General features: G+C 39.6%; 60 protein-coding genes (2 of these 60 only partly in view). 41 read left to right on the top strand and 19 right to left on the bottom strand.

Annotated elements, in window-relative coordinates; all coding sequences use genetic code 11:
- Positions 1-937 carry the 3' portion of a major outer membrane protein gene (locus HMPREF1019_RS02665; RefSeq protein WP_009294134.1) on the top strand. Its footprint begins 362 nt before the window's first position, so only the last 937 of its 1,299 coding nucleotides appear in the window; its start codon lies off the left edge, out of view; the stop codon is at positions 935-937.
- A 130-nt stretch (positions 938-1,067) separates the two neighbouring features.
- Here HMPREF1019_RS02665 and HMPREF1019_RS02660 read toward each other — a convergent pair whose 3' ends face one another.
- Positions 1,068-1,670, bottom strand: coding sequence for an MBL fold metallo-hydrolase (locus tag HMPREF1019_RS02660; RefSeq protein ID WP_009294133.1), 603 nt, complete (start codon positions 1,668-1,670; stop codon positions 1,068-1,070).
- Between the two features lie 120 nt (positions 1,671-1,790).
- Between HMPREF1019_RS02660 and HMPREF1019_RS02655 the strand changes: the two genes are divergently transcribed.
- Genes HMPREF1019_RS02655 through kdsB form a run of 6 tightly spaced genes read left to right on the top strand, consistent with a single transcriptional unit; the run spans position 1,791 to position 7,116 of the window.
- Positions 1,791-2,528, top strand: coding sequence for an NAD+ synthase (locus tag HMPREF1019_RS02655; protein ID WP_009294132.1), 738 nt, complete (start codon positions 1,791-1,793; stop codon positions 2,526-2,528).
- 10 nt (positions 2,529-2,538) lie between these two features.
- On the top strand, positions 2,539-3,669 hold the full coding sequence (locus HMPREF1019_RS02650; protein ID WP_009294131.1) for a DegT/DnrJ/EryC1/StrS family aminotransferase: 1,131 nt from the start codon (positions 2,539-2,541) through the stop codon (positions 3,667-3,669).
- Positions 3,662-4,582, top strand: coding sequence for a tetraacyldisaccharide 4'-kinase (locus HMPREF1019_RS02645; RefSeq protein ID WP_009294130.1), 921 nt, complete (start codon positions 3,662-3,664; stop codon positions 4,580-4,582). The genes HMPREF1019_RS02650 and HMPREF1019_RS02645 overlap by 8 nt, the downstream gene beginning before the upstream one ends.
- A gap of 50 nt (positions 4,583-4,632) precedes the next feature.
- Positions 4,633-4,962 (top strand): divalent-cation tolerance protein CutA, encoded by a 330-nt coding sequence (cutA, locus tag HMPREF1019_RS10625; protein WP_009294129.1) that lies wholly within the window; start codon positions 4,633-4,635, stop codon positions 4,960-4,962.
- On the top strand, positions 4,943-6,406 hold the full coding sequence (gene thrC / locus HMPREF1019_RS02635; protein ID WP_009294128.1) for a threonine synthase: 1,464 nt from the start codon (positions 4,943-4,945) through the stop codon (positions 6,404-6,406). Before cutA ends, thrC begins: the two co-directional genes overlap by 20 nt.
- Positions 6,403-7,116: a 3-deoxy-manno-octulosonate cytidylyltransferase gene (gene kdsB / locus HMPREF1019_RS02630; protein WP_009294126.1), complete on the top strand. Its 714-nt coding sequence runs from the start codon at positions 6,403-6,405 to the stop codon at positions 7,114-7,116. The genes thrC and kdsB overlap by 4 nt, the downstream gene beginning before the upstream one ends.
- A 130-nt stretch (positions 7,117-7,246) precedes the next feature.
- Here the strand turns inward: kdsB and HMPREF1019_RS02625 are convergent, their stop codons facing one another.
- Together HMPREF1019_RS02625 and HMPREF1019_RS02620 are read right to left on the bottom strand one after the other, a co-directional pair.
- A complete protein-coding gene (locus HMPREF1019_RS02625) occupies positions 7,247-7,426 on the bottom strand; it encodes a hypothetical protein (protein ID WP_009294124.1) in 180 nt (59 codons plus the stop codon).
- Positions 7,427-7,672: a DNA-binding protein gene (locus tag HMPREF1019_RS02620; RefSeq protein ID WP_009294123.1), complete on the bottom strand. Its 246-nt coding sequence runs from the start codon at positions 7,670-7,672 to the stop codon at positions 7,427-7,429.
- Between the two features lie 367 nt (positions 7,673-8,039).
- Between HMPREF1019_RS02620 and HMPREF1019_RS02615 the strand changes: the two genes are divergently transcribed.
- The 4 genes from HMPREF1019_RS02615 to HMPREF1019_RS02600 all read left to right on the top strand — a co-directional run bounded on the left by HMPREF1019_RS02615 (position 8,040) and on the right by HMPREF1019_RS02600 (position 11,825).
- A complete protein-coding gene (locus HMPREF1019_RS02615) occupies positions 8,040-8,834 on the top strand; it encodes an HrcA family transcriptional regulator (RefSeq protein ID WP_009294122.1) in 795 nt (264 codons plus the stop codon).
- Complete coding sequence (gene grpE / locus HMPREF1019_RS02610; RefSeq protein WP_009294121.1) at positions 8,831-9,373, top strand: nucleotide exchange factor GrpE; 543 nt, start codon at positions 8,831-8,833, stop codon at positions 9,371-9,373. Before HMPREF1019_RS02615 ends, grpE begins: the two co-directional genes overlap by 4 nt.
- Before the next feature lie 31 nt (positions 9,374-9,404).
- The gene (dnaK, locus tag HMPREF1019_RS02605) at positions 9,405-11,279 is read left to right on the top strand and encodes a molecular chaperone DnaK (RefSeq protein WP_009294120.1); all 1,875 of its coding nucleotides are present in this window, start codon (positions 9,405-9,407) and stop codon (positions 11,277-11,279) included.
- Between the two features lie 114 nt (positions 11,280-11,393).
- On the top strand, positions 11,394-11,825 hold the full coding sequence (locus HMPREF1019_RS02600) for a trehalose-6-phosphate synthase (RefSeq protein ID WP_009294119.1): 432 nt from the start codon (positions 11,394-11,396) through the stop codon (positions 11,823-11,825).
- Between the two features lie 55 nt (positions 11,826-11,880).
- On the opposite strand, the gene ppk2 is transcribed toward HMPREF1019_RS02600, so the two are convergent.
- Positions 11,881-12,690: a polyphosphate kinase 2 gene (gene ppk2, locus HMPREF1019_RS02595; RefSeq protein ID WP_002942696.1), complete on the bottom strand. Its 810-nt coding sequence runs from the start codon at positions 12,688-12,690 to the stop codon at positions 11,881-11,883.
- Positions 12,691-12,797: 107 nt separating this feature from the next.
- On the opposite strand from ppk2, the gene dsbD reads away from it, so the two are divergent.
- Positions 12,798-14,525: a protein-disulfide reductase DsbD gene (dsbD, locus tag HMPREF1019_RS02590; protein WP_009294118.1), complete on the top strand. Its 1,728-nt coding sequence runs from the start codon at positions 12,798-12,800 to the stop codon at positions 14,523-14,525.
- On the opposite strand, the gene nth is transcribed toward dsbD, so the two are convergent.
- Positions 14,522-15,154, bottom strand: a complete 633-nt coding sequence (gene nth / locus HMPREF1019_RS02585) for an endonuclease III (protein ID WP_009294117.1) — start codon at positions 15,152-15,154, stop codon at positions 14,522-14,524. The two genes, dsbD and nth, sit on opposite strands and share 4 nt — an antisense overlap.
- Positions 15,155-15,248: 94 nt before the next feature.
- On the opposite strand from nth, the gene HMPREF1019_RS02580 reads away from it, so the two are divergent.
- From HMPREF1019_RS02580 to HMPREF1019_RS02550, 7 genes are all read left to right on the top strand, one after another.
- Positions 15,249-16,067 (top strand): peptidylprolyl isomerase, encoded by an 819-nt coding sequence (locus HMPREF1019_RS02580; protein ID WP_009294116.1) that lies wholly within the window; start codon positions 15,249-15,251, stop codon positions 16,065-16,067.
- 15 nt (positions 16,068-16,082) lie between these two features.
- A complete protein-coding gene (fbaA, locus tag HMPREF1019_RS02575) occupies positions 16,083-17,147 on the top strand; it encodes a class II fructose-bisphosphate aldolase (RefSeq protein WP_009294115.1) in 1,065 nt (354 codons plus the stop codon).
- 4 nt (positions 17,148-17,151) lie between these two features.
- Positions 17,152-18,465 carry a MotA/TolQ/ExbB proton channel family protein gene (locus HMPREF1019_RS02570; protein WP_009294114.1) on the top strand — a complete coding sequence of 438 codons (1,314 nt, stop codon included), beginning with the start codon at positions 17,152-17,154 and terminating at the stop codon, positions 18,463-18,465.
- Positions 18,462-19,553 carry an OmpA family protein gene (locus HMPREF1019_RS02565; RefSeq protein WP_009294113.1) on the top strand — a complete coding sequence of 364 codons (1,092 nt, stop codon included), beginning with the start codon at positions 18,462-18,464 and terminating at the stop codon, positions 19,551-19,553. The genes HMPREF1019_RS02570 and HMPREF1019_RS02565 overlap by 4 nt, the downstream gene beginning before the upstream one ends.
- Positions 19,546-20,397, top strand: coding sequence for a pyridoxal-phosphate dependent enzyme (locus HMPREF1019_RS02560; protein ID WP_009294112.1), 852 nt, complete (start codon positions 19,546-19,548; stop codon positions 20,395-20,397). The genes HMPREF1019_RS02565 and HMPREF1019_RS02560 overlap by 8 nt, the downstream gene beginning before the upstream one ends.
- Positions 20,394-21,686 carry a histidinol dehydrogenase gene (gene hisD, locus HMPREF1019_RS02555; protein WP_009294111.1) on the top strand — a complete coding sequence of 431 codons (1,293 nt, stop codon included), beginning with the start codon at positions 20,394-20,396 and terminating at the stop codon, positions 21,684-21,686. The genes HMPREF1019_RS02560 and hisD overlap by 4 nt, the downstream gene beginning before the upstream one ends.
- Before the next feature lie 137 nt (positions 21,687-21,823).
- On the top strand, positions 21,824-22,579 hold the full coding sequence (locus tag HMPREF1019_RS02550) for a flagellin (protein WP_009294110.1): 756 nt from the start codon (positions 21,824-21,826) through the stop codon (positions 22,577-22,579).
- A 484-nt stretch (positions 22,580-23,063) separates the two neighbouring features.
- On the opposite strand, the gene rpoD is transcribed toward HMPREF1019_RS02550, so the two are convergent.
- Positions 23,064-24,917, bottom strand: a complete 1,854-nt coding sequence (gene rpoD / locus HMPREF1019_RS02545) for an RNA polymerase sigma factor RpoD (protein ID WP_002941797.1) — start codon at positions 24,915-24,917, stop codon at positions 23,064-23,066.
- 150 nt (positions 24,918-25,067) lie between these two features.
- Between rpoD and HMPREF1019_RS02540 the strand changes: the two genes are divergently transcribed.
- Positions 25,068-25,877 carry a flagellar hook-basal body protein gene (locus HMPREF1019_RS02540; protein ID WP_009294109.1) on the top strand — a complete coding sequence of 270 codons (810 nt, stop codon included), beginning with the start codon at positions 25,068-25,070 and terminating at the stop codon, positions 25,875-25,877.
- Between the two features lie 15 nt (positions 25,878-25,892).
- Positions 25,893-26,681 (top strand): flagellar basal-body rod protein FlgG, encoded by a 789-nt coding sequence (gene flgG, locus HMPREF1019_RS02535; protein ID WP_002942100.1) that lies wholly within the window; start codon positions 25,893-25,895, stop codon positions 26,679-26,681.
- Between the two features lie 258 nt (positions 26,682-26,939).
- Here the strand turns inward: flgG and HMPREF1019_RS02525 are convergent, their stop codons facing one another.
- From HMPREF1019_RS02525 to HMPREF1019_RS02510, 4 genes are all read right to left on the bottom strand, one after another.
- A complete protein-coding gene (locus HMPREF1019_RS02525; protein WP_009294107.1) occupies positions 26,940-27,719 on the bottom strand; it encodes a tetratricopeptide repeat protein in 780 nt (259 codons plus the stop codon).
- A 34-nt stretch (positions 27,720-27,753) separates the two neighbouring features.
- Positions 27,754-28,545: an SEL1-like repeat protein gene (locus HMPREF1019_RS02520; RefSeq protein ID WP_009294106.1), complete on the bottom strand. Its 792-nt coding sequence runs from the start codon at positions 28,543-28,545 to the stop codon at positions 27,754-27,756.
- Between the two features lie 100 nt (positions 28,546-28,645).
- Positions 28,646-29,086: a sel1 repeat family protein gene (locus HMPREF1019_RS02515; RefSeq protein ID WP_009294105.1), complete on the bottom strand. Its 441-nt coding sequence runs from the start codon at positions 29,084-29,086 to the stop codon at positions 28,646-28,648.
- Between the two features lie 9 nt (positions 29,087-29,095).
- On the bottom strand, positions 29,096-30,055 hold the full coding sequence (locus HMPREF1019_RS02510) for a tetratricopeptide repeat protein (RefSeq protein ID WP_009294104.1): 960 nt from the start codon (positions 30,053-30,055) through the stop codon (positions 29,096-29,098).
- A 149-nt stretch (positions 30,056-30,204) separates the two neighbouring features.
- Between HMPREF1019_RS02510 and HMPREF1019_RS02505 the strand changes: the two genes are divergently transcribed.
- From HMPREF1019_RS02505 to glyS, 17 genes are all read left to right on the top strand, one after another.
- Complete coding sequence (locus tag HMPREF1019_RS02505) at positions 30,205-30,867, top strand: AzlC family ABC transporter permease (RefSeq protein WP_009294103.1); 663 nt, start codon at positions 30,205-30,207, stop codon at positions 30,865-30,867.
- Positions 30,864-31,199: a branched-chain amino acid transporter permease gene (locus HMPREF1019_RS02500; protein ID WP_009294102.1), complete on the top strand. Its 336-nt coding sequence runs from the start codon at positions 30,864-30,866 to the stop codon at positions 31,197-31,199. The genes HMPREF1019_RS02505 and HMPREF1019_RS02500 overlap by 4 nt, the downstream gene beginning before the upstream one ends.
- Before the next feature lie 115 nt (positions 31,200-31,314).
- A complete protein-coding gene (locus HMPREF1019_RS02495) occupies positions 31,315-32,331 on the top strand; it encodes a type II asparaginase (RefSeq protein ID WP_410369110.1) in 1,017 nt (338 codons plus the stop codon).
- 83 nt (positions 32,332-32,414) lie between these two features.
- Complete coding sequence (locus HMPREF1019_RS02490) at positions 32,415-32,906, top strand: DUF1877 family protein (protein WP_009294100.1); 492 nt, start codon at positions 32,415-32,417, stop codon at positions 32,904-32,906.
- A 441-nt stretch (positions 32,907-33,347) separates the two neighbouring features.
- Positions 33,348-33,947: a LysE family translocator gene (locus tag HMPREF1019_RS02485; RefSeq protein WP_009294099.1), complete on the top strand. Its 600-nt coding sequence runs from the start codon at positions 33,348-33,350 to the stop codon at positions 33,945-33,947.
- Between the two features lie 73 nt (positions 33,948-34,020).
- Complete coding sequence (locus tag HMPREF1019_RS02480) at positions 34,021-34,380, top strand: DsrE/DsrF/TusD sulfur relay family protein (RefSeq protein WP_009294098.1); 360 nt, start codon at positions 34,021-34,023, stop codon at positions 34,378-34,380.
- 17 nt (positions 34,381-34,397) lie between these two features.
- On the top strand, positions 34,398-35,291 hold the full coding sequence (locus tag HMPREF1019_RS02475) for a DUF4299 family protein (RefSeq protein ID WP_009294097.1): 894 nt from the start codon (positions 34,398-34,400) through the stop codon (positions 35,289-35,291).
- A 148-nt stretch (positions 35,292-35,439) separates the two neighbouring features.
- Entirely contained in the window at positions 35,440-36,294 is an 855-nt protein-coding gene (locus tag HMPREF1019_RS02470; RefSeq protein WP_009294096.1) for a hypothetical protein, read from the top strand.
- 280 nt (positions 36,295-36,574) lie between these two features.
- Entirely contained in the window at positions 36,575-37,060 is a 486-nt protein-coding gene (locus HMPREF1019_RS02465) for a 3-isopropylmalate dehydratase small subunit (protein WP_002941843.1), read from the top strand.
- Positions 37,061-37,069: 9 nt separating this feature from the next.
- Positions 37,070-38,137 (top strand): 3-isopropylmalate dehydrogenase, encoded by a 1,068-nt coding sequence (gene leuB / locus HMPREF1019_RS02460; protein ID WP_009294095.1) that lies wholly within the window; start codon positions 37,070-37,072, stop codon positions 38,135-38,137.
- A complete protein-coding gene (locus HMPREF1019_RS02455) occupies positions 38,134-38,379 on the top strand; it encodes a hypothetical protein (protein ID WP_009294094.1) in 246 nt (81 codons plus the stop codon). The genes leuB and HMPREF1019_RS02455 overlap by 4 nt, the downstream gene beginning before the upstream one ends.
- Positions 38,361-38,801 (top strand): CiaD-like domain-containing protein, encoded by a 441-nt coding sequence (locus HMPREF1019_RS02450; RefSeq protein ID WP_232210156.1) that lies wholly within the window; start codon positions 38,361-38,363, stop codon positions 38,799-38,801. The genes HMPREF1019_RS02455 and HMPREF1019_RS02450 overlap by 19 nt, the downstream gene beginning before the upstream one ends.
- Positions 38,761-39,933 (top strand): CCA tRNA nucleotidyltransferase, encoded by a 1,173-nt coding sequence (locus HMPREF1019_RS02445; protein ID WP_009294092.1) that lies wholly within the window; start codon positions 38,761-38,763, stop codon positions 39,931-39,933. The genes HMPREF1019_RS02450 and HMPREF1019_RS02445 overlap by 41 nt, the downstream gene beginning before the upstream one ends.
- Positions 39,934-40,007: 74 nt before the next feature.
- Positions 40,008-40,487: a tRNA (cytidine(34)-2'-O)-methyltransferase gene (locus HMPREF1019_RS02440; RefSeq protein WP_009294091.1), complete on the top strand. Its 480-nt coding sequence runs from the start codon at positions 40,008-40,010 to the stop codon at positions 40,485-40,487.
- Positions 40,484-41,887, top strand: coding sequence for an endonuclease/exonuclease/phosphatase family protein (locus tag HMPREF1019_RS02435; RefSeq protein ID WP_009294090.1), 1,404 nt, complete (start codon positions 40,484-40,486; stop codon positions 41,885-41,887). Before HMPREF1019_RS02440 ends, HMPREF1019_RS02435 begins: the two co-directional genes overlap by 4 nt.
- Before the next feature lie 3 nt (positions 41,888-41,890).
- Complete coding sequence (locus HMPREF1019_RS10090; protein ID WP_180995627.1) at positions 41,891-42,043, top strand: hypothetical protein; 153 nt, start codon at positions 41,891-41,893, stop codon at positions 42,041-42,043.
- Positions 42,040-44,058: a glycine--tRNA ligase subunit beta gene (gene glyS / locus HMPREF1019_RS02425; protein ID WP_009294088.1), complete on the top strand. Its 2,019-nt coding sequence runs from the start codon at positions 42,040-42,042 to the stop codon at positions 44,056-44,058. Before HMPREF1019_RS10090 ends, glyS begins: the two co-directional genes overlap by 4 nt.
- Positions 44,059-44,100: 42 nt before the next feature.
- Here the strand turns inward: glyS and HMPREF1019_RS02420 are convergent, their stop codons facing one another.
- From HMPREF1019_RS02420 to alaS, 6 genes are read right to left on the bottom strand one after another with little or no spacing between them, the layout of a single operon-like run.
- Positions 44,101-45,675 (bottom strand): phosphoethanolamine transferase, encoded by a 1,575-nt coding sequence (locus HMPREF1019_RS02420; protein ID WP_009294087.1) that lies wholly within the window; start codon positions 45,673-45,675, stop codon positions 44,101-44,103.
- Positions 45,676-45,732: 57 nt separating this feature from the next.
- On the bottom strand, positions 45,733-46,047 hold the full coding sequence (locus HMPREF1019_RS02415; RefSeq protein WP_009294086.1) for a helix-hairpin-helix domain-containing protein: 315 nt from the start codon (positions 46,045-46,047) through the stop codon (positions 45,733-45,735).
- 8 nt (positions 46,048-46,055) lie between these two features.
- Positions 46,056-47,984: a transglycosylase domain-containing protein gene (locus HMPREF1019_RS02410; protein WP_009294085.1), complete on the bottom strand. Its 1,929-nt coding sequence runs from the start codon at positions 47,982-47,984 to the stop codon at positions 46,056-46,058.
- Positions 47,981-48,523, bottom strand: coding sequence for a septum formation inhibitor Maf (maf, locus tag HMPREF1019_RS02405; RefSeq protein ID WP_009294084.1), 543 nt, complete (start codon positions 48,521-48,523; stop codon positions 47,981-47,983). Before maf ends, HMPREF1019_RS02410 begins: the two co-directional genes overlap by 4 nt.
- Positions 48,520-49,020 carry a hypothetical protein gene (locus HMPREF1019_RS02400; RefSeq protein ID WP_009294083.1) on the bottom strand — a complete coding sequence of 167 codons (501 nt, stop codon included), beginning with the start codon at positions 49,018-49,020 and terminating at the stop codon, positions 48,520-48,522. The genes maf and HMPREF1019_RS02400 overlap by 4 nt, the downstream gene beginning before the upstream one ends.
- Positions 49,017-51,575 (bottom strand): alanine--tRNA ligase, encoded by a 2,559-nt coding sequence (gene alaS / locus HMPREF1019_RS02395; RefSeq protein ID WP_009294082.1) that lies wholly within the window; start codon positions 51,573-51,575, stop codon positions 49,017-49,019. Before alaS ends, HMPREF1019_RS02400 begins: the two co-directional genes overlap by 4 nt.
- A gap of 170 nt (positions 51,576-51,745) precedes the next feature.
- Here alaS and HMPREF1019_RS02390 point away from each other — a divergent pair, with 170 nt between their 5' ends.
- From HMPREF1019_RS02390 to HMPREF1019_RS02380, 3 genes are read left to right on the top strand one after another with little or no spacing between them, the layout of a single operon-like run.
- Positions 51,746-52,615: a Gfo/Idh/MocA family protein gene (locus tag HMPREF1019_RS02390; protein WP_009294081.1), complete on the top strand. Its 870-nt coding sequence runs from the start codon at positions 51,746-51,748 to the stop codon at positions 52,613-52,615.
- Complete coding sequence (hemH, locus tag HMPREF1019_RS02385) at positions 52,615-53,568, top strand: ferrochelatase (protein WP_009294080.1); 954 nt, start codon at positions 52,615-52,617, stop codon at positions 53,566-53,568. Before HMPREF1019_RS02390 ends, hemH begins: the two co-directional genes overlap by 1 nt.
- A 47-nt stretch (positions 53,569-53,615) precedes the next feature.
- Entirely contained in the window at positions 53,616-54,077 is a 462-nt protein-coding gene (locus tag HMPREF1019_RS02380) for a hypothetical protein (protein WP_009294079.1), read from the top strand.
- Positions 54,078-54,165: 88 nt separating this feature from the next.
- Here the strand turns inward: HMPREF1019_RS02380 and HMPREF1019_RS02375 are convergent, their stop codons facing one another.
- The 3 genes in view from HMPREF1019_RS02375 to flgC are tightly spaced (at most 8 nt apart) and all read right to left on the bottom strand, a layout consistent with a single transcriptional unit that may run on beyond the window.
- Entirely contained in the window at positions 54,166-55,998 is a 1,833-nt protein-coding gene (locus tag HMPREF1019_RS02375; RefSeq protein WP_009294078.1) for a peptidoglycan D,D-transpeptidase FtsI family protein, read from the bottom strand.
- Positions 55,999-56,006: 8 nt separating this feature from the next.
- Positions 56,007-56,300, bottom strand: coding sequence for a flagellar hook-basal body complex protein FliE (gene fliE / locus HMPREF1019_RS02370; protein WP_009294077.1), 294 nt, complete (start codon positions 56,298-56,300; stop codon positions 56,007-56,009).
- Positions 56,300-56,371, bottom strand: partial view of a flagellar basal body rod protein FlgC gene (gene flgC, locus HMPREF1019_RS02365; RefSeq protein WP_009294076.1) — the 3' end only. 429 nt of this gene lie beyond the right edge of the window; 72 of the gene's 501 nt are visible here — the last part of the coding sequence; its start codon lies beyond the right edge, outside the window; its stop codon occupies positions 56,300-56,302. Before flgC ends, fliE begins: the two co-directional genes overlap by 1 nt.

Below are 56,371 nucleotides of genomic sequence, written 5' to 3'. Positions count from 1 at the left end.
ATATGAGATGTATCTAGGCTACAAGGTAGCTAATACTACTATTACAGCGGGTAAGCAACTTATAAAAACTTTCTATGATGATGGTGAGCTTGCTGGCACTGGTTTAAAAGTAGTAAGTACTGATGTACCTGGTCTTACTTTAACTGCTGCTGCTTATGATGCTCTAGCAAGCGATCAAGATAATGATGGTCCATTGGTTAAAAATATAGTAGATGGAAAAGAAAAAATAAATGGTACTGATGTTTCAACAAATAACTTCGGAGATGCTCCAGGTAACCTTTACTATTTAGGTGCCGCTGGTAGCTATAATCCAGTATCATTTAAAGTAGCTATTGCTAATCTTCAAGAGATAGCAACGCTTTATGGCACTGAGGCTGGTGTTAGCTTTGATGTAACTGACGATATTAACCTAAACTTAAAAGGTCAATTTGTTCATAACGATTCAGACCATAAAAAAGTAGCTGATGCAAATTTCTGGGCAGTTCAAGCTGGCACAAAACTATTTGGTGCTAAACTTAATGCTGGTTATTTAGACTTCGATGCTAAAAACAAAGACAACAATAAATATTCATTTGTTTCAATTGAATCAAATGGTCAGCTAATTAACCCAACCAAAATATTAAATGGTGTAATGGGTGCTGCAACTAGCGGACAACAATATTACAACAATATCAAAAGCAACAACGACTACTGGTTTGTTAATGCTGGATATGATATAGATAAATTTGGCTTTGGTGCTGGATATACTCAAGGTAAAGGCTATAGCTGGGCTCTTGGTAAAGAGAGAGCAAAAAGAAACGAATGGTCTCTTGACGCTAGCTACAAATACAGCAAAAAACTTACATTCCTTTCTTGGTATGCAGCTGCTAAAGACAAAAAAGACGGCGAAAGCTACAAACAAAATCGTATCAGATTTGAGGCAAAATATAGCTTCTAAAAACATTTATCCGAGCGAGCTTTCGCTCGGATCTTCTTTTAAATATAAATCTTTTTAATAAAATCAAAATTTTACAAGCATTTTATAAAAAAATAGTTATTTAATCTAAAAGTTTTTACTAATAAGAATATTAACTTTTTTCTACGATCTCTACCCATCTGTCAAGCTCTTGTTGCTCGGCTTTTAGCGTGCTACTTTCGCCGTGTCCTGGGTAAAGTGCGAAGTTGCCCTTGAGATTTTTGCATTTTTCTAGGCTTTTTAGCATCTCATTTTTATCCGAATATGGAAAGTCCCAACGTCCGATGCTACCTTTAAATAAAAAATCTCCACTAAACATCGCGTCATTTATCTCTATCATCGAGCAACCTGGTGTATGCCCTGGGAAGTGGTGAAATTTAAAAGAAAAGTCACCCACTACAAAGCTCTCATCGCCTTGAGCCAAAATGTCTGGCACAAAGGTGTTTTTCATATAGCCAAAAATGTCATTCTCGCACATAAAAGCATCAAATTTATTGATATAAACTGGGATTTTTAGCTCATTTTTTAGCTCGCTCACGTCGTAAATATGGTCAAAATGCCCATGAGTGCAAAGTATCGCCTTTAAATTTTGTGCATTTTGCAAAACCCATTTTTTTGCTCCATCGCCTGGATCTATAACCAAACTTGAGCCATTTTTGGTGACGATGTAGCAATTTGTCCCAAAATCGCCAAAACTTTTATGCATTACTCTCATTTCTTACCTTAAATTTATCATTTCTTAAATATTTACATCTTTTTACTTAAACTTAAAGAAAAATTTTAAATTTAATTAGTATAATTTTTGCAAAAGGAAGCAAATTTAGGCAAAGGGACAATGAAGGGGTATCAAAAAATAGAAGAAACCTTAGTTTTTAGCTTAAAAGATAAAACTAAAGGTAAAAAACTACTATTAGGCGTAAGCGGCGGTATTGATTCTGCTGTGGTTGCGACACTTTGTGCGAGAGCAAAGCCAGATGAAACTCATGCACTCATCATGCCAACAGCATCATCAAACAAAGAAAATATGGACGATGCCTTAAATTTATGCGAAAAACTAAACATAAAATATAAGGTTTTATCCATAGAGGGCATTTTAAATGCTTTTTACGAAACAATAGATGTAAATTTAAGCAATTTAAGAAAAGGGAATTTAGCAGCTAGAGTTAGAATGAGCTTGCTTTATGATTATTCATCTAGTATAAACGCTCTGGTTATCGGCACAAGCAACAAAAGTGAGCTTATGCTTGGTTATGGCACGATATTTGGGGATTTGGCATGCGCGATAAATCCTATCGGAGAGCTTTATAAGAGTGAAATTTTTGAATTTGCAAAACATCTTGGTGTTGATGAAAATTTTATCAAAAAAGCACCTTCTGCTGATCTTTGGGATGGGCAAAGTGACGAGGGCGATATAGGTTACAGCTATGCTGTCATTGATGAAATTTTACAAAATTTAGAAAATAACAAGGAGCAAGCCATCAAAAAGTTTGGATTAAAAGCGGTCTTGGATATAGAAAATAGAGTTGTGTCAAACAGGTTTAAACGACAAATGCCGTTGATAGTGAAAATTTAAAGGATTAAAGATGAGAGAAATTCCGTTTTATAAACCGACTATCACTGAGCGTGAGAGTGAGCTTATCGAAGAGGCTTTGCATTCTGAAAATACCACCGATACGGTTGCTAAATTTGAAGAAAAGCTAAAAGAGTACTTTGGTGCTAAATTTGTTGTCACTACAAACAACATCGCAGCAGCGCATCATCTGGCTCTAAGTGCGATGGATACAAAGCGCGGTGATAAGGTCATCTGCTCAGTAAATGCCTTCCCAAGCGTGGCTCAGGCTGTTAGACATTTTGATGCTGAGCCTATCTTTGTTGATATCGATGAAGAGGACTTTAACATCAGCCCAGAAGCCCTTGAAAAGGTGCTAAAAGAACAAAATCACAAGAAACTAAAATGTGCTTTTATCTCACACATCGCTGGACAAAGCGCTAGGCTTGATGAGATAAAGGCTATCTGCGAAAAATATGGCATCGTCGTTTTAGATGATGCAAACCGAGGCATAGGACTAACTTACAATGGCAAAAAGGTTGGTTCAGACTCGTTTTTATCATGCTTTCAGACAAACTCACGCGTGCAAAATCCTATCTCAACAGTTGGATTTTTCACGACAAATGACGAAGAGGTCTATAAAAAAGCAAAACTTCTTCGTAACTACGCCCTTGTAAATGGTATAGATAAATTTGGTAGTTTAAGCTACATCTACGACGTCGTTGATATTGGTTTAAAATACGATATAAACTCGATAAATGCGGCGTTTTCTATCGCTCAGCTTGAAAAGACAGACGAGCTTATAAAACGTAGAAAAAAGATCGCTGAAATTTACGATAAAGAGCTTAAAGAGTGTCACAACATCACAACTCCGGTCAAAAAACGCGAGCACATCTACACTCAATATATCATCAAGATAAATAAAAACCGCGACAGCTTTGCTAGAGAGCTTTTGGAGCGTGGAATTCACACTTCGCTGCACTACATACCGATACATTTGCTAAGCTATTATAAAAATAAATATTCGCTTAAAGTAAATGACTTCCCAAATGCTCTAAAAGCGTATCAACAAGTCTTGTCGCTACCTATATATCATAGTTTGAGCGACGAAGAGGTGCAATACATCTGCAATACGGTAAAAGAAATTTCTAAATCTCGTGTTTAAGAAATTTAACATCCTTTTACACTCTTGGGCGAATGACTACTTCTTTCGCCCAAATTTCTTTCAAATTTTACTAGCATTTTTACTTTTGCCACTAAGTCTTATCTACGCTCTAGTCATAGTTTGCAAGAAATTTAGCGCGCAAAAAAAAGAGTTTGACATAAAGATAATAAGCGTTGGAAATTTAACCCTTGGAGGAAGTGGCAAGACCCCACTTTGCGTCGCTATCGCTAAGAATTATGGGGGCGCCTTTATCATCCTTAGAGGCTATAAAAGAAAGAGCAAGGGCATGCAAGTTGTCGCAAGAGATGGCGAAATTTTACTTGACGTGGCGGCAAGTGGCGATGAGGCGATGATATATGCCACAAGCATCAAAAACGCAAATGTGATCGTAAGCGAAGATAGAAAAGTAGCCATAAACTACGCAAAAACTCAGGGCGCAAAGTATATCTTGCTAGATGATGGATTTTCTAAATTTGATATAGCTAAATTTGACATCTTGGTGCGTCCAAACCCAGAGCCAAAGCTAAAGCTTTGCCTGCCAAGTGGGGCTTATAGATATCCATTTAGCTTTTATAAATTTGGTGATTTTATAGCGTGCGAGGGGCAAACTCACTTTAGAAAGAGTGAAATTTTAAATAAAAGCGAAAAAATGGTGCTAGTCACCGCCATAGCGAACCCAGCGCGCCTTGAGGCATTTTTTGGCGAGTGCGTGGGGCAGGTCTTTTTCCCTGATCACTACGACTTTTCAAAAGAAGAGCTAAGTGAAATTTTGCAAAGTTACGGCGCCACATCGCTTTTGATGACGCAAAAGGACTATGTAAAGGTAAAGGATTTTGGGTTGAGAGTATCGCTTATCACGCTTGAAGTTACGCTAAGCGAGGGGTTTAAAAAGGTTTTGGCGAAGCAAATTTAAGCCCATTTTGTTATAATGAGCCACTTTTTAAAAGGAAAATTTAGATCAAAATGAGAATTTTAATCACCTCAGTCGCAAAGAAAAAAGAGGCAAAAAAACTAAGCAAAAAGCTCGTAGAAAAGGGACTTGCAGCTTGCGTGAGTAGCTTTAGCGCAAAGAGCATTTATCTTTGGCAAGAGAAGCTTTGTGATGAAAAAGAGCAAATTTTACTTATAAAAACAGACGTGAAATTTAAAAAAGTAGCTAAATTTATAAGAAAGCACCACAGCTACGAAACCCCAGAAATTTTGGCACTTAAGCCAAAAGAGATATTTAAAAAATATGAAAATTGGATAAAAAAATCAACTAAAAAGGCAAAAAATGAGACTAACACCAACTAGAAGCGTAAAAGATGAAAAGGTAAAAAATGTAAATTTAAGCACAGCCATGCTTAGCCCAAGCTCCGCTCACGGCGGACTTTACGCGCCAAAGAAGCTACCAAAGATCACAAAGGCAAAGTGGCAAGAGCTCTCAAGCCTAAGCTACGAAAAGCTCGCACTTCACATCATCTCGCTATTTAAATTTGACGTGCCAGAGGCGTTTTTTAAAAAAGCGCTCAAAAGATATGCAAGCTTTGATGATCCAAAGCATCCAGTCATTTTTAAAAAAATAGATAAAAATTTATACGTAAATGAGCTCTATCACGGCCCAACTAGGGCATTTAAGGATATGGCGCTTCAGCCCTTTGGCTCGCTGCTTAGCCAGCTAGCAAAAGAGAGGGGCGAAAGATACCTTATCATGTGCGCAACTAGCGGCGACACGGGTCCTGCGACACTTCAAACCTTTGCAAACGACGAAAATATCAAGGTCGTCTGTCTCTATCCAGATGGCGGCACGAGCGAGGTTCAAAAGCTTCAAATGCAGACCATGCAGGGTGAAAATTTAAAGGTTTTTGGCATAAAAGGCGACTTTGACGACGCTCAAAGAGCGCTAAAAACGTTGCTTGCAAATGATAAATTTAAATCTGAGCTTAAGAAAAAGCGCCTTAAGCTAAGCGCGGCAAACTCTGTAAATTTTGGCAGAATTCTCTTTCAGATCATCTACCACGCCTACGCCTACGCAAATTTGCTAAAACAAAAGGCACTTAAGGCAAACGAGAGCTTTGACATCATCGTGCCAAGTGGAAATTTCGGCAACGCTCTTGGGGCGTATTACGCTAAAAAAATGGGCGCAAAGATCGGCAAGATCAAGATCGCCTCAAACGCAAACAACATCTTGACGCAGTTTTTTACCACCGGCGTTTATGACCTAAGGGATAAAAAGCTGGTTAAGACGATAAGCCCAGCTATGGACATTTTGATCAGTTCAAACGTCGAGCGCTTGCTGTTTGATAAATTTGGAAGTGAGCGAACAAATGAGCTTATGCAAAGCCTAGCAAAAGATAAATTTTATAAGCTTAGCAAGCAAGAGCTTGAAGCGCTAAAAGAGGACTTTGAGGCTAGCTGGTGCGACGATAAAGAATGCGAGGCATACATAGCAAAGCTCGCAAAGGACGGCTACGCGATCGATCCGCATACGGCTACTTGTTTTAAAATGGTGGATGCTGGCCGCATAAATGTCATCACATCGACCGCGCACTGGGTGAAATTTACGCCAAGCATGATCAAAGCGTGCCAGATCAAAGATACAAAAGATGAAAAAGATGCACTCGCAAAGACTGCTAAAATCTTAAATGACAGCGTGCCAAGCTCGATAAACTTGCTATTTAGCGCGAAAATTTTGCATAAAAATATCATAAAAGAGGACGAGATCGAAAAGTGCGTCCTAGAATGGATCGAGCGATGATAATCATCCCAGCCCGCCTTGCCTCAACAAGGTTTAGTAATAAAATTTTAAAAGAGATAAACGGCGTGCCGATGTTTGTGGCGACGGCTCTTAGAGTAAGCGGCGTGGACGATGTGGCGGTTGCTGTGGATGAGCCAAGCGTGCTTGATATCGCCAAGGCTCACGGCATAAAAGCGGTGCTAACTAGCAAAGATCATCAAAGTGGCACCGATAGAATAAACGAAGCGGCGCAAATTTTGGGGCTAAGTGAGAGCGAGATCATCATAAATGTTCAGGCTGATGAGCCATTTATAGAGCCTGAAAATATCGCTAAATTCAGGGCATTTTGCGAGCAAAATAAGGAGAAAGCCTTTATGTTTTCTTGCTACAAAAAGATGGACGATGAGTTTGCAGATGATAAAAATTTAGTCAAAGTGGTGACTGATTTTGAGGGCTATGCGCTTTATTTTTCAAGATCAAGGATACCATTTAACAGAAGCGAGTGCAAAAGCTACAAGGCGCACCTTGGCATCTACGGATACAGTGTAAAGAGCCTAAAAGAGTTTTGCGATCTCTTGCCTTCAAGCCTTGAAAACACAGAGAAACTCGAGCAATTGCGCGCCCTAGAAAATGGCAAAAAGATAGCGATGCTGGAGGTTGAAAGTCAAAGTATCGGCATCGATAGCGAAGAGGACTATCAAAGAGCGCTTGCTAAATTTGGCAAAAAGTAATGTAAATAAATTCTCTTTAATAAACATATGTATTAAAGAGAATTTTGGTGTATTTTATAGTTTTATTTTTATAGACCTTGATATAAAAATATTTTTGTAATAAAGCTAAGAGTAGAGCTTCAATTTTAGGTTATTTTTCTATCTTCTTAAATTTTATTTTTTTGATCTTATTTTTAACTACATAAAATTTTGAAGCTGCAGCCGAGCATAGATCTTTATAAGTGACTAAAATTTTTGACTCTTTTTTAGTACAAATGACTGCAAAAACGCTCTCAAGGTCGATTCTCTCTTTTTGTGTTAAATTTTCCATCTATTTTCCTAGCAATTTTCTCATCTTATTGACAACAAATAATATTTCATCATCGTCAAGCTCACATAGCAGTTTGCAAACAGCAGCAGCAGCTTGTGGCTTTGAGTTTCCAAGTCTCCAGTCCTGATATGTCCTCATAGGCACGCCAAGATCCTCTGCCATTTTTGCTTGTGAAATTTTCTTACCAATATTTTTTGCCTCAACTGCATTGTGAAGCAAATTAAATATATCACTTGTTTCAATCATTTAAGAATTATACGTTATTTATCATTAAATATACTTAAAATATTATATAAATAATGTAAAATAGTATATAAATATCAATATTAAGTATTAAATATACTAAAAATTATTTATTATATACGTTAAAACGTATAAAAATCTTTTAAATTCTTGAATAAAATTAGAAATTTTGGGTTTTATGTTGAAGTTAAATTTTTTATTTTGCTTTAAATTTTATTTGTTTTTACGCAAAGCTTATAATATAGGCATTAGAAAAGTTTAGTTATATAGGCTAAATATATATAAATAAATTTTTTTAACTTATATACTTGACATTGATAAACTAAAGTTGTATAATCCGCTTAGCAATTAAAAAGAAAGAGTGCTAAAAGTGAGTAAAACAAATAAACGCGATTTGATACTAAATTCTATCATTGAAGCCTATTTGCAGGACAATGCGCCTATTGGCTCAAACGAGCTTGGCTCTCGCATGAGCGTGGCGATACCAGCATCGACGATACGTGTTTATTTTAAAAAGCTTTCAGATGAGGGCGAGATCACAAAGCTTCACATCAGTGGCGGCAGGATCCCAACTATCGCTGCGATGAGAAGATATTGGAGTGAAATTTTTACTGAGAGCGACATAAATTTAGAGATAAATGACCCAAGAAGCCTAAAGATGCTCTGTGATGAGTTTGAGCTTTATTGTATGATTTTTGGCACGATCGATAAGGAGTTGCTAGAAATTTTAAATTTAAATGATAGATATCTAATTTTAAATTTTAGTGGCGATGAGATCGTCATCAAATTTGACGCTAGGATGTATAAATTTTTAAACAACCTTATCGGAGTTAGTTTAGACAAGCTTGAGCCTATCTGTTCTCAAGTTGGCTTAAGCGAACTAAAAAACAAGATAAGAGAGCTTAAAAGGACTAAAATTTACTTCCAAGAAAACGAAATTTTAGCCTTTGATATGTTTAAGGATAGACGCTTTAAGATGGTTTTTGACCCAAGTTTTAGCTTGCAGATGGACGAAAAGCTTACATTTTCTCCTATGTTTGACGAAAATTACATGGGGCTTAAATTTAAAGCAAACTACCTTGGTAGCGAGGCGCAGATGATCTGTGCTGGCAGTGTTTATACTGATTATGTGAAATTTATAAATCTAATAAAGGAGGCCGCGTGAGCGAAGAGGTAAAAGAGCAAAATCTACCTGAGGTCGAGCCTGTGCAAGAGGCAGCTAGCGATAGCGTAAATTTAGACGCACTTGGCGATATCTCAAAAGTGGAGAAGCTCGAAAAAGAGCTTGGCGAGATCACTGATAAATATTACAGAGCAAATGCTGAGTTTGAAAATATCAAAAAGCGTTATGAAAAAGAGAAAGCAGATGTTGCAAGCTATGCAAATGAGAAATTTGCAAGGGACTTGCTACCAGTCATCGATGCACTTGAGATCGCTGCAAATTTTGACCCAGAGGATGATGAATTTGCTAAAAAGATCAAAGAGGGCATTTTGATAACGATAAATCAGTTCAAGAAATGTTTTGAAAAGCATGGCGTGAGCGAGATCGCAACTGATGCCGAGTTTGACCCGAATGTGCATAATGCCGTTTTAAGGGTCGATAGCGAGGAGAAGCAGAGCGGTCAGATCGTGCAAGCTTTACAAAAAGGCTATATGATAAATGGTAGGGTTTTGCGCCCAGCTATGGTCAGTGTGGCAAACTAAATTTAAAAAATAAATCTAATAAAGGAAAAATATGTCAAAAGTTATAGGTATAGACTTAGGTACAACAAACTCTTGTGTGAGCGTTTTTGAGCGCGGCGAGAGCAAGGTTATCCCAAACAAAGAGGGCAAAAACACAACTCCATCTGTTGTTGCTTTTACAGACAAAGGTGAAATTCTAGTAGGTGACGTCGCAAAACGTCAAGCAGTTACAAACCCTGAAAAAACGATATATTCTATCAAACGTATCATGGGTTTGATGAGTAATGAAAAAAATGCTGAAGAGGCAAAGGCTCGCTTGCCATATCATGTCGTAGATAGAAACGGTGCTTGCGCGGTTGAGATCGCTGGCAAGGTCTATACTCCGCAAGAAATTTCAGCAAAAATTCTTATCAAACTAAAAGAAGACGCTGAAGCATATCTTGGCGAGAGTGTGACAGACGCAGTTATCACTGTGCCTGCATACTTTAACGATAGCCAAAGAAAGGCTACAAAAGAGGCTGGAACGATCGCAGGGCTAAACGTACTTCGTATCATCAACGAGCCAACAGCTGCGGCGCTTGCTTATGGTCTTGATAAAAAAGAGGCTGAGAAAATTTTAGTTTATGACCTAGGTGGTGGTACATTTGACGTTACAGTGCTTGAAACTGGCGATAATATCGTTGAAGTTTTGGCAACTGGCGGTAATGCATTCTTAGGTGGTGATGACTTTGATAACAAGATCATCGACTGGCTAGTAAGTGAGTTTAAAAACGAAACTGGTATCGATCTAAAAGGCGATATCATGGCACTTCAACGCTTGAAAGAAGCAGCTGAAAATGCTAAAAAAGAGCTAAGCTCAGCTCAAGAGACTGAGATAAATTTACCATTTATCACAGCTGACGCGACTGGTCCAAAACACCTTGTCAAAAAGCTAACTCGCGCTAAATTTGAAGGCATGATCGACTCACTTGTGGGCGAGACTATCACTAAGATAAATGAAGTCATCAAAGATGCAGGTCTAAGCAAGAGCGACATCAAAGAGGTCGTAATGGTCGGTGGTTCAACTCGTGTGCCACTTGTTCAAGAAGAGGTTAAAAAAGCATTTGGCAAAGAGCTAAATAAGAGCGTGAACCCAGATGAAGTCGTGGCTATCGGTGCTGCGATCCAAGGTGCGGTTATAAAAGGCGACGTTAAAGATGTTCTACTTCTTGACGTTACTCCACTTAGCCTTGGTATCGAGACACTTGGAGGCGTGATGACTAAGATCATCGAAAAAGGCACAACTATACCAACTAAGAAAAGCCAAGTCTTCTCAACTGCTGAAGATAACCAAAGTGCCGTTACTATCATGGTTTTACAAGGTGAGCGTGAGTTTGCAAGGGATAATAAATCACTTGGCAACTTCAATCTTGAAGGCATCCCAGCAGCTCCAAGAGGTGTGCCTCAAATCGAAGTTGAATTTGACATCGACGCAAACGGAATTTTAACCGTTTCAGCAAAAGATAAAGCGACTGGCAAAGCCCAAAACATCACTATCTCAGGATCAAGCGGTCTTAGTGAAGATGAGATAAATAGCATGGTAAAAGATGCTGAGCTTCACAAAGAAGAGGATAAAAAACGCAAAGACGCAGTTGAAGCTAGAAACCAAGCAGACGCGCTTGTTCATCAAACTGAAAAGAGCATGAGCGAGCTTGGCGAGAAAGTTCCAGCTGATGATAGAAGCAACATCGAAGCTGCGCTAAATGATCTAAAAGAAGTTCTAAAAGATGAAAACTCTTCAAAAGAGCAAATCGATGCAAAAGTAGAAGCTCTAAGCAAAGCTAGCCACAAACTAGCAGAAGCTATGTATAAAAAAGATGAAAACGCTGGTGCAAACGGCGGAAATAACAAAAAAGACGACGACGTCATAGACGCTGAAGTCGAGTAAAACTCCTAGAGCAGGGCATCAGCCTTGCTCTTTAATTTTACATCCACACCCTTAATCCAAATCAGCAATCCTTTCAAATAAACCCAATATAATGCCAAACAAAAAAGGCAAAAAATGTATCTTTTCTCTCTAATTACGCATTTAGTTTGTGCCATTATCTTTATAGGATATGTATTTTTTGATGTTTGCATATATCCATTTGCCAAAAAAACGATAAGTCCTCAAACTCTTGAAGCTGTCAAAAAAGCCTACACAAAAGGCAGTGCAAAGGTTTTTGGCACGGCATTTTTACTACTTTTGATAAGCGGGGCATATATGGCAAAGGACTATCTTGGAGGCGAGCATGGTTGGTGGCAGAGCAACTTTCAAAAGCTCTTGCTAGCAAAGATCGCGGTTTTGCTTCTAATGTGTCTTATCACTTTCATCTCTGTCTTTAATGTCACTATCTTAAAAAAGCCAGATCCATTTGGCAAATTTTCACACCTCATAGCCCTTGTGCTTTGTTTGATAATGGTCGTTTTGGCTAAATTTATGTGGTGGGTTTAGCAGTAAAATTTGGCTGTAAATTTAAGCTAAAATTTACAGCCAAGCCCAAATAAATTTAGTCTATGCTCTTTAGCTTATCTTTATTTAGTCCCTCTTCTATGCGCTTGATCTCCTCGCTTCCATCTCTCACGACGCTTTTATCGTATTTTAGATACTCATCTATCTTTTTTGGATACTCGACATGAGTTAGGATAAATTTAAAGACATTTAGCCTAGCCTCTTTTTTATTGTCGCTTGAAACGATCACCCACGGCGAGATGCTGTTGTGAGAGGCAAGTAGCATCGAGTATTTGGCGATGGAGTACTGATCCCAAAGTTCTTGCGCTTTTTGATCTACTGGAGAGATCTTAAACTGCTTTAGCGGGTCATTTAGACGCTCTTTGAAACGCTTTTTTTGCTCCTCTTTTGTGATAGAGAGGTAAATTTTAAAGAAAATGATGCCTGAGTTTATGATCATCTCTTCAAATTTTGGCACCTCACGCAAAAACTCTTTATGCTCAGCCTGCGTGCAAAAGCCCATCACTGGCTCAACTCCAGCCCTGTTGTACCAGCTCCTATCAAAGATCACTATCTCACCAGCGCTTGGCAGATGCGTCACATATCTTTGAAAGTACCACTGAGTTTTTTCAACGTCACTTGGCTTTGTAAGCGCCACGATACGGCAACCGCGCGGATTTAGATGCTCAGTTAGGCGTTTTATCGTGCCACCCTTGCCAGCTGCGTCTCGACCCTCCATTAGCATAAGCACTCTAAGCCCCTTGTCTTTGACATGATTTTGGAATTTTAAAAGTTCTATCTGAAGCAGCCTTAGCTCTTCTTCATAACCAAGTTTATCGCTCTTTTGGTGCTTTTTATCTTTTGACATCATTGCTCCTTTTGAAAATTTCACGCTTTTTCACGATTTTACTATAAAATAGAATAAATTTAAGAATTTAGACTAAAATCATTTCTTTTGATTTAGCAAGGATTAGCATGTTTTTTAAATTTATTTTTTCTCTCATTTTGTTTGCAGGCTCGCTTTTTGCCGAGGTTTTAGACGTTAGTAAGGCATTTGTTTTAAGCCCAAGTATCGATGAACAAGGCGCGGAGATCAAGTTTAAATTTGGCGAAAATATCTATCTTTACAAAGATAGCTTTGAGGTTAAGCTTGGCGAAGAGAAGATCAACAGCCTCCTAAATATGCCAAAGAGTGAAAACACCGGCGAATATGAAATTTACCCAAAAGATTTTTCACTGTTTATCCCATTAAATTTAGTAAAAGAGCATCTTAAAAACGGCAGTGCTAGGCTAAATTTAAGTTATCAAGGTTGTGCTAAAAATGGCATTTGCTACCGCCCACAAAACAAAATTTATGACATTTTTGAGAAATTTGGCAAATTTAGTATCATAGCCTTTGAAAAAGAGCAAAAAGATGAAACCAATCCTGAATTTACCGAGCTTTCAGAAGATCAAAGCATCGCAAACGAGCTAAGTAGCAAAAACTTTTTTATCTCGCTTGCAACATTTTTTGGCTACGGTCTCCTACTCTCGCTCACACCTTGCGTCTTCCCGATGATACCGATCTTATCAAGCATCATCGTCTCAAAGGGCGGCAGCCTAAATGCCAAAAAAGGCTTCTTGCTCTCGCTAGTCTATGTCGTTGCGATGAGCCTTGCTTACGCACTTGCTGGCGTTGGGGCAAGCCTGCTTGGCTTTGGCATCGCAGGAGCACTTCAAAACATCTACGTACTTGGCGCATTTGCGGCCATTTTTGTCATCTTAAGCTTTAGTATGTTTGGCTTTTACGACATCAAACTGCCGTCAAAATTTGAAAACTTAATCAACAAAAAGTCACAAAACAGCTCAGGTCTCATCGGTGTTTTCATCATGGGCTTTGCCTCAGCGCTTATCGTCTCGCCTTGCGTGGCAGCACCGCTAGCAGGCGCACTTCTTTACATCGCGCAAAGCGGAGACGCCATTTATGGGGGCATCATGCTCTTTGTTATGGGGCTAGGCATGGGCGCACCGCTTCTCGTGATAGGGCTAAGCTCTGGCAAGCTCTTGCCAAAGCCTGGTGGCTGGATGGATGAAGTTAAAAAACTCTTTGGCTTTTTGATGCTCATCATGGCAGTTTGGATCCTAGCACGCGTGCTAGGAGCGTTTTTTGAGCTACTAGGATATGGCGTCATAGGCGTCTTTGCGGCCATTTATCTTGGAGCGTTTGAGGCAGCAAATAACGGCTGGGCTAAATTTAAAAAAGCGCTTTGCGTGCTAGTTTTTATCTACTCGCTCATGCTGATAATCGGCGCATTTTTGGGCTCAAAAGACGCGTTTTCGCCACTTTTTGGACTAAATTTAGCCAAAAACGAGAGCGAGCTAAATTTCAAACAAGCTAGAAATTTAAACGAGCTAAATGAGATGATAAAAAGCTCTAGCAAGCCAGTACTTGTGGATTTTTATGCCGACTGGTGCGCTAGCTGCAAAGAGATAGAGCACATCACTTTTAAGGATGCTGGCGTGAAAAATGCTTTGGCAAAATTTACGCTTATTCGCATCGACGTGACAAGTGGCGGGGCGCAAAACGATGAGATGTTAAGAAATTTTGGGCTAATCGATCCGCCTGCACTTCTACTTTTTAAAGACGGCGAAGAGCAAAAATCACTTAGAACGATCGGCTTTATAAATGCTAAAAATTTCCTAGCAAAGCTTGAGAAAATCTAAATAGCCTTATCCTTACTTTTGCAAAGATCGTTTAAAATACACTCAAAACAAAGTGGCTTTTTAGCCTTACATGTGTAGCGCCCAAAAAGAACCATCGCTTGATGAAGCTTGCCAAGATCAGTTTTAAAGGCACGGCTTAGATCCTCTTCTGTCGCTTCTGGTGTCTTTGCCTCGCTTAAGCCAAGTCTATGTGATACCCTAAAAACATGCGTATCAACAGCCATTACGTTTGCATTTGTCGCCTCTAAAAGCACGACGTGAGCGGTCTTTTGCCCAACTCCAGCAAGGGCTTTTAGCTTCTCTTCATCAAGTGGGATTTCTCCGTTATAAAGCTCGACAACGCTGTTTGCCATCTTGATCAAATTTACCGCTTTGTTGTTAAAAAAGCTGCATGAGTTTATCATGAGCTTTAGACTGGCTAAATTTGCGCTTGCTAGCTCAAAAACATCTTTATATGCTTCAAATAGGGCAGGCGTGATCAAATTTACCCTTTTGTCTGTGCACTGAGCTGAGAGCATGACACAGACAAGAAGTTCATATAAATTTCTAAATTTAAGCTCGCTTTTGGCGTCCTTAAACTCTTCTAAAAGCCTTTTTTTTATCTCTAAAATATCTTTTTTTGTTCTCATTTGGCTATTTTACCTAAAATTGCAAGTTAAACGAAAAGTTACCGCATTATTTGCTATAATCTTGCCAATAAAATCAATTTTTTAAAGGATTTATATGAAAAAATTTTTGTTTCCAGCAGTTTTAAGTTTAGCTGCAGCTGTCACTCTAAACGCAGCAGTAGTTGCAACAGTTGATGGCGATGCTATAAATGATAGCGATATCTCAGCACTTTTATCAGCAGCTATGCCAGGATTTGACGCTAGCAAGCTTCAACCAAATGAGAAAAAACGTATAATCGACGATCTAATCAACAGAAAACTTCTTTTAAAAGACGCAAAAGCGACAGGCATTGAAAAAGATGTTGATTACATCAAGGCTGTAAAAGCTGCACAAGAAGGTATCGCAGTTGAACTTTATATGAGAAAATTATTTGACGGCATAAAAGTAAGCGATAGCGATTTAAGAGATTTTTACAACAAAAACAAAGCTAGCATGAACCAACCAGCTCAAGCAAGAGCAAGACATATCTTAGTTGAAGATGAAAAGACAGCAAATGACATAATCGCTCAACTTAAAAATTTAAAAGGCGAGGCGCTAACTAAGAAATTTGCAGAGCTAGCAAGCCAAAAATCAATCGACAAAGGCTCAGCAGCACACGGTGGCGAGCTTGGCTGGTTTGGTCAAAGCCAAATGGTAAAACCTTTTGCAGACGCAGCATTTTCAATGGCTAATGGCACAGTTTCGACTAAGCCAGTTAAAACTCAGTTTGGCTACCACGTTATCTTAAAAGAAGATGGCAAGGCAGCTGGCACTGTAAGCTTTGAACAAGCAAAACCAGAGATCGAGCAAGCTGTAAAAATGGAGAAATTCCAAGCTGCTGTTAGACAAAAAAGTGAAGCTCTACGCCAAAAAGCAAAGATAGAATACAAATAAAATTTGGAGGATAAAATGGGCGTTTTAGATATCGTAAAACCTGGTGTTTTAAGCGGAGATGATGTAACAAAACTTTATGCTTATGCCAAAGAGCAAGGTTTTGCAATACCTGCTGTAAATGTCGTAGGTAGCGACTCAGTAAATGCTGTTTTAGAGGCAGCGAAGGTTGCTAACTCGCCTGTTATCGTTCAGTTTAGTAATGGCGGTGCAGGTTTTTACGCTGGTAAAGCCTGCGAAAACGCAGCCGTTCTTGGTGCGATCGCTGGAGCAAAGCATGTCCATTTACTGGCTAAGGCTTACGGCGTGCCAGTCATCTTACACACAGACCACGCTGCTAGAAAGCTTTTGCCTTGGATAGATGAGCTAGTAAAAGCAAGTCATGAGTATAAAAAAACTCACGGCGTGCCACTTTTTAGCTCTCACATGCTTGATCTTAGTGAAGAGAATATCAACGAAAATTTAAGCACGTGCGAGAAGTATCTAAAAGAACTTAGCGAGCTTGGTATCAGCCTAGAGATCGAGCTAGGCGTCACTGGTGGCGAAGAGGATGGCGTAGATAACACAAGCGTTGATAACGCACTTCTTTACACCCAGCCAGAGGATGTCGCGCTTGCTTATGAAAGACTAAGCAAGATAAGCGATAAATTTAGTATTGCAGCTAGTTTTGGCAACGTTCATGGTGTCTATAAACCGGGCAATGTCGTGCTAAGACCAGAAATTCTTAAAAACTCACAAGCCTATGTCGCTAAAAAATTTAACACAAAAAGCGACAAGCCAGTAAATTTTGTATTTCACGGCGGTAGCGGTAGCGAGCTAAAAGATATCAAAAATGCTGTAAGCTACGGCGTTATCAAGATGAACATTGACACCGATACTCAGTGGGCATTTTGGGACGGCGTGCGCGAGTATGAGGCCAAAAATAGAGCATACTTGCAAGGGCAGATCGGCAACCCAGAGGGCGATGATAAGCCAAATAAAAAATACTACGATCCAAGGAAATGGCTAAGAAGTGGCGAGGAGAGCATGGTTAAGCGTCTTCAGACTGCTTTTAGCGACTTAAACTGCCTAAATAGGAACTAATCCTATGCAAAATCAAAATGATTTTAGTGAGCTAAGCGTGCCAAAAGAGCGCCAAGCTCACTCTTTCTTTGTCTTTTTTAAAGTTATCTTTATCCCTTTAGCTATCTACATCTTGGCGATACTGGCGTATCTTGGCGTTATAAATTTTCAGATGAAGCTTCACACCATCGTGATGATGGGCGTTATACTCTTTGTTGCTTTTATATTTTCACGCCATAGCGCTTTAGTAGCTTACTCAAATTTCTTAGCAAATGCCAAAGATTACAAGATAAGGCTAAAAGAATTTATTATCGCTCATCTCTTTGAAATTTCAGGCGTCAAAAAGGCAAACGCTAAATTTGAAGATTTTTTCGAGAGCTATACAAGAAATTTTAGAAATGACAACCTAGCAAACATCGGTCAAGCAGTCTTTCCTATGCTTGGAATTTTAGGCACATTTATCAGTATCGCTATCTCTATGCCAAGCTTTAGCTCAAGCACTGCAAACGGACTTGAAAAAGAGATCGCTATACTGCTAAACGGCGTGGCTACGGCGTTTTATGTATCGATTTACGGCATATTTTTAGCGCTTTGGTGGATGTTTTTTGAAAAGATCGGCATTAGTAAATTTGAGAGATTTTACAGCGAGCAAAAAGAGCTAAGCCGTGAGTTTTTCTGGCAGGAAAATGAGCTAAATGCAAATTTCATGAAAGCAAGTGTAGGCTACTTTAAAGATAGTCACGACGCCTTTAAAATGGTGCTTGATGATAAATTTGTAAAAGAGCTAAGCGAGCAGACAAATGAGAAATTTAACAGCCTAAAAGAACTTTGCGAGGTTGAAAAAAATATCATCAATCAAAGCAAGGCAGAGCTTAGCGCAAGTTTAAAAATGCTAAATGAATCTGGGCTAAAACAAGATGAATTTGTAAAAATCCACTCCGATATATTAAAGGCAGTTGGCGCGTTTTCTAATGCCTTTAAAGATATGGAGGTTAAAATTTTAACCGAGCATGCAAAACTTGGCGAAATTTTTAGTAGAAATTTAAACGCCACAAAAGAGAGCCAGCTTAAATTTGAGCAGACTATCAAGAGTTTTGATGCCATTTTAAAAGAATTTTCTCTCTCTTTGATGAAAGAGCAAAACGAGGCACTAAAGGCATTTAGAACCTCGCTCGTGGAGAGTGCGACGATATTTAAGGCAGCGTATGAGCAAGAGGGCAGGAGCTTGGAGCGCGAAAAAGAGCGCGAGAGCCTTATCGCTGAGCTTAAGAAGAACATAGACGAGATCGATAAAGAAGCAAATTCTGTAATAGAAAAAATCGAAAATCTAGTGCAATGAAAATAGACAAAAATAACGAGGATCAATCGAGCTTTTGGGTTTCGTATGCGGACTTGATGGCGGGTCTGCTCTTTGTTTTTATGCTGCTAATTGGCGCTGTCGTCGTAAAATATGTCCTAACTCAAAACACCCTTGAAAATAAAGAGCAAGCTATCATCGCAGCACTAGCAAATTTAAAAGACGCCCAGGGTAAGAATTTCACCCTCGAAGAGCTAAATGACGCCCTAAAAAGCAAGCTTTCAAAGATAAGCGACGAAAACATAAATTTAAAAAAATCAAATGAAATCTTTGTCATCCAAATAGACGCCCTAAAAGAAAAACTAGCCCAGCTCATAGATGAAAACAAGGATGCAAATGTGAGCATAAAAGAGCTAAATGCCAGCATTTTTGATCTAAATCAAAAGATGATCGTGCTAAATGATGAAATTTCATCAAAAGATAGAGCGCTTAGCGACGCAAATGCAAGTAGCGAGAAAAATTTAGCCAAGATCGCCTTTTTGCTCGAGCAAGTGAGTAAAAAAGAGGCTAGATATGACGAGCTTTTAAGGGATCTAAACGTCACTCGTGACAGGGTCAAAAACCTAACTGGCATAAGAGTAAAAGTGATCAGCGCCCTAAAAGATAGGCTAGGATCAAGTATCGAGATCGACCCAAACTCAGGCGCGCTAAAGCTTAGCTCATCAGTGCTTTTTGATAAGGGTAGTGCGGTCTTAAAAGAAGAGGTCAAAGAGGAGCTAAAGGCCACGCTTAGTAAGTATTTTGACGTGCTTTTAAATGATAAAGAGATCGCCTCAAACATCGATCAGATCGTCATAGAGGGCTTTACGGATAGCGATGGAAGTTACATTTATAACCTAGAGCTTTCGCAAAAAAGAGCCTATGCGGTGATGGAATTTATAAATTCATTTAGCGATGATGCACGCCTTAGAAAGCTGCTTGTCGCAAGTGGCAGAAGCTACAACGAGCTAGTTTTTAAAGACGGAGCCGAGGACAAGGACGCTTCAAGGCGCATCGAGATCAAATTTTCACTCTCAAACAAAGAGGCTATCAACGAGATAGAGAAATTTTTGGAGTTTAAGGGTGATTGATAAAATTCGCTTAAGAGAGCGAGAATTTTGGCTTTTAAGGGACGATCTGCTTGGCGAGTTTAACGGCAACAAAGCAAGAAAACTAGAGTATTTTTTAAAGGTCGATCTTGGCGGCATCAAAGCCATCGTATCTCACGGCTCAAGCCAGTCAAACGCGATGTATAGCCTAAGTCTTTTTGCCAAACTAAAAGGGCTTAAATTTTACTACGTCGTCTCTCATCTTAGCTCAAATTTGGAGCAAGATCCGGTTGGAAATTTCAAATTTGCACTTGAAAATGGCATGGAAATTTTCGTAAAAGAGGAGCGCGAGAAATTTGCTAAAGAGCTAGCAAAGAGCCAAAACGCGCTCTTTATAAACGAGGGCGTGGCGCAGAGTGAGGCTGAGCTTGGCTTTATCACGCAAGCAAATGAGATAAATGAGTGGAGCAAAAAAAGTGGCATAAGGCCTGACATTTTCTTGCCCTCAGGCACAGGCACAAGCGCATGCTACCTAGCAAAGCACACTGATCTTAGGGTTTTTACAGCCCCTTGTGTAGGAGACAGCGACTATCTAAAAAAGCAAATTTATGAGCTAGATAAAAACAGCAAAGTGCAAATTTTAAATCCCCCAAAGAAGTATCATTTTGGAAATTTATACAAAGAGCTTTATGAAATTTGGCTTGAAGTGTGCAAAAGTGGTGTTGAATTTGAGCTAATTTACGACCCAGTGGGCTTTATGACGCTTTTTGCAAATTTAGATAAGCTTGGGAGCGAAATTTTATATATCCACCAAGGCGGAATTTTGGGTAACATTACACAAAAGCAAAGATATGAGAGAAAACTAAAAATAAAGGATCATAAATGAAGTTTTTACACAGCAGTGACGCTGACTTTGAGAGTAAATTTTCACAGCTTGTTAGACGAAGTGACAATGATATGAGTGCTGTGATGCCAGTGGTTACAGGCATCATAGACGAGATTAGAAAAGATGGTGATAGCGCGCTTTTTGCCCAGATAAGTAAATTTGATAAATTTAATGTCACAAGCAAAAACGACATAATAATCGACGTAAAAGAGATGGAAGCGGCATACAATTCGCTAGATAACGCCCTAAGAGTGGCTCTAAATTTAGCCCATGATAGGATAAAAAGCTATCACGAGCGCACAAAACCAAGCGACTGGACCTACAAGGACGAGCACGACATCTTGCTTGGCGCAAAATACACCCCAGTTGATCGCGCTGGCCTTTATATCCCAGGTGGCAAGGCTGCATATCCTAGCTCACTTCTCATGAATGCTATCCCAGCAGTCGTAGCTGGCGTAAAAGAGATCGTTGTCTGCACCCCAGCACCAAATGGCAAGGTAAATCCTCTACTTCTTGCTGCGATGCATCTATGTGGCATCAAAACAGCCTTTAAAATAGGCGGTGCAAGTGCGATCGCAGCGATGGCTTACGGCACAGCGACCGTGCCAAAGGTCGATGTCATCACAGGACCTGGCAACATCTACGTAGCGACTGCTAAAAAGCTAGTTTATGGCGACGTAAATATCGATATGATCGCTGGTCCAAGCGAGATAGGCGTGATCGCTGATGATAGTGCGGACCCTCGCCACATAGCGATCGATCTACTCTCACAAGCAGAGCACGACGAGATCGCGAGTGCCTTTTTGATAACGCCAGTGGAGGCCTTTGCAAGGGCAGTGCAAAGACATATAGAGGACGAGCTAAAAACTCTAAAACGCGAACCAATCGCTAGTGCTAGCATGAGAAATAAAGCCGCTATCATCGTCGCAAAAGACTTGCAAGAGTGCTTTAAACTGATGAACGAGCTTGCTGTTGAGCACCTAGAGATCGCTACAAACGACGCTTTGAGCTATATGGACGAGGTAAAACACGCTGGAGCGATATTTTTTGGACACTTTACGCCTGAAGCGATGGGCGACTACATCGCAGGACCAAACCACACCTTGCCAACTGGCGGAAGTGCGAGATTTTACTCTCCGCTTGGAGTTGAAAATTTCATGAAGCGAAGCTCTATCATCTCAGTTGGCAGAAAAGGAATCATGCATCTTGGCAAACCATGCATGCAGCTAGCCGAAGCTGAAGGGCTAACAGCTCATAAAAGATCAATCGCCGTGAGGTTAGAGGATTAAAAACGAAATTTGATTTTAGAAAATTTAATATTTTCTAAAATCTTTTTAAAAATATTTTTTGCTTTAAGAAATATTATTGCAACTTTTTATGAAATTTATAGTAAAATCCGTCTCAAAACTACTAAAAAGGAGTTGATATGAAGTTAGGAACTTATACTGCAAACCAGGCTTCAGGAAACTATTATTTAGATCAAGCTAAAAATAGCGAGAAAAAGGCGCTAAACGCCATCTCTGCAAATAGCGAGATCAAAGCATCAGGTGCAAATTTGCAAATCGCAGAGAGCTTACTTTCGCAAACAAATGTCCTAAATGAGGGCATGGCAAATGCAAACGATATGATCGGTATGCTTCAGATCGCCGACTCAACGCTTTTAAATTTAAGTGAGAGTGCGGATAAGATCGGCGAGCTATCAAGCAAGCTTTCAAACCCAGCTCTTTCGGCTAATGAGCAAAAGGGCATAAAAGGCGAGATAAATGCGCTAAAAAATGCGATGAGTGACAGTGTAAAAGAGGCTAATTTTAACGGTAAAAACGTTTTTGACGCCGAGCTTGGCTTTTTCACAGGCGAGGGCACAAAAAATATAAATTTAAGCACAAATGCTCTTTTAAATGTTAAAGAGGATGGCTCAAATTCTGGCGATATTTTGAAAAATATAAATTCACTTCGCTCAGAGATCGGCTCTACACAAAATGCTGTATTTAAGGGCATGAATGCTCTAGCTGCTAGAAGCATAGCAAACGCTAATAGCGTAGAAAATCTTGATAGCAGCGACATAGCAAAGAGCTTGGAAGAAAATTTACAAGCAAATTTAAAGCTACATGCTGCATCTTTGGCTAAAGCTCACGACACTACGAGCTTGGCTGCAAAACTAGATAAACTTCTAGGTGAATAAATTTTTACCGGTCTTGTGCTGGTAAAACTCTCTTTTTATTTTTGATGCTTTACTTTTTGATTTTAGAATATATTTACAAATTAAAAATTTGATATTTCTCGTTTGAAATTTTATAACAAGTGTGCCTCTTTTGCTCTATTGCTATATCAAGTGTACCCTCAAAACGAAGGTTAGATTAATTATACTTTAAGATAAGAGCTATATGTAATGTTTAAAACAATTTTTGAGTATGGATGCTATAAATTTTTTAAAGAGAAAGTCTTTTAAAGGGTATAGACGCTAATAATTTACCAAAAAAGAAAAGCTGTCTAGGCAAGAGTATATACACCAAAGTAGGGTAAAACGTTATACAAAAGCATTAAATTTCTTACTAAATTTTTTTGACGCTTTGAGTGTAAAAATAACATGATTATAGGTTAGGATATAAATTTAATCTTAGAAATTTAAAGAGTTTAGATGTAGATGCCCAAAAGGGCAGGGCTTGTTAGCCCTCGATGTAGTTTTTAAGTTTTCTACCAACTTTTGGGTGTTTTAGTTTTTTGATAGCTGAGCTTTCTATCTGGCGGACGCGCTCACGAGTGACGTTTAGCGCTTTGCCGATCTCTTCAAGCGTGCGGTCGCTCTCGTCTTCAAGCAAGCCAAATCTCATCGAAATAACCGCTTTTTCGCGCTCATTTAGCTGTGAAAGCACATCGTCGATCTGCTCTCTAAGGTCGCTTTTTAAAATTTGATCTATCGGTGATAGCGAAGTTTTATCTTCAACAAAATCTCCAAATTTACCGTCATCTTCGTTTGCGATCGGAGCTTCAAGGCTGATAGGCTCTTTTGTGATCTTGATCACCTGTTTTACCTTATCAACGCTTAGTCCGACCTCTTTTGCGATGACGCTTACATCAGGCTCTTTGCCTTCTTCTTGGAGGTATTTGCGGTTGATTTTGTTGATACGATTTATCGTCTCTATCATGTGGATAGGTATCCTAATCGTCCTTGCCTGATCAGCGATCGCGCGCGAGATAGCCTGGCGGATCCACCATGTGGCGTAGGTTGAAAATTTATAGCCTTTTCTATATTCAAATTTATCAACCGCCTTCATAAGACCGATGTTGCCCTCTTGGATGAGATCTAAAAACGGCAAACCCCTGTTTGTATAACGTTTTGCGATACTTACGACTAGACGGAGGTTTGACTTAGCCATTCTAGCTTTTGCTTCGTCTGAAATTTTCTTTCCACGCTTGATCTGCTCTAAAATCTCTTTTAGTCTTGCTGGCTCAAGGTCAAAGCCTTGTTTGCTAGCCTCTTTTGTCGTAAAAAGCTTTTTGATCTCGACGTAGGTTGAGACCATCGTAGCCTCTGGCACGCGGGCTGCGATCTCTTCTTTGCTAAGTTTGATGATATCTTTTAAGATGCTTTTGTGATTTTTCTTTAGCTCGTCACTAAACATCGGCAAGCGATACTCCAAGCGTTTTAGCTCTCTATCAAATTCATCGTCGCTTTTTAGCGCTGTCTCCATTGATTTTACGATCTCGCTGATTAGCTTGCTTGTTGGGCCAAGATCCATCAGCTTCTCTTTTAAAATTTTCTTTTTAAACGCAAGCGTCATCTTTGAAGCTGTGTCGTCGCTTTCAACTTTATCTTGCTTGTTTGCGGTCTTTAGCCACTCTTTTTTAGCCTTTTCAAGGGCTTTAAAGCTCTCTATAACTTTTTCTGCACGCTTGTCGTTTTTGGCTGATTTCTTAGGAGCTTCGTTCTCTTCGTTCTCCTCATCCTCTTCGTCTATATCCTCTTCACCATCTTCATTTTCATTTTCGCTCTCGTCCTCAAAGCTTTTAAAAAGCTCTTTTACGCGGCGCTCTCTGTTGATAAGCGGCTCTTTGTAATCAAGTATAAAATCGATCAAAAACGGCACCGAGCAAAATGCATCGATGATGATATCCTCGCCAAGCTCGATCCTCTTGCTGATCTCGACCTCTTCTTCTTTTGTAAGAAGCGCGATCTGACCCATCTCTCTTAGATACATCCTTACTGGACTATCTGATCTTGACCACTCTAAAAGGTCGCTCTCGCCTGAAAGATCGAGGTCTTCGTCGATATCTTGGTCACTTTTTTGAGCGTTTTCTTGACGTTTTTTAGCGTCAGCTAAATTTCTAAGCTTTGCAGCTTCAGCAGATGTGATGAGCTGGACTTTGTTTGTTTTTGCTAGTTGTTCTATCTTTTTTACTACCGTAGCCGTCGGAGCTTTGTCTAATAATTTTACTAATTTTTCATATGTCAAAAAGCCTTTTGCATTTTCAACAAAAAGCTCTTCTATCTGAGAAAAAGAGTCTTTTGCGGCGCTCATAAATTTCCTTTCAAATCGTATCATTGTGATTTAAGTGTTGGTTAAAAGAAAGTGGATTATACCCAAAATTTTTTAAAAGTGTATAAAAAGAAAGTTGGAACGATGATTGCTTAGTAATTCTAAAAAATCAAATTTTGATTAGGAAAATTTATGCAAAATGGTTATTATCAAGCCACTGCTGGCATGGTAACGCAGTTTAACAGACTAAATGTCATCTCAAACAACCTTGCAAATGTAAATACGATCGGCTACAAGCGAAATGACGTAGTCATCGGCGACTTTGCGAGAATTTTTAAAGAGACGCAAGATGAGCTTCCGCTTAAAAATCACACAAAAGACGGAGCTAAATTTCTAAATAGAACGCTTGATCGTGTGCCACAAGTGAGCGAAGAATACACCGACTTTAGCGCTGGTGGCTTTAAATACAGCTCAAACACGCTTGACTTTGCGATAAAAAGAGACGATGCTTTTTTCTTAGTCGATACTCCAAATGGCGTAAAACTAAGCAAAAATGGCTCTTTTAGCCTTGATGCGGACGGCTACATCGTCACAAAAGAGGGTTACAGGGTGCTGCCAAGTGGCTATGAAGCGCAAAATCCAGGTCAAAGAGGCATCCAAGTGTCACAAGGCGAGGTGCTAACCGTTGATAAAAATGGAAATTTATACTCAAATAACAATCAATTTTCTAAATTTTACATCGCTCAGCCAAGAGAGATAAGAGACCTTAAAAAGGTCGGCGATAATCTCTTTGAGAGTAGAAATTTTGACGATATAACCGAGCTTGACGAGGCTGACAGCGTGATGCAAGGCTACGCTCAAATGTCAAATGTAAATCCAGTCTTAGAAATGGTGGGTCTAATAGAAACCCAGCGCTTAGTTGATATGTATCAAAAGGTTATGACAAGCCACATGACTGACCTTAACCAAGATGCTGTTCAAAAACTAGCCCTAAAAGCTTAATAAAAGGATAAAACTATGATGAGATCACTTTACACTGCGGCCACTGGCATGATCGCCGAGCAGACGCAGATAGACGTAACCTCACACAACATCGCAAACGTAAATACCTATGGATATAAGAAAAATAGGGCTGAATTTGCTGACCTTATGTATCAAGTCATGGAGTACGCAGGCACGGCTACTAGCCAGACTACCACGAGCCCAACAGGCATCGAAGTAGGCCTTGGCGTGCGCCCAACAGCGATAAATAAAATTTTCTCTCAGGGCTATTTTAAAGAGACTAGCAACAACCTAGATATGGTCATAGCTGGCAACGGCTTTTTTCAAATTCAACTCCCTGATGGCACGACAGCTTATACTAGAAATGGTGCGTTTAAGCTTGATGCAAACGGTACGATCGTAAATAGCGATGGCTACCAGCTTATCCCGCAGATCACTGTCCCTGCAAACGCGACGCAAATTTCAATAGGCACAGACGGCACCGTCTCAGTGCTTCAAGCTGGCGAAACCGATATGGCTCAGATAGGTCAGATCGAGCTAGCAAATTTCATAAACCCAGCCGGTCTTCACTCGATGGGTGATAACAACTACCTTCAAACAAGCGCTAGCGGCGACGTGGTGGTAGGTGTAGCAGGCCTTGACGGACTTGGCACCATTAGACAAGGCTTTGTCGAGATGAGTAACGTGCAACTTGTTGAAGAGATGACTGATCTTATCACTGGTCAGCGCGCATACGAGGCAAACTCAAAGGCGATAACTACGAGTGATTCGATGTTAGAGATAGTAAATGGACTTAAAAGGTAGGTGATATGGACGCGACTTTGGCTATTGTTGGACTTATACTCGTTGCTTTTACGCTTGATGTTTTTTACTTTTCAGATAGGACCCCAAAGGGCAAGGGTCCCAAAAGTCAGGTGCATTAAATTTATAGGCCATTGTAAATTTGGCAGTCTTCGCCGTTACCTAGCTCGCAGGACTTGCCAAAGTTGCTTTTTAGCTAAATTTTTATTGAATTGGGTGACTTGCATTTGAAATAATATAAACAAACTGATATAAGGTTGATTAAAACCCTTGTTCATTTAAGCTTTTGTATAAGTCGCAACCGCCTTGTAAACCCAAGTCACAAGCTCTACCAAAGTATTCTTTAGATGTTACTTTATTTTGTCTTACGCCTTTCCCATTGTAATATATTAAACCAACACCTAAGCATCCAAGTGGGTTCATTAATTCACAAGAACGATTAGAATACTCTAGTGCTAAGGTAAAATTTTGTTTTACTCCTTCTCCATTAAAATACATGTAACCCAAAACCCCACATGCTTCTCCTGTATTTAAACTACAAGCTTTTTTATAATAATTTATCGCTGCTATAGTGTCTTTTTTCACACCATTGCCTTTGTCGTATAGCTTTGCCAAATTAAAACAACTTAAGCCTGTATCCAAGTTGCAATCTAACAAGTATAATTCACTGGCTTTTTTGTAGTCTTGTTTTATTCTTTTTCCTTTTTCATATATGACACCAAGATCATTACAACTACCTTTTTGTCCATTTTTACAAGATTTTGAAAACAGATCAATAGCTTTTTTAAAATCTTGTTTTATTTGATTTCCTTCAAAATATAATCTTCCCAAAAGATAACAACTGAGACTGTCTCCAGAGTTACATCCTTTGGAATATAAGGCTACAGCTTTGTCAATATTGCCGGAATTTGCATAAGAAAAACCAGCAGCAGAACAAAGACTGATTTCTCCATTTTCACACATGGTATCAATATTTTTAGTATCTGAATCTTCTCCATATAAAAAGATTATAAAAAATAATAATAGTATTGTTTTTTTCACTTTTACCTTTCAGTTCAGTAAGCAAGGAATGAATTTATAATCCTTGTTCGGTTAAATTCTTATATAAATCACAGCCTTCTTGTGAGCCTAAATTACAAGCTCTTTCTGTGTATTCTCTAGCTATTCTTTTGTTTTGTTTTACGCCTTTACCGTCATAATACATTATAAATAAACCCAAACATCCGCCAGGATTATCTAAATTGCATGCTGATGCTAGATATTTTAATGCTTTTGTAAAATCTTGTCTAACTCCTGTGCCGGAAAGGTATTTCATCCCAAGAATATGGCATGCGCCACTTTCATTTAATCCGCAGGCTTTTTCATAAAAGCTTATTGATATTTTTAAATCCTGTTTTATTATTTTTCCTTGTTCATAAAACAAGCCTAGACTAAAACATCCTTCTGAATTTTCTAAATTACAAGCTCTGGTAAATAATTGGATAGCCTTTGCAATATCTTTTTTTACACTTTTTCCTTTAAGATATGAGGAACCAATAAAGAAGCATCCTTTGCCGTATTTCAAATCGCAAGATGTCATAAATAGCTCGTTTGCTTTTGTAATATCTTGTCTTATGCCTTTTCCGTTTTCATATAAATTGCCAGCACTATAACACCCAATTCCGATGCCAGAATTACATGATGCCATATATAATTCATTTGCTTTTTTGTAATCTTGTTCTACTCCTTTTCCGTTTTCATATAAATTTCCAAGAGTTACACAAGCCATTTCTCTTTTTTTAGTGCATTCATTTTGAAGATTTTCTATATCAGAATTTTTGCCAAACAAGAGTGCAAAACAAAATATAAGTAAGATTATTTTTTTCATATTTTATCCTTATGAAATTTTTATAAGTTTAGCCCTTAGGGGATAAATTTAACTTTAAATATAAAATAAATTTATAGTAAATATGCTTTTAGGATTAAATTTAATACCCAAGCTTATCTAATAAATTTCTCATATCACAGCCCTTTTTAAAGCCTAGCTCGCATGATCTTTGAAAGTAGCTTTTGGCAGTCGTTTTGTCCTCTTTTTTGCCGTTATCCAAAAGTGCGTAGTTTAAAAATCTTGCGTATCTATTTACTATGATAGTTTGATTAAGCTCGCTACCCACGTCGTTGTAGCCATTTATATAGATGAGCGCAGCGCTGTAACAACCCTCTTTCATATCATTTTCGCAAGCTAGTAAAAATATCTCTTTTAGCTTTTTAAAATCTTTATCATCGCTTGATGAGTTATAAATTTTTGTAGCAGCCTTGTAACAGCTCGTTAAATTTGCTCTTATATCGCCCTTGCTTTGGCACATCTCATCTAAATTTTCTGCATTTAAAAGCACAATGAGGGATAAAAACAAAATCAAATTTTTCATAAACGCTCTTTAGTGAAAATCTCTAACTATCTCGCAAGCCTCTTTAAGACCTAGTTTGCAAGCTTTTTTAAGCCATTCTTTTGCCAACTTTTTATCCTTTTTTGTCCCTATGCCATGATAGTAAAAGTATGCAAGATGTTTGCACCCACTTGCGCTATCTAGCCTGCACGCTTTGTTGTAGTATCTAAACGCCACTTCATCGTCTTTTTCTACGCCAAGTGCGTCGTCGTAAAGGCTGGCTAGGTTATTACAAGCATCGGCAAAGTCAAGCTTGCAAGCTTTAAAATAGAGCTTGTTAGCCTTTTCATACTCTTTTTGCTCTTGATATAAGGTCGCTAGGTTGTAGCAAGAGATGCTAAAGTCGCTATCACAAGCCTTTTTGTAAAGCTTTATCGCTTCTTTGTAGTCGCGCTTTACGCCAAGGGTGTTGTGGTATAAAACGGCTAGGTTGTAGCACCCTTCATAGAAATTTTGCTCGCAAACTTCTTTGTAAATTTTAGCAGCCTTTTTGTAGTCTTTTTTTACGCCGCTGCCGTTATTATATAAAACTGCGATGTTAAAACAGCTTTGAACAAGCGTGAGATCGCAGCCCTTTTTAAAAGCATCTAAAGCCATTTTATAATCTTTCATCTCTTGATACTCAACACCAAGGTTGTGACAGGCAAATTTATTGCTCTCATCGCAAGTTTTGTTAAGAATTTCTAGCGATTTTTTCGCGTCTTTTTTTACGCCAAGTCCGCTTTTGTAAAACTCAGCCAGATAGATACATGCGTCTAAATTTTTAACCTCGCACTCACTTTTATAAATTCCAAATAGCCTTTTATATTCATCATCGCTGTATCTGCGGCTAAAATCAATGCAGTTATCCTCGATATTACAGCTATTTGCTTGAGGGATTTTTATCTTTGGATTTGTTGTTAAGGCTATTAAATTTAGTGTTAAAAATATTAGTAAAACTATCTTTTTCATAGAAATTTTCTTTATAAATTTTGTTGTTATTTTATAAAATTTAGTTTTAAAATGCGAGCAAGCGGTTAAATTTATAAAAGCAAAAACGCCTCTTTAAATTTAAATTTTTAAATTTTTGCTAATATTTTGGCTTTTTATGAAGGTAAAATTTGACATTTAACTACGTTTTTAAACTATCTATTCCTATCTTTATGGGCTATTTTCCGCTTGGTGTCGCCTTTGGCGTGCTGGCAAAGAGCATGGGAGTGAGCGCATTTATAGCTATGGCGCTTAGCATGCTTGGATACGGCGGAGCAGCGCAGTTTATGATGCTCTCGCTCTTTAGTGTGGGCACGAGCTACGTTGAGGTCTTTATCGTGAGCTATCTTGTAAATTTGCGCCACACTTTTTATGGGATTTCACTTTTAAAAGAGTATAGCGGGATCAAATTTAAGCTTTTAAACATCGCTTTGCTAACAGATGAGACCTTTGCGATATTTAAAAATTTGGGACTAAAAGATGCGAATGATCGAAGCTTTGTCTTTACCTGGCTAAATATCCTATCTTGGTCATACTGGGCAGCTGGAACGCTTCTTGGTGCGATACTTGGTGACTTTATCAAGGCCGATACAAGGGGACTTGAGTTTAGCTTAACAGCGCTTTTTATAGTGGTCGTCATCGAGATGTTTAAAAATGATAAAAACTACCGCGTGCTCTTTGCGGCGGTCTTTTTTGGCGTGCTTGGAGTGAGCCTCTTTCCAGCTAAATTTGTGCTTGTTGGCTCGATGGCGCTTTGTTTTGTATTTTTGCTTTTGTTTAAGGATAAAATTTGATAAGTGTAAACTCAAGTGAGATGGTGCTTTTTGTGGCGGTGCTTTTAAGCGCCTTGGCTACTTTTATAACGAGGGCGACGCCGTTTTATGCGTTAAGAAACTATAAGCCAAACCCTTATTTAGACGCTATCGAGAAGCACATGGGCATGATGATAATGGTCGTTTTGGTCTGCTACGGGCTAAAAGATACGAAATTTAGCGAGTTTCCATACGGCTTAAGCGAGATAGTGGCGGTTTTTACGGCTGTTTTGGTGCATTTGAAATTTAAAAATGCCCTTCTTAGCATAGTCGTTTCAACTGGAATTTATATGCTTTTGATAAGAATTTTTTAAATAAATATAAATTTTGAAAATTAATAAATTTTTTAAATATATGACGTTATAATGCTCTAGCAAATTTTAATGCAAAGGAGCTAAAATGCGTTTAATCTTTAAGGCGGTGTTACTCATGATTTTAGGTGCTACTTTAGCGGTTGCTAAGCCAACCATCTACATCCTAGCTACTGGTGGAACGATAGCAGGAAGCGGCTCAGGTTCGCTTGATTCAAGCTATACTTCTGGAACTGTTACGGTCGATAAACTTATCGCAGCCGTGCCAGATATCAACAAGATCGCTACCATAAAAGGCGAGCAAATTTCAAATATCGGCTCACAAGATATGAACAACGAAGTTTGGCTTAAGCTTGCAAATAGAATAAACGAACTTCTAAACAGCGGCAAAGCCGATGGTATCGTCGTTACTCACGGCACAGACACTATGGAGGAGACAGCTTACTTCTTAAATTTAGTCGTTAAAAGCGACAAGCCAGTGGTGCTTGTAGGTGCGATGAGAAATAGCGGCTCACTAAGTGCAGACGGTCCGCTAAATTTATTTAACGCTGTAAATGTAGCTATCAGCAAAGATAGCGTAGGCAAGGGCGTTGTAGTTGTTATGAATGATGAAATTCACGCTGGTAGAGAGGTAACAAAAACTAACACAACAGGCGTTGATACATTTAAATCACCAAACAGCGGCAAAATCGGCACAGTTTTTTACGGCAACGTAAAATACTATATGAACCCACTCAGAAAACACACAGCAAGCTCAGCTTTTGACCTAACTGGCGTAAAAGAGCTTCCAAGGGTTGATATCATCTACTCTCACGCAAATGACAATCCTGACTTTGTAAATGTGGCTGTTAAAAACGGCGCAAAAGGCATAATTAGTGCTGGTCTTGGCAACGGCAACCCTTACTTTAGCGTGCTAGAGGCTCTTGGTGAGGCTTCAAAGGCTGGCGTAGTGGTAGTTCGTGACTCACGTGTGGGAAGCGGCGAGACAACTATGAACGGCGAAGTTGATGACGCAAAATACGGCTTTTTAACATGCGACAATCTAAACGCTCAAAAAGCTAGAGTGCTTTTAATGCTTGCTCTTACAAAAACAAGCGACAAAGCTAAAATTCAAGAGTTTTTCTTAACTCACTAAGCTTAAATTCTCGTGGCGGATCTGTTAAATTTATAGCTCCGCCCTCTTTTTTTAAAATTCACACTAAAATTTAAGGCTCTAAAATGGGGATTAGCGCGCACTACTACGCCTACTTGCAAGATGATATAGAAAAGATCAAAAATGGCGGCAGTGGCGAACTTTTGGACGAATACGACTTGAATAATTTGTGGGACGCGATGTGTAAGATGCTAACTGGCACAAATTTCAAGCAGAGGCTTAAGGCTGGCGATATTTTTAGCTCAAATGAGCCTTTTAGCTGGGCTATTTTTGGGCGTAGTGCGCTAAACGAAGAGCTAAGTGAGATGATCTCTTATACTAACGTTTCGGATGTAAAAGAGGTGGCTAGGGCGATGAAAGATGTTGATATTAGCGCACTTTTAGCAAAGATAAATTTAAAAGAATTTGCTATCTCAAAGACATATCCTGATATCTTTGGGCGGCAGAGCGAATTTGAAGATATAAGGGTGAGTTTAAAAGAGCACTTTACTGGGCTTTTAAATTTTTACCAAAATGCTGCCAGTAAAGGGCTTGGCGTACTGATAGTAATAGCCTAAATTTCTAAATTTTTAGTGGGCTATTTTATGGTTTAAATTTAGCTAGCTTTAAAGACAAATAAATTTATAAAGAGCCTTTATATCAAAAGCAAAATTTATGTAAAAGCATACTTGATAAATTTGCCATCTAGGCTGCGAGGTATATACGAAATCGCTATTAAATTCATTAAATTTTATAGACCAAAAATGTCACTAGCGCAAAAGCTAAATTTTGTGCCAGCAAAAGCAGGCTAAACAAATTTACCACTTTTCAAGCTCTAGGCTACGAAACACACACAAAATCGCCTTTGTTTTAGCGCTAAATTTATTAAATTTATATCCCTAGCGCCAAAAGTCAAATTTCTCACGTCCAAAAGCAGGCTAAATTTGCTAATAAATCCTTCTTTTATCATAAATTTATAGATTTTGATTTAGCATTTCATTAAAATTTCAAGGCATCTCATGAATTTCTTGCTATTTTTTATCACCCTTGCGCCCATCTCGATGATGCCAGGCATCAACATGACCTACGCGATGAGCATTGGCATGAGCTTTGGCTACAAGCACTCGTTTTTCGTGATGGCTGGGCAGCTTTTAGCGATTGCTTTTGTCTCGTTTAGCTGCATGCTTGGCGTGGGCGCGGTGCTGCATCATTTTGAGTACGCATTTAAGGCGCTAAATATCATCGCAGGCCTTTATATGCTCTATCTTGGCGTGATGCTCTTTTTTGGCAAGGGCGAGCTTAGCATCACAAATGTCTCAAATTTGCCAAGCAAAAAGCAGATGTTTATAAATGGCCTCATCGTTAGCGTCTCAAACCCAAAGGCGTGGATATTTTTCTCAGCTTTACTGCCTACATTTTTGGATAAAGATGACCCTTTTAGCCTCACTCGCATGTGCGTGATCGCCATAACGCTCGTTTTCATCGAGTTTTGCGCGCTAAATATCTACGCACTTGGCGGAGCTATGCTAAAGAAATTTTTACAAACGCACCTAAGGCTACTTGAAATTTGCACTGCCATTATAGTCTGCACGATCGGCGTGCTCTTGCTTTTTAGATAAATTTATCCCCTTTTTATCTAGCTTGGCTAAAATTTGTCCAGTTTGCACTACATTTTTAGCAAAAGGATAAGAGATGAAAAAATTTCTATTTATATTTACAAATCAGCCATATAACGGCACGGACAATGCTTACAACGCACTAAGGCTGGCTAGAGCGCTAAAAGAAAAGGGCGAAGAGGTTAGGATCTTTCTCATGAACGACGCGGTCGATCTTGCACGAAATAGCACCAAAAAGCCAGAAAACTACGACGTCGATCTAGTAGCGATGCTAAAAGAGTTACACGCTGGCGGTGCGATGCTTAAGGTTTGTGGTAGCTGCCAAACAAGGTGTGGTTTGCATGTGGGAGAGCCTTATTTTGAGGCTGAGGTGAAAGGCAGCATGGATATCTTGTCCGAGTGGGTGAGAGAGTGCGATCAGGTGATGACATTTTAGAGCAAAAAGGAGAATTTATGAGTTTGACATTTAGTGTAAAAAATAAAAAGAAGCTACTTGGCGGATACGCAAAGGCGCTAAGCGAGCGTGAAATTTCAGCTCTTGTTGAGGGGCTTTTCTTTTTTAACAGCGAGCAGGAGGAGCCAAGCGCAAATGAGCTAGGCGCTGACGTGATGATAGCAGGCGTGTGGCAAAAGAGCGCTCGTGGCTTTGAGCTAAACTACGAAGATGGCGAGTATATCGTGCGTGTTTATACTCCAAGTGGTGTCGGCGACTGGCAGATCGCACTTGAGCTACTCTCAAAGCTCTCAGCCCAAACTGGCTCAAAAATAGAGTGCGATAACGAAAAAATTTATAATAGCGAGCAAATTTTAAAATTTGACTACGAGGCTGACATCGCAGCTGGACTTGAAGCGTTAAAAGATATAAAAGAGAAAAATCAAACGCTTTATATCTCTGGCGTGGGGCGTGACGTGGCGTTTGACGCGGTTATGATAGATGAAATTTTTGCAAGCGCCAGCCCTGCGGCTAAATTTGATGAGATGATGAGGCAGGTGCAGTATCTTGACGCATACAGCGCAAGAGAGCACCTCTATCAAGACAAAGACGGCAACGAAATTCTTGGCACATATACGCTTAGTGAAAATTTACCGACCATCTTGCCTTATGCTCCATCTCCGTCGTGGCAGGCACAAGAAGCTCTTGGAGATCGCAAGGTCTCACGCTGGGTACTTACGCTAGTTGTGGGCGTGGATGAAAAAGACGCGCATGTGCTTGATGAGTGTGAATATGGAGCTTTCATGGCAAATTTACCAAAAGAGAAATACCACTTCATTGACGCTGCAAACGTGCTTGTTGAGCCACTTAGTGAAGATGAGATGAAAGAAATTTTGCAAAAGGCTAAGGCTTAAATTTATTAAACCCCAAAAAATGTAAATTCACCTCAGACTTGCTTAAAACTTAAGCCAGTTCAAGCGCATTTTTAAGCTCATAAAAGCCAGAATTTTACTGACTATGCCGCTTTTTGAGTATGATACGCATGGTTTAAAAAGGATAAAAATGAAAATTTTAAAGGCTATTTTAGCGGCGGCATCGGTGGTTTGCTATCTAAACTCGGCCATTTTACCAGAAAGCGACTGGAGCAAAAAAGAGCTAAAAGGCAAGGTCAAAAGCATGACGGCTACGGAGCATGAATACTCTATGGATGGCTCTGGAGCGCTAGAAAACACACGCGTAAAACGAACCGAGTTTAACGAAAGCGGCTATATACTGCAAGAAACCGAGTATATAAACGGCGTGCCAAACAGCTCTGTTTTGTTTGAGTATGGCAAAGACGGGCTAGTGCGCAAAAAATATCAAGATAGCGCCGTTTATCTCTATGAATACGAATTTGATGGCGAAAATTTAGTCGCAACGGCCAAAGAGCAGTATGTCGAGGATAAATTTTACCCCAGAACGGAGAAAACCACCTACGGCAAGGACGGCAAAATGATCGCTCAGGCGGTCTATTCTGGCAGGACGCTAGTGACGGATGATAGCTATATCTACGACGAAAAGGGCACTTTAACGCGGATAGAAAATAATATGGAGCCGCGCAACGGTATAGAGATAAGCTTCGAGCGCAAGCCAAATGGCGAATACGAAAAAATCACGCAAGCCCCAAACTCAAAATGGGTTTATTACTACGCAGCAAATGGCGATGAAATGGAGTATACGTCGGTAAATTACTTCGGCTCTGAGGCAAAAATCTGGCAAATCTTGCAGTTTAAGGATATAAGCAGGGACGAGCGGGGAAATTTGACGCATAAAACCTCGGTCAAATTTAAGCCCGCTGACAAATACTACGAAAACGGCGACATAATAAAGATCGGCTTATACAAAAAGCTACAAATCAGCTACGAATACTACGAATAAAATAACCACTCTTAAATTTACAATCCTGCTGGCGGAGGCTAGCTGGCTTGATAAAAACTGAGCATCGACATTAAACTGCTAAACTAGGCGGTGCATGTTTTTATTTTTGCTTTTTAGCCATTTTGCCGCTAAATTTAGTAAGACTTAAATTCTTAGCTCATGCACATCGTTTAAAAGACCTTAAATTTACCCACACTAACTGATAGTTGCCGAGTTTTGATTATTTATTTAGCTTCTTTTGGTTAAAATCAGCCCAAATTTACAAAACTAAAGGTTAAAAATGAAACAAGGCAAAGTTTGGAAATTTGGCGATAATATCGACACTGACATCATCATCGCCGCAAGATACTTAAACACTTCAGACGAAAAAGAACTAGCAAAACACATCATGGAAGACGCCGATCCTAAATTTAGCTCAAAAATAGCAAAAGGCGACATCATCGTAGCTGGCGAAAATTTTGGCTGCGGAAGCTCAAGAGAGCACGCACCGTTAGCGCTAAAAGAGGCTGGCATAGCAGCTGTTGTGGCTAAGAGCTTTGCGAGGATTTTTTATAGAAACAGCTTTAACACAGGGCTTTTGATACTTGAGATAAAAGAAACTGATGAGATAAACGAGGGCGATACGCTAAAGATCGACGTGGATAACGGCGTCATCGTAAATGAGAGCACAAAAAAAGAGTATAAATTTAACGCTATCCCGCCATTTATGCAAGAGCTTTTAAACGCTGGTGGCCTTATCGAGTACGCAAAAGCGAAGATGAACTAAGGAGCGGCGATGAAAAACTATAAAATTTGCGTTATAAAAGGCGATGGCATCGGCCCTGAGATCATCGACGAGGCGATAAAGGTTTTAGACGTCGTAAGTGCCGAGTTTGGTATCAAATTTGAGTATGACTACAAGCTTATGGGCGGCGCAGCCTACGACGTTTTTGGTGAGCCACTGCCAGATGAGACGCTAAGCTCGGCACTTAGTAGCGACGCTGTGCTTTTTGGAGCGATCGGCGGCGAGAAATGGGACAGCCTACCAAGGCACCTAAGGCCAGAGAGCGGGCTTTTAAAGATCAGAAAAGAGCTTGAAGCTTATGCAAATTTACGCCCAGCCATCATCTTTGACGAACTAGTAGATGCTAGCACGCTAAAGCCAGAGGTTTTAAAGGGTGTTGATTTTGTCGTGGTTCGCGAGCTAACTGGTGGGCTTTATTTTGGTCAGCCACGTGAAAAAGGCGAAGATAGAGCGTTTAATACGATGGTCTATACTAAATTTGAGATCGAGCGCATCGCAAAGATCGCCTTTGAGACGGCTATGCTTCGCAAGAAAAAGGTCTGCATGGTCGATAAGGCAAATGTCCTTGAGACAAGCCAGCTTTGGCGCGAGGTGACAAGCGAGGTGGCAAAGGGCTATCCTGAAGTAGAGCTTAGCTTTATGTATGTCGATAACGCAGCGATGCAGCTAGTAAGAGCGCCAGCAAATTTTGATGTCATACTGACTGAAAATTTATTTGGCGACATTTTAAGTGACGAAGCGAGCATGGTTTGTGGCTCGATAGGACTTTTGCCAAGTGCTAGCATGGGCGGCAAAGTGGGAATTTATGAGCCTATCCACGGCTCAGCGCCAGACATCGCAGGGCAGGGCATAGCAAATCCGATCGCGACCATTTTAAGTGCAGCGATGATGCTAAGATACGCTTTTGGCGAGAGCGAAGCTGCAAATGCGATAGAAAATGCCGTAAAAACAGCGCTTGCAAAGGGATATAGAACAAAAGATATCGCCGCATTTAACGCAGTTGAAATTTGCTCAACAAGCGAGATAGGCGACGTGATAGCAGGATTTATCAAAAAATGAAAAAGACAATCACTGAAGCACTGATCTACGAGGCGCAAGGGCTAAAAGACGATGCGCTTGAAATTTACAAGAACATCTTAAAACAAGACCCGTCAAACAAGGACGCCCTTAGCGCGATAAACCGCCTGAGCGGACTTCGCAAGGAGCGCGTGATAAAAAATGAGCAGATGAAAGAGTTTTTTATCAGGATGAAAAGTGACGAAGAGATAAATGAATTTAAAAGGTGGTTGATAAGATTATGAAGCTTGATGATATCGCTAGGATGGCCATTAGTGAGGTTAGCGCCGAGCTTGAGAAGATAGAGGCACTGCAAAACAAAAAGCAAGAAGAGCTTGAAAGGGAGAATTTAAAAAAAGAGCTTTTAGCAATAGAATCTGCTGATGAGCAAGTGCTTGAAGAGCCAAAAGTAGAGGCAAGCGTGCTAAGCGTGTCAAGTGCGCAAAGCGAGCCAGAGCCAAAGGTAGCGCAAATTTTGCCAAAGAGCAGGGAGATAAGTGATGAAGAAATTTTCTTAGCAAACCTTGCTGAGCGCATCGAGGTGCTTTTTGAGGGGCTTAAGCAAACTAGCGAGCAAGACCTTGGCCAAAGGCTCGAGCTAACGACTAAATTTTTAGAATTTACCCTTGCAAACATCGAAAATAGACTACAAAATCTCTCAAAATAATAAATTTGAGGCAAAAACTGGGACAGAAATTTACAAAAATAGCGAGCTAGACTTTTTTAGGTCGCTATTTGCCCCTTTTAGCAAGCGCGTCTATCTAGTAGGTGGCTGCGTGAGAGATGCACTTTTGGGGCGAGAAATTTATGATTATGACATTGAAGTTTATGACATAGAGCCTCTTAAATTTGACGAGCTTATGGCTAGCATAAGAGCTAGTGGTGTTGGCAAAAGCTACTTCATCTACAAATATAAAAACTACGATCTTGGTCTGCCACGAAGCGAGAGTAAGACTGGAAATTCGCACAAAGACTTTGCCGTAAGCTACATAAATGATCCAAGCCTTGCAAGTCTTAGGCGTGATTTTACAGTAAATGCCATGATGATGAACATCTTTAACGGTGAAATTTTAGACTTTCATGGCGGCAAAAAGGACCTTGAGAGCAAGATGCTAAGACACATCGATAGTGAGAAATTTAAAGAAGATCCGCTAAGGGTGCTACGTGGCGTGCAGTTTAGCGCTAGGCTTGGCTTTAGCATAGCTGATGATACACTAGAGCTTATGAAAACGCTTGATCTAGCGCATCTAAGCAAGGATAGAATAAATACCGAGCTCATTAAATTTTTTCGCTCAGAGCATCTTGAAAAAGGGGCGTTTTATCTTTTTAAACTTTCACTTTTTAAAGAAATTTTTGGCGTGCAAATTTGTGAAAATGATGAGTTCTTGAGCGAGCTAAAGAGCGCTAGAAATTTCGTGGATGATGAGAGGCTGTTTTTATATATGCTTTTTGGTAAATTTGAGCTTGACGCAAAAGAAATTTTAGAAAAAATGCGCCTGCCAAAGAGCTACTTTTCTATCTTAAAAGAGCCATTTTTTAAAGCTATGCCAAGCGATAGAGAGCTACTAGAAATTGCTCTAAATATGCCTATAAAATCGTGGCTTGGAGCTTATAATAAAGAGCGCATAGAGCGTGCAAAAGAGCTTGGAATTTATGAGCGTAAATTTGAGCCAAAGATAGACGTGAGAGAGATCTTGGCGGCTGGCTTTAAAAACGAGATGATAGCAGCTGAGATAAAACGCAGACAGGAGCTTGAAATTTCAAGCTATCTAGCCAAGCGCAAATTTAGAAAATCTTAATCTTTAAAACTCTTAAAAGCCCATTTTGGCTAAAATAAGGCAGTTTATAACACTTTTTAAGGCAAGAAAAACTTATGTTTAACATAGTCCTAGTCCATCCTCAGATACCGCAAAACACCGGAGCTATCGGCAGAATGTGCGTAAATGCAAATTTAAAGCTGCACATCGTTAAGCCAACTGTCTTTGATCTGAGCGAAAAGGCTGTTAGACGTGCTGGGCTTGATTATTGGAAAATCTTAAAGCCACAAATTTGGCAGAGCCTAGATGAATTTTTGGAGGCAAATTTAAGCCACAAAGAGCGATTTTTCTTTGCTACGACTAAGACAAACAGGCTTTACTACGACGCTAAATTTGAGCCAGGAGATTTTATATTTTTTGGTGGCGAGAGTACGGGACTGCCAAGAGAATTTATGGATATAAATTTCAAAAACGCCATAACGATCCCGATGGGAAAAGAGGGCAGGAGCTTAAATTTAGCTATGAGTGCTGGCATTATCGCTTATGAGGCGATCAGGCAAAATATCACTGAATTTGACTTTAGGAGTGAGATTTGAGAGTAGTTTTTGCTTTGTTTTTTACCATTTTGGTGGCATTTGCGAGTGAAATTAGCATCGCAACTTATAATGTGCAAAATTTATTTGATTGCAAAGATGATGGTAGCGAGTATCTTGATTTTAAAGTAGGCGTATCAAAATGGGACTGCGAGGCAGCTGATTCAAAACTACAAAGGACAAGACAAGTCATAAATGCACTAAATACCGACATTATCGCACTTCAAGAGATCGAAAATGAGCAGGTTTTAAAGGCTTTGGTTGGTGGCAGTGAGTATAAATTTATAGCTTTTAGCAAGGCAAAAAACTCTCCAGTCGGGCTAGCTCTCATATCAAAGATAAAGCCAAGTGGCAGTGAAATTTTTAAAGTTCCAAACGTAAAGACGAGAAATATCTTAAAGGTTATGTTTGAGATAGAAGGTAAGAAATTTAGCATATTTGTAAATCACTTTCCAACTTATAAAAATGGCATAAATATGCAAAAAAAGGCTGAAAAAACGTTAAGAACGGCTCTAGGTAAAGAGAAAAATGCGATTATTTTGGGTGATTTTAACTCACCTTATGGGCAAAAATCCATCTTAAATGACATCATCGCAACTCGTGGATTTTACGATCTTTATAGCTTTTTAGCCCCAAAAGATAGATATTCCCACGCAGTGCATGGCAAAAAAAGAGCGATCGATCATGTTTTGCTTTCACCTAGCTTTATGGAAAATGGCGATCTAAGCTATGTTGGTGGTAGTTTTGAAGTCTTTAAACCAAGCTTTGCAGTCGATGAAAAAGGCTTTGCAAAGAGCGACCTTTACTCAGATCACTTTGCATTAAAGTTTAAAATTTCAACTGATCCAAGCCCAGTAAAAAAGAGCTTTGTAAGTAAAATTTTTAAAAAAGATGAAAACAAAGCCAATAAAAAAATAAGCGAACAAAGCTATAAGACGGCTGATGTGGATACGCTTTTTAATCATCCAGAAGCTGTGCCAGTCGTGATTGAAAAAGCGGTTGTTATCTTAAAAGATAAGCATGGCTTTATCATCTCGAAAAATCACCGCGGAATTTATGTCTATGATCCTAAAAATAGCGTTACTGTAGGAGAAGAGTTAGATGTTTTAGTAAGGCGAATGAAAATTTATAAAGATATGCTTGAAGTCAGCTCTTATGAGATCATAAATGAGCATGGCACGAAAGATATTAACGAAAATTTACTAGATGCATCGCAATTAGGCGAAGCTAGAAGTGGCGATGTCTTTGCTAAAATTTCGGGCAGACTAGAGAGGGGCTACCTGCATACACCATACGGTAAGATCAGGGTTTATAGCAAGAAAAAGCTAAAAGATGGTGAGTATAGTTTTGAAAATGCGAGAGTTAAAATTTACAAGAGAGAAAACCAAATCGTTGTGGAGTAGATGGTGCAAATTTTAGATATTTTTATGATCGCAGCGTTTGTTTTGTTTGTGATATTTATGATTAGAGGCGTCATTGTGCAGGCGCAAGAGAAGGAGAGAGCAAGAGAGATGATAAGAGAAAAAAGAGAAAATTTTAATAAAAAGAGTGAGATATGAAAGAGTTGTTACTAGAGATCGGAGTCGAGGAGCTCCCAGCGATACCATTTTTAAGGGAGCTGCCAAACATTAATGCTAAATGGCAGGCTGTGCTTGAAAAATATAACATCAAAAGCGAGTTTAAATTTTACTACACGCCGCGCCGTTTGGTCTTTTTTCATGAGAAATTTCCATTAGCTCAACCAGATAGCGTGGCTAGTTTCGTTGGTGCGCCAAAGCAAGTAGCGCTAAAGGACGGAGCTTTTACAAAGGCGGCGCTTAGCTTTGCAAATAAATGTGGCATAGATGAGAGCGAGCTTAAATTTAAAGAGATAGACGGCAAAGAGGTGCTTTACTACGAAAAAGAGGTGAAGGGTGAGCCGGTTGCTAAGGTAATGGGCGATATGGTCGAGGAGTTTTTAAAGAGCCTTAGCTTTGGCAAGTCTATGCGCTGGGGCAATGGCGAGTTCGAGTTTATCCGCCCGATAAGATCGTTTTTATGCTTGCTTGGAGATGAGGTCATTAAATTTAACAAATTTGGCGTAGAGAGTAGCAACTCTACCTATCCTCACAGAAGCGTTAGCTACGACAAGATAAAAATTTCAAATATAAAAGAGTATTTTGATGGCTCAAAGAGCCGTGGCATCGTGCTTGAGGCAGACGAGAGAGAGAAAATAATCCTTGATGAGTTTGAAAGGATCAGCCAAAAAAGCGGGCTAAAGATCGAGATAGATAAAGAGTTACTAGCTGAAGTCGTGGCGATCACTGAGTATCCAACAGCGCTTCTTGGCTCGTTTGAAGAGGAGTTTTTGGAGGTGCCAAGCGAGGTCATCATCACATCTATGAAAGAAAATCAGCGCTACTTCCCAGTCTTTAAAGATGGCAAGCTAGCAAATGGCTTCGTTGTCGTTAGTAACGCCATTACAAAGGACTATTCGCTCATCATCAAGGGCAACGAAAAGGTGCTAAGAGCAAGGCTAAGTGACGCGATGTTCTTTTGGCAAAGCGACCTTAAGGCCGAATTTAGCCCAGAAAAACTAAAAAATATAACCTACCTAAAAGAGCTTGGAAGCATCTATGAAAAAGAGCTTAGAGAGCTAAAAGTGGCTAAAAAACTTGCTAGCAACTATGGTGAGCTACTTAAAAAAGAGGCTGGCGAGTATGCGAGCAAGCTGGAGCGAGCTGTGATGCTAAGTAAGGCTGATCTTACAACGCAGATGGTTTATGAATTTACCGAGCTTCAAGGCATCATGGGCGCTTACTACGCAAAGGCCAAAAATGAGGACGAAAACGTCGTTTTAGCTATAAAAGAGCAGTATCTGCCAGACGGCGAGGAGGCGCAGTGCCCAAGCAAGGTCTTTAGCTCGGTTGTGGCACTTTCAAATAAGCTTGATACGCTAATGGGGCTCTTTAGTATCGGTAAAATCCCAAGCGGCACCAAGGACCCATACGCTCTAAGGCGCGCGGCAAATGGCGTGATAAAGATCGTTTTGGCGCATAATCTGAAATTTAACGTAAAAGAAATTTTAGAAGATATCGCAAAAGAGTATAAGAAATTTGACGTTGAAGTGCTTATAAATTTCATCCTTGATAGGCTCTACACCTTCTTTGACGCAAATGCTTCTATCGTAAAAGCTTGCATAAAAAGCGGCGAAAAGGACATCTTGGAGCTAACTAAGATGATAGAGGCACTTGCTAAAATTTCAAGCGAACCAAATTTTAGAGAGAATTTCTCGACATTTAAGCGCCTTGCAAACATCATAAAAGATGATAAATTTAGCAAGGTCGATGAGAGCCTCTTTGAGATAGATGCTGAAAAGGCCTTAAATGACGCGTTTAAAGCCGTCGATAAGAGCCTAGCATACGAGCCAAGGCTAAAAGTGCTATTTGCTCTAAAGCCGCAGATAGATGAGTTTTTTGATAAAGTTATGATAAACGTTGAAAACGAGAAAGTGCGAAATAACCGCGTCGCAATCATCGGTCAAATTTATAGCGAGATACTAAAAGTAGCTGATATAAAAGAGATCAGCTTTTAAATTTGCGCCAGCCTCGGGCTTTGCCTAGGCTGGCTTTTAAATTTACTCCCTAAAAATATCAAATTCTGGCTCGTAAGCCTTAGTTTTTACCCCAAAATATCCAAGCACTGAGCTAAAGATAAAATCATGCGAAAGAGTTTCGTTTTTTCTAGCTTTTAGCCTTTTTAAAAGCTCGCTATCGCTTGAAAAGATGATGGCTGGGATATGTTTTTGCTCATCTGGAGCGATGGAGTAAGGCAGTCCGTGTAAATATATGCCATTTTCGCCTAGACTCTCTCCGTGATCTGAGAAAAAGAACATGGCAACCTCAAATTTATCTTTTCTTGCTTCAAGAGCGTTTATCAGCTCGCTTTGTAGATAGTCTTCATATAAAATGGTGTTGTCATAGGTGTTTGCTATCTCATCTGGCGTGCATTTGTTTAGCTCGGCAGTGTCGCATGTTGGGGTGAATTCTTTAAATTTACTTGGGTAGCCTTTGTAGTAGATGGGGCCATGTGAGCCTTGCAAATGTAGCACGATAAATGTAGTGGAGTTTGCATCTTTTATGACCTTTTTTGCCTCATCAAATATCACTTCATCAAAGCCAGCTGCTCTGTGCTCTGAGGTGTGGTTTTGATCAAGATTGTCGCAAACGCCCTTGCAGCCGCCACTATTGTTGCCAAAAAAGTATGTTTTTATGCCAAGTTTATTGATGATATCAACTAAATTTTCACGAGCTTTAGCCTCGCGGTTGCTAAAATTTTCTCGCTTTAAGTCTGAAAATAGGCAAGGCACGCTAGTTTCTGTCGCGGTTCCGCATGAGTAGAAATTTGTAAAACTTACTACATCTTTTTGCTTGGTAAATTTGTTTGTATCGTTTTTAGCGTAGCCATTTAGCGAGTAGTTTTTGCTCCTTTGTGTCTCGCCAACTATCAAAACTAAAATTTTCTTTTTATCGTTTGTGAGCGCTGCGTCATCTGCCACGTAGGTAAAAGGGAGCGGTTTTTGAAGCAAAATTTGAGCTAACTTTATGGCAGAATATACTGGATAAGACGGAAGTAAGACCGTTTTTAAGTAAATGTGTTCTCTAAAAAATGGTATGAAAATTTTTGAAGTTAATGAAAAAATAATAGCGATAGTAACGATCGAAAAAGCGATAATCTTTAATCTAATTTTTAGACTATTTTTAAAGCTACCATAATTGATTTTTACGAAAACAACATAAATACATGGCAAAATAGTTGCAAATACAAACCACAATACTAAATTTATGCTTAAATAGCTAAAAGCTTCTTTGTTATCAGTATGAAGGACGTTTAGTAGCATCTCTTTGTTTATGATAACGCCGTAATTTGACATAAAATAAGAACAAATCGAGCTAACAATAATTATAAAAATAGTAAAGGGTTTTAGTAAATAAGGTAGAAATACAATGCAAAATACGCTTGCAAAAAGTGACGCAAGAAATATGCACATAATTGTGAAAAATAAGGTAGAAAAAGAAAGCGAGTTTGTTTCTAAAAATCCTAAAAAAACGCCTTTATATAAAAATATATGATTTACAAAAAGCATATATATTATAAATAAAGTTAAAAATTTAAAAAAACTTACTTCTCTAAATTTATTGATATTAATCATTTAAAGATTCCTTTCACTTAAAGCAATTTTTTAAAAATTTAAATTTTTAAACTAAATCTATTTTTTCTTTTTCTTGCTTTTTAGCTTCTTGTTTTTTGACTTCTTTTGAGGCTCAGCCTTTTTCGCCTTTTGGCTATCTTTTACACTAAGCTTTTCTTTGACCTTTTGCATGTCGTTAAAGCCGATGCCTTGAACCTTCTCAAGCTCCTCGACACTTGTAAATTTATGAGCTTTTCTATACTTTATGACGTTTAGTGCCTGGCTTTTGTTTAGTCCAAGGCTCATTAGCTCGCTCTTGCTAGCTGTGTTTAGATCAGCGCCATATGCAAGGCTTGCAAGCGCTAGGCAAAGTAAAATTTTTAATCTTTTCATCTTATCTCCTAAAATAATAATCCATCGTTTTCTTGATCTTGAATGATGTCGTTTGTTGGCGTATTTTGCGGCAACGGCGAGTCGTTTGTGTAGTACTCATCAGCGCCGTTATAGTATCCTTTATAGACGCCATCAGGCTGCTCAAACGCACGTCTTATGGTAGGGTAGAGCTTGATGTAGCCCTCCATAAATTTCTTAAAGACAGGCGCAGCTGTCCTGCCGCCACCCTCGACCTTTTTCATAGGGCTGTTATCGTCGTTTCCGTACCAGATGATGGCCTCGATATCAGGCGAATAGCCGCAAAACCAAGCATCGATGTTGTTGTTCGTCGTGCCAGTTTTGCCAGCGATCTGGATGCCATTTACCTTTGCGTTGCGTCCGGTGCCGTTGTTTACGACGTTTTGAAGCAAGGTTGTCATCAAAAATGCCTGCTCAGGTTTTAGCACCTGCTTCTTTTGAGGCTCATAGTCCATCGACGCGCCAAAGCTATTTTCTATATGCTTGATGAGCGTAGGCTCGACCACTTCGCCATCGTTTGGAAACATCGAGTAAAATTTCGCAAAGTCAAGTGGCGAAATTCCAAAGCTACCAAGTGCGATTGATAAATTTTCAGGGATGTCGTTAAAGCCCATATCTGTAAGCTGTTTGCGAACTGAGCTAAGACCAAGATCGTTTAGTAAATTTATGGTTGCGAGGTTGCGAGACTGGGTTAAGGCTGATTTTATCGTGATGTAGCCTTGAAAACCACCGCTATAGTTCTTTGGCGTCCATTCTTTGCCATTGCCCATGTCAAACGTCCTAGCGATATCAGCTACCTGAGAGACGACTGAATAGCCGCTATCAAGGGCTATTTGATAGATAAATGGCTTAAAGCTTGATCCTGGCTGACGCTTGCTCTGGGTGGCGCGGTTGTAGCTACTTTTTGCGTAGTCGATGCCGCCAATCAGAGCTAAAATTTGTCCGCTTTGTGGATGAGTGACGACGATAGCGCCATTTAACATCTCTGGATTTGCCTTTTTATCTCTTTTTAAAATTTCATTGTAGCCATAGACTAGGGCGTCTTGAGCGATCTTTTGCACATTTAGATCGACGGTGCTTTGTATCTTGTAACCGCCAGTTTTTATATCGTCAAATTTCTTTGAAGCCTCTTTTATGATCTCATCGACCACGTAAGGAGCTTTATTGCGTGTGAGCGTATCGTCAAAGACTGCTGGCTCTTCAAGCACGCCCTTTCGGTACTCATCTTCGTTTATCCAGCCGATGCCATACATCCTTTCAAGTACCCTGTTTGCGCGGCTAAGAGAGAGGTCGAGATGCTTTGTAGGATCATAAGTGCTTGGCGCTTTTGGCATGCCAACTAGCATCGCTATCTCTTTTATGCTTAGCTCATTTAGCTCTTTTCTAAAGTACCCTTCAGCAGCTGTTTTGATACCGTAGTAGCCATGTCCGAAATATACGTGATTTAGGTATCTTTCGATGATGTCCTCTTTGCTAAGCTCGCTTTCAAGCTTCATAGCAAGCACGACTTCTTTTATCTTTCTTGTAAATTTCTTCTCGCGGCTTAGGGCTAGGTTTTTTATGAGCTGTTGAGTTAGCGTGGATGCGCCTTCTACCAGCTTTCTAGCTTTGATGTCCTTTATCGCCGCTCTTGCCATGGCTTCTACGTTGATGCCACCATGCTCAAAGTAGCTCGTATCCTCGATAGCCACGAGCGCTTCGATGACACGTGGCGGGATGTCGTTATATTTGACGTAAATTCTATTTTCTTCAAATATATTTGCGATGAGCTCGTTGTTTCTATCAAAAATTTGTGTCGCAAGCTTTGGCTTGTAGTCGATGATGGTATAAGCGTCAAATCTCACCTGCGAATAAAAGTATAAAAACGCTCCACCAAGTGCGACGGCAACTACAAAGATAAATGCCAAGATATATTTCATAAAAATGCCTTTAATATTTTTAAATTTAGCCCCATTGCCGTGCTTGTCTCGCCGTGCTGGGAGATGATGTATTTTTTATTAAAATTTTCTATCGTCATGGCTCCAGCCTTGCCTCGCCACTCGCCACTTTCTAGGTAGCTTTTTAGCTCTTGCTCGCTAAATTTAGCAAATTTATATGTGGTCTTGCTCACATTTATAAGCTCAAATTCGCCTAAAAATATCATCGCCGTATAGACGCTACACTCATTGCCACTTTGTAAATTTAGCATAGCAAGTGCCTCGTTTGCATCCTTTGCCTTGCCTAAAATTTTATCCCCACAAGCCACGCAGCTATCTGCAAAGAGTAAATTTAAAAGCTTGCCATTTGCCTTTAAAAACTGCTCTTTTTTAGCTTTTACGACGTTTTGGACGTAAATTTCAGGTTTTAGCTCTTTTGCTATCATGCTCTCATCAAAGCTGCAAGAAATTTGTTTAAATTCTATCCCAGCATTTTTTAGTAAATTTGCCCTTGTTGGCGAGCTAGAAGCAAGTGTGATCATAAAAAGCCCATATAGCTCACGCCAAGATAGACAGCTGCAAGCGAGGCTAGTAAATTTAGCGGCGTGAAGTAGTAGATGATGACGATTAGACTTTCGTTTAGCTCGATCATTTCGTGTGATCTTAGAGTTTTTAAAGCCTTTTTGTATCTATAAAAGATGTAGCTTAAATTTAAGAGTAAAAATAGCTCTATCGCCCATTTGGTCGCTACTATCGCACTTGTCATTGGATTTTGCATTTTGCCATCATCAAAGTAAAAGACAATTATCAGGCTAGTTAGTGCGATGCCAAGAACTAGCGCAAAGATAGCTAGTCCAAAGCGTCTTATGATGTGAAGCAAGATGTGATAGCGCTCTTTATCTTCAAATTTATTTTTTATAAAATAGCTTCCAGTAAGCACTAAACCAGCTTGTAGCCCTATAAAAAGAGCTACGAAACTAATGTGCAAGAAGATGATTAGTTGATCAAATTTAAAAAAAGCGATCTCTTGATGAATCATTTTTCTAAAGCTTGCCTTGCATACTCAAGTGAGCTTTTTATGGCGTCTTCGATGGCTAGAGCGTTTTTGCCGCCAGCTGTTGCAAAGTCGTCTTTTCCGCCACCATTGCCGCCTAGAATTTGCGCTGCAAATTTAACCCAAGCGCCAGCTTTTATAGGAGCATTTTTCACGCCAGCTGCAAGAGAAATTTTACCATCTTCATCTGTTTGGACCAGCAAAATAGCAGCCTTTTCGTGCTCGTTTTTAAACTCATCTATCAAAGTTTTTATGTCGCCACCATCGATGTGCGCCACACAAAGCTTGGTCTCATTTACATTTATAAAGGCTAGCTCCCCAGAGCTTTTAGCATTTTTTAGCTTATCTTTTAAGCCTTTTATCTCGCCTTTTAGCTTTTTAACGGCATTTAGTGGTTCTGTGCTTTTTAGCTCATCTTTTAGCTCTTCAAGCTCAGCTCTAAATGACCTTGCTAAATTTAGCGCAGCCCTTGAGCAAACAGCCTCTATACGCCTAACTCCAGCACTTACGCCACTCTCTTTTGTGATGAAAAACGATCCGATCTCATCTATATTTTTTACGTGTGTGCCACCGCAAAGCTCTTTGCTGACATCGCCAAAGCTCACAACTCTTACCTTGTCGGCATATTTTTCATTAAATAGCGCGATCGCTCCGCTTTTTTTAGCCTCTTCAAGCTCCATAACCTGCGTTTTTGCATTTGCACCAGTTAAGATCCACTCATTTACAAGGTTCTCAACCTTTGAAATTTCTTCGCTAGTAAGCGCCTTTGGATGAGAGAAGTCAAACCTTAGTCTATCTGCCTCGACGTTTGAGCCAGCTTGAGCGATGTGTGTGCCAAGTACGCTTCTAAGGGCTGCGTGAAGCAAGTGTGTAGCGCTGTGATGACGCGCAGTCTCCGCTCTGTCGCTGCCCACTTCAAGCTCTACTTCGTCGCCAACTTTTAGCGCCGAGTTAGTTTTTACTAAAGATAAATTTAGCCCATGAAATTTTTGTGTATCAAGCACATTTGCTTTGCCAACTATCTTGCCGCTATCGCCGCACTGACCGCCACTTTGAGCGTAAAATGGAGTGACATCAAACATCACCCAGCCCTCTTTGCCAGCATCTAGGCTATCTACATTTTTAAATTCTTCATCAAGCAAGGCTAGAATTTTACTTTTACTCTTAAGCTCTTCGTAGCCTATAAATTTATTCTCGCCAAATTTCTCAAGTAGCTCTTTAAAATCGCCCTTCGCACTCTTGTCGCCACTGCCTTTCCAAGCAGCTTTTGCGCGTGCTTTTTGCTCACTCATAAGCTCATCAAACCTTGCCTCATCGACCTTTAAGCCCTTTTCTCTAAGCATATCAGCCGTTAGGTCAAGTGGGAAGCCAAATGTATCATAGAGCTTAAATGCAGCCTCTCCGCTAAAAATTTCTTTTGTATTTTTAAGCTCGCTCTCAAATAGCTCAAGTCCGCTTGCGATTGTTGCTAAAAATCTCTCTTCTTCAAGCTTGATCTGCTCTTTTACGGCTGCTTTTTTATCGTTTAGATAGGTGTAGTGTCCGCCCATAAGCTCGCAAACTTTATCGACAAGCTTATACATAAACGGCTCTTTTATGCCTAGCAAGTATCCATGGCGGATCGCACGGCGTAAGATACGGCGAAGCACGTAGCCACGGCCTTCTTTGTCAAATGTAGTGCCTTGAGCTAGCAAAAATGTGACTGAACGGATGTGGTCGCTTATGACGCGGTAGCTAGCGCCACTTTCATAGACGTATGGCTTGCCGCAAAGCTTTGCCACTTCGTTTATGAGCGGCATAAAAAGTGTGCTGTCGTAGTTGCTAAATTTGCCTTGCAAGATAGCTGTAACGCGCTCAAGTCCCATGCCAGTATCTATGCTTGGCTTTGGTAGTGGGCTTAGTTTGCCATCCGCGCTTCTTTCATACTGCATGAAAACAAGGTTCCATATCTCTAAAAATCTATCTCCATCGCCGCCCATGTAATCTTCTGGTGTGTTAAAGTGCTCAGCGCCTTGATCGTAAAAAATTTCACTGCAAGGGCCGCATGGTCCAGTATCGCCCATCTGCCAGAAGTTATCGTGGTCGCCAAAGCGGTAAATTCTCTCTTTTGCGATGTGAGTGCTCCAAATTTCAAAGGCCTCATCGTCAGTCTCATGCACTGTGACATAGAGCTTATCTTTTGGTAGTTTTAGCACTTCTGTGACAAACTCCCAAGCATAAGCGATCGCCTCTTTTTTGAAGTATTCGCCAAAGCTAAAATTTCCTAGCATCTCAAAAAATGTGTGGTGACGCGCTGTGTAGCCGACGTTATCAAGGTCGTTGTGTTTTCCGCCAGCTCTTATGCAGGTCTGACAGCTAGTGCGGATAGGTGGTGTTGGGCGTGGTACTTCGCCTGTGAAGATGCTCTTAAATGGCACCATGCCAGCATTTGTAAAAAGCAGTGTTGCATCGTTTGGCACAAGTGGTGCAGAAGCTACTACTTCGTGACCTTTTGATTTAAAAAAATCAAGATATGCCTTTCTTATATCTAAATTTTGCATTTTTATCCTCGTTAGTTTTAAAATTTTGCTTGATTTTAGCCAAAATTCGTTTGCGAAATTCTAAAAAGAGAAAAAATAGTGATATTTTGAAAACTATCTCTTGTTTTATCTATTTAAAAGCGATTTGTAAATAAAATAATTAAAAATTTCTAAAGTTTTAAAGGGTGAATGTGAAGCTAAAAATCGGCATTATCGGCTATTGCAGCACAGGTAAAAAACATTATTTAGAGCTTAGACGCTCAAACGAGTTTGAAATTTGTGGCATTTTTGACAAAGACAATGTTGATGAGTTTTGCAGAGCTGATTTTTATACTGATTTTAAAGAATTTATAGAGGTTGCCCAGCCTCAAGCAGTCGTGCTTTGCTCGCCAAGAGAGGAGATGGTGGAGGCATTTTGCCAGTGTGCAAAATATTGCCAAAACATCCTCATCTCACGCCCAGTTTTTAAAAGTATAGCTGATCTTAAAGAAATAAAATATGCCGCTAAAACAAACAAAACTAGGGTTTGCACGGGAATTTCAGAGCGTTTTAATCCAACTATCTTGTCACTTAAAAAGGCACTTTTAAAAGAAGAGGAAATTTATAGCATATCAATCGCTCATTTTAAGCCACTTTGCGACGGAAATATCATAAATGAGCTCTCAGTTTCTGACATCGACCTAGCAAAAAATATCATAAATTCTGAAGTCAGCGACTTTTACTACACTCAAACAAACAAGACAAATGCCAAAAGTGCCGATAACGTGGCGATAAGCTTTAAAAGTAAAAATCAAATTCTAGTGCATATCACTGACTCATTTTGTGGCTCATTAGAGCGCTTTAAGATAGAGGTAAATGCGAAAAATGGCGTCTATTTTGGTGATCTCATCGATCACAAACTTCATCAGGTGAGTGAAAATGGACAGATGAATCTAAAGATAGATACAAATAATAGCGAGCTAAAAGCGCAATACGAGGCCTTTTACGATCTTTGCCAAAGTGGCGAGAGCAGCGAACTTTCAAACATCGATGATGCGATAAAGATAAGAGAACTATTTTAATGAAAAAAGCTCTTTTGCTTTTAAATATGGGCGGCGCAAATAGCCTTGACGATGTCGAAATTTTCTTAACGAATATGTTTAATGACCCATATATTTTGGGTATAAAAAATAAATTTTTAAGAAAATTTGTAGCTTTCATGATCACAAAAGGCAGGCTAAAAACCGCAAAACACAACTACGAGCAAATAGGCGGAAAGTCGCCACTTTGCGAGCTTACAGCTAAGCTTTGTGAGAAAATTTCAAGTCTTAAAAGCGAATTTGACGCGGTTGATTTTGCGATGAACTACACTTCGCCATTTGTAAAAGATGTGCTTAAAAAGTATGAAAAATTTGATGAGATAGTGCTTTTGCCACTCTATCCTCATCACTCACAAACTACGATAACCTCGAGCCTAGCTGATTTTAAAAAGGCAAAAGAGGAGCTTAATTTTAAAGCTAAAATTTCACTTTGCGAGCCATTTTATGATGATGACGCTTACAATAAGATCATTATCTCTCACATCCGTGAAGCGGTAAAAGATACCGATATAAGCGATGTTAGCCTCATCTTTTCAGCTCACTCTTTACCTCGCAAGATCATAGAAAAGGGTGATATCTACGAAAAACACATAAACGAGCATGTGCAAATTTTAAGCAAAATGCTAAAAGGGCAGGGGCTAAATTTTAAAGATGTGAGCCTTGCTTATCAGTCGCGTCTTGGCCCAGTTAAATGGCTAGAGCCATCTCTAAACGAGGCTTTGGCGAAGTGCGAAAATAAAAAAGCGCTTATCTATCCGCTATCTTTTTGTATAGACAACTCTGAGACCATTTTTGAGCTAGTTATCGAGTATGCCAAGCTTGCAAAAGAGCTAAATTTTAGCTTTTATAAAGTGGTAGAGTGTCCAAATTTTAGCGATGAATTTGCCAGTTTTATCCTAGAAAAATCAAAAAACACTAGAGAATTTAGCCTTTAGGAATAAATCTTGCTTATAAAAAGCATCTCAAATTTAAAAGGAGATGTATGAAGGTTCAAAATAACGATATTATCGATTATTTGTTGCAGTCAGGCTCAAGCAAAGCTAAAGATAAAAAAAATAGTTTTGATGAAATTTTAAGTCTAACGCTTGATAAGATCACAAGCGAGGCAAAGGTTTCAGACAAGCTTGAGCAGTTTAAGAAAAGGCTTACAGAAATCGGTGCTGCTGGCTTTATGAATGAGCTAAATTCAAACAAGATAGAAGAGAAAATAGCTCAGAAAAAAGAGGAGCTAACCGAGCTTTTAAGCATAAATGATCCGACCAAAACGCAGGATCAAAAAAATGAGCTACTTAAAATCATGGATAAAATTTTAAGTGACTACCGCAAAGAGCTAAACATGGCACTTACGAGCCAAACACTGCTTGAGAAGCAAAATAGCCTTGGCAAAAATACAAATAATTCTGTAAATTTAAGCTCTGTCTTAAATGAACTTGGACTTGCATAAATTCTGGATTTAGGCCGCTTGCCTAGATCCAAATTTCTACTTTAAACTCTAAATTTGAAATTTAATATTTATATCTTAGAAGTTAAATTTAATCTAACGCTGGTTTTTGTTTTGCTTTGTCGTTTTTGACATTGTCTTTTTTAGCTTCAAACTCAGCTATGACATTAGGATCTGGGAATAAATAGCCATCTTCAACCATTAGATCAACGGCCTTTTTAAATGTCGGCAACGCACTTTGCGCACCAAAGTAGTAGTAAGGCTTTTTAGGGTCTCTTGCTAAAACGCCTATGGTGTAGCTGTTGCCTCTTGTGTCATTTACGAAGCCAAAAAAGGAGCCGTTATAGGTGTTGCTATATCCGCCTTTGCCAGAAGCGATGTGCGCGGTGCCAGTTTTACCGCCTATCTCAAGACCTGGCGTAAATGCCTTTAAGCCAGTACCTTTTTCAACTGTTTTTATCAAAATTCTCTTCATTATCTTTGCGGTCTCTTGCGAGATGACCTGTGCTGGCTCTGCTTTTGGCAGATCGTAGCGCTTGCCATTTCGCTCCAGATATGCCACCATGTGCGGCGTCACCTCGATGCCTTTGTTGTTAAAGGTGTTATAAGCTTTTAAAAGCTGCATAAATGTCGCTTGCAGACCGTATCCGTAGCTAACTGTCGCTTTATAGGTTGATGAGTTTAGCTTGGTAACCGTTGGCATCATACCCACTTGCTCGTATGGCAGGTCGATGCCAGTTTTTCTTGAAAAGCCAAAATTTAAAAGCCCTTGATAAATTTGCGGACCATTTAGGCGTTCTACTAGCTGGATCATGCCGATGTTCGAGCTGTGCACGATGATGTCTTCAGCGCTCATAAAAGGCTCTGGGTGGGTATCTTTGATGATCCTTTTGCCTAGCTGATAGCGGCCATTATAGGTATTTACTAGCTCAAAAGGATTTACCTTTTTTTCTTGAAGTAGTATGGAGAAGATAAATGGCTTAAAAACCGATCCAACCTCGTATGCATACTCGCTTGCGCTCGAATTTAGCGCGCTGTAATCTTGCTTTCTTATATTTGATGGATCGTATCTTGAGCTAGAAGCTAGGGCTAGAATTTCTCCATTTTTGCTATTCATTATGCAGATGATTAGCTCTTTTGCGTCTAGAAATTCACGCTTCTCATCTAAAATTTGCTCTAGCTTGGTTTGAAATTTAAGCGGTACAGAAAGCACTGCGTTGTAGCCATCAACCCTCGTTGCTAAATTTGAATCACTGGTTAAGATTATATTGTTGCCAATATCGCGCGGACCTAGAATTTTGGCGTTTTGTATCGGAGCTAGGTAGTCCTCGTAGTATCTCTCAAGCCCTTTTACGCCTTTGCTTTTAGTAAGTGCGTCGCTCTCTGTTTTGCTCACGTAGCCAATAGCTGGCGTTAGGGCGTCTTTTGACATAAATTTACGGTTTTGACCGCTCTCCATCACGCGCATACCTTGAAATGAGGCAAGTCCAGTTTTTGGATCAAGGTAGGAGATCAAAATGCCCTTGCGGTTTAGCTTTCTAGAGAGCTCTTGAAGGTAGGTAGCGCCCTTTGCGTCAATGCTGTAAGAGAGCGTGACAAGGCCTTTTGTGCCGTTTATGATCTTTCTTACTTTGTTTGGATCGTCGCCGCTATAAAGCGAGTAGAGCTTGATGAACATCTCTTTTTTGTTTGGATCGATGTTTCTGGTGTCAAGCATCACTTTGTAGAGCTTTTGGCTTGATGAGATGCTAAAGCCATCTTTCGTGACGATATTGCCGCGGATTGCGGTATTTACGTCGCTTGTTTGAAGCTTAGGAAGCTTTCGCTCGATGCTTGCTCTATAAAATATAACGAGCACAAAGATTGAAATTCCAAAAGTAATTAATAAAAAAAGTATGGTTATTTTTGATTTTCTGGAATTCATTCAATGGCTTAAATTTGCGTTCTTGAAATTTCTTTGTATGCGCTTAGCGCTTTGTTGCGGATTTCTAGCATAAGCTTCATGCTAGTCTCTGCTTTGCCTATGGCGATAGCTGCTTGGTGCAAGTCTTTTACCTCGCCAGTTGCAAGGTCTGCGATGGCTTTATCGGCGTTTATTTGAACCTTGTTTAGCTCTTTTAAAGAGTCGTTTAGTGCGTTTTCAAAGCCGCCTTCTTCGCCCGCTTTTGCTATTTTGTTTGAATTTTCGCTTTTGTTTAACTTATCTAAATTTATGCTATTTATCATTATGCTTGTCCTGAAATGAGTGATATCGCACTTTGTGCTATTGTCTTTGCGTTTTGAAATGACGCTACATT

This window comes from Campylobacter sp. 10_1_50, from assembly GCF_000238755.1.
In the GTDB taxonomy this organism is placed as follows: domain Bacteria; phylum Campylobacterota; class Campylobacteria; order Campylobacterales; family Campylobacteraceae; genus Campylobacter_A; species Campylobacter_A concisus_R.
This window is presented reverse-complemented; position numbering and strand designations above follow the sequence as displayed.

Excerpts from the sequence above, each read along its gene's own strand:
- kdsB (WP_009294126.1), top strand. The coding sequence starts at position 6,403 with ATGATAATCATCCCAGCCCGCCTTGCCTCAACAAGGTTTAGTAATAAA.
- HMPREF1019_RS02620 (WP_009294123.1), bottom strand. The coding sequence starts at position 7,672 with ATGATTGAAACAAGTGATATATTTAATTTGCTTCACAATGCAGTTGAG.
- HMPREF1019_RS02415 (WP_009294086.1), bottom strand. The coding sequence starts at position 46,047 with ATGAAAAGATTAAAAATTTTACTTTGCCTAGCGCTTGCAAGCCTTGCA.
- HMPREF1019_RS02420 (WP_009294087.1), bottom strand. The coding sequence starts at position 45,675 with ATGATTAATATCAATAAATTTAGAGAAGTAAGTTTTTTTAAATTTTTA.
- HMPREF1019_RS02510 (WP_009294104.1), bottom strand. The coding sequence starts at position 30,055 with ATGAAAAAGATAGTTTTACTAATATTTTTAACACTAAATTTAATAGCC.
- HMPREF1019_RS02470 (WP_009294096.1), top strand. The coding sequence starts at position 35,440 with ATGAAAATTTTAAAGGCTATTTTAGCGGCGGCATCGGTGGTTTGCTAT.
- HMPREF1019_RS02465 (WP_002941843.1), top strand. The coding sequence starts at position 36,575 with ATGAAACAAGGCAAAGTTTGGAAATTTGGCGATAATATCGACACTGAC.
- HMPREF1019_RS02375 (WP_009294078.1), bottom strand. The coding sequence starts at position 55,998 with ATGAATTCCAGAAAATCAAAAATAACCATACTTTTTTTATTAATTACT.
- HMPREF1019_RS02580 (WP_009294116.1), top strand. The coding sequence starts at position 15,249 with ATGAAAAAATTTTTGTTTCCAGCAGTTTTAAGTTTAGCTGCAGCTGTC.
- dnaK (WP_009294120.1), top strand. The coding sequence starts at position 9,405 with ATGTCAAAAGTTATAGGTATAGACTTAGGTACAACAAACTCTTGTGTG.
- HMPREF1019_RS02520 (WP_009294106.1), bottom strand. The coding sequence starts at position 28,545 with ATGAAAAAAATAATCTTACTTATATTTTGTTTTGCACTCTTGTTTGGC.
- HMPREF1019_RS02655 (WP_009294132.1), top strand. The coding sequence starts at position 1,791 with ATGAAGGGGTATCAAAAAATAGAAGAAACCTTAGTTTTTAGCTTAAAA.
- HMPREF1019_RS02660 (WP_009294133.1), bottom strand. The coding sequence starts at position 1,670 with ATGAGAGTAATGCATAAAAGTTTTGGCGATTTTGGGACAAATTGCTAC.
- HMPREF1019_RS02600 (WP_009294119.1), top strand. The coding sequence starts at position 11,394 with ATGTATCTTTTCTCTCTAATTACGCATTTAGTTTGTGCCATTATCTTT.
- rpoD (WP_002941797.1), bottom strand. The coding sequence starts at position 24,917 with ATGAGCGCCGCAAAAGACTCTTTTTCTCAGATAGAAGAGCTTTTTGTT.
- alaS (WP_009294082.1), bottom strand. The coding sequence starts at position 51,575 with ATGCAAAATTTAGATATAAGAAAGGCATATCTTGATTTTTTTAAATCA.
- ppk2 (WP_002942696.1), bottom strand. The coding sequence starts at position 12,690 with ATGTCAAAAGATAAAAAGCACCAAAAGAGCGATAAACTTGGTTATGAA.
- HMPREF1019_RS02380 (WP_009294079.1), top strand. The coding sequence starts at position 53,616 with ATGAAGGTTCAAAATAACGATATTATCGATTATTTGTTGCAGTCAGGC.
- HMPREF1019_RS02485 (WP_009294099.1), top strand. The coding sequence starts at position 33,348 with ATGAATTTCTTGCTATTTTTTATCACCCTTGCGCCCATCTCGATGATG.
- HMPREF1019_RS02515 (WP_009294105.1), bottom strand. The coding sequence starts at position 29,086 with ATGAAAAATTTGATTTTGTTTTTATCCCTCATTGTGCTTTTAAATGCA.
- HMPREF1019_RS02480 (WP_009294098.1), top strand. The coding sequence starts at position 34,021 with ATGAAAAAATTTCTATTTATATTTACAAATCAGCCATATAACGGCACG.
- fbaA (WP_009294115.1), top strand. The coding sequence starts at position 16,083 with ATGGGCGTTTTAGATATCGTAAAACCTGGTGTTTTAAGCGGAGATGAT.
- HMPREF1019_RS02490 (WP_009294100.1), top strand. The coding sequence starts at position 32,415 with ATGGGGATTAGCGCGCACTACTACGCCTACTTGCAAGATGATATAGAA.
- glyS (WP_009294088.1), top strand. The coding sequence starts at position 42,040 with ATGAAAGAGTTGTTACTAGAGATCGGAGTCGAGGAGCTCCCAGCGATA.
- fliE (WP_009294077.1), bottom strand. The coding sequence starts at position 56,300 with ATGATAAATAGCATAAATTTAGATAAGTTAAACAAAAGCGAAAATTCA.
- HMPREF1019_RS02475 (WP_009294097.1), top strand. The coding sequence starts at position 34,398 with ATGAGTTTGACATTTAGTGTAAAAAATAAAAAGAAGCTACTTGGCGGA.
- HMPREF1019_RS02400 (WP_009294083.1), bottom strand. The coding sequence starts at position 49,020 with ATGATTCATCAAGAGATCGCTTTTTTTAAATTTGATCAACTAATCATC.
- cutA (WP_009294129.1), top strand. The coding sequence starts at position 4,633 with ATGAGAATTTTAATCACCTCAGTCGCAAAGAAAAAAGAGGCAAAAAAA.
- HMPREF1019_RS02455 (WP_009294094.1), top strand. The coding sequence starts at position 38,134 with ATGAAAAAGACAATCACTGAAGCACTGATCTACGAGGCGCAAGGGCTA.
- HMPREF1019_RS02550 (WP_009294110.1), top strand. The coding sequence starts at position 21,824 with ATGAAGTTAGGAACTTATACTGCAAACCAGGCTTCAGGAAACTATTAT.
- HMPREF1019_RS02495 (WP_410369110.1), top strand. The coding sequence starts at position 31,315 with ATGATTTTAGGTGCTACTTTAGCGGTTGCTAAGCCAACCATCTACATC.
- HMPREF1019_RS02570 (WP_009294114.1), top strand. The coding sequence starts at position 17,152 with ATGCAAAATCAAAATGATTTTAGTGAGCTAAGCGTGCCAAAAGAGCGC.
- dsbD (WP_009294118.1), top strand. The coding sequence starts at position 12,798 with ATGTTTTTTAAATTTATTTTTTCTCTCATTTTGTTTGCAGGCTCGCTT.
- leuB (WP_009294095.1), top strand. The coding sequence starts at position 37,070 with ATGAAAAACTATAAAATTTGCGTTATAAAAGGCGATGGCATCGGCCCT.
- HMPREF1019_RS02625 (WP_009294124.1), bottom strand. The coding sequence starts at position 7,426 with ATGGAAAATTTAACACAAAAAGAGAGAATCGACCTTGAGAGCGTTTTT.
- nth (WP_009294117.1), bottom strand. The coding sequence starts at position 15,154 with ATGAGAACAAAAAAAGATATTTTAGAGATAAAAAAAAGGCTTTTAGAA.
- hemH (WP_009294080.1), top strand. The coding sequence starts at position 52,615 with ATGAAAAAAGCTCTTTTGCTTTTAAATATGGGCGGCGCAAATAGCCTT.
- HMPREF1019_RS02650 (WP_009294131.1), top strand. The coding sequence starts at position 2,539 with ATGAGAGAAATTCCGTTTTATAAACCGACTATCACTGAGCGTGAGAGT.
- hisD (WP_009294111.1), top strand. The coding sequence starts at position 20,394 with ATGAAGTTTTTACACAGCAGTGACGCTGACTTTGAGAGTAAATTTTCA.
- HMPREF1019_RS02540 (WP_009294109.1), top strand. The coding sequence starts at position 25,068 with ATGCAAAATGGTTATTATCAAGCCACTGCTGGCATGGTAACGCAGTTT.
- flgG (WP_002942100.1), top strand. The coding sequence starts at position 25,893 with ATGATGAGATCACTTTACACTGCGGCCACTGGCATGATCGCCGAGCAG.
- maf (WP_009294084.1), bottom strand. The coding sequence starts at position 48,523 with ATGATCACACTTGCTTCTAGCTCGCCAACAAGGGCAAATTTACTAAAA.
- HMPREF1019_RS02565 (WP_009294113.1), top strand. The coding sequence starts at position 18,462 with ATGAAAATAGACAAAAATAACGAGGATCAATCGAGCTTTTGGGTTTCG.
- HMPREF1019_RS02440 (WP_009294091.1), top strand. The coding sequence starts at position 40,008 with ATGTTTAACATAGTCCTAGTCCATCCTCAGATACCGCAAAACACCGGA.
- thrC (WP_009294128.1), top strand. The coding sequence starts at position 4,943 with ATGAGACTAACACCAACTAGAAGCGTAAAAGATGAAAAGGTAAAAAAT.
- HMPREF1019_RS02410 (WP_009294085.1), bottom strand. The coding sequence starts at position 47,984 with ATGAAATATATCTTGGCATTTATCTTTGTAGTTGCCGTCGCACTTGGT.